This is a genomic window from Type-D symbiont of Plautia stali, assembly GCF_001485335.1.
Taxonomy (GTDB): domain Bacteria; phylum Pseudomonadota; class Gammaproteobacteria; order Enterobacterales; family Enterobacteriaceae; genus Pantoea; species Pantoea vagans_C.
This window is the reverse complement of the sequence record NZ_BBOC01000049.1, coordinates 1-41,338: the sequence shown is the minus strand read 5'-3', so window position 1 is coordinate 41,338 and position 41,338 is coordinate 1. Positions and strand designations below refer to the sequence as shown.

At 54.0% G+C, this 41,338-nt stretch carries 36 protein-coding genes and 1 pseudogene; 21 read left to right on the top strand and 16 right to left on the bottom strand.

The window, feature by feature from the left end; translation table 11 throughout:
• Positions 1–1,228: Re/Si-specific NAD(P)(+) transhydrogenase subunit beta (gene pntB, locus PSSD_RS15980; protein ID WP_058972904.1), on the top strand; the 1,228-nt coding region annotated here is incomplete at its 5' end.
• Between the two features lie 50 nt (positions 1,229–1,278).
• Here pntB and uspE read toward each other — a convergent pair.
• Positions 1,279–2,235 (bottom strand): universal stress protein UspE, encoded by a 957-nt coding sequence (gene uspE / locus PSSD_RS15975; protein ID WP_039334341.1) that lies wholly within the window; start codon positions 2,233–2,235, stop codon positions 1,279–1,281.
• Between the two features lie 118 nt (positions 2,236–2,353).
• The gene (gene fnr, locus PSSD_RS15970) at positions 2,354–3,106 is read right to left on the bottom strand and encodes a fumarate/nitrate reduction transcriptional regulator Fnr (protein WP_039334343.1); all 753 of its coding nucleotides are present in this window, start codon (positions 3,104–3,106) and stop codon (positions 2,354–2,356) included.
• A 295-nt stretch (positions 3,107–3,401) separates the two neighbouring features.
• Here fnr and smrA point away from each other — a divergent pair, with 295 nt between their 5' ends.
• Positions 3,402–3,968 carry a DNA endonuclease SmrA gene (gene smrA, locus PSSD_RS15965; protein WP_058972903.1) on the top strand — a complete coding sequence of 189 codons (567 nt, stop codon included), beginning with the start codon at positions 3,402–3,404 and terminating at the stop codon, positions 3,966–3,968.
• Here smrA and PSSD_RS15960 read toward each other — a convergent pair whose 3' ends face one another.
• Positions 3,969–4,889 carry a LysR substrate-binding domain-containing protein gene (locus PSSD_RS15960; protein WP_039334347.1) on the bottom strand — a complete coding sequence of 307 codons (921 nt, stop codon included), beginning with the start codon at positions 4,887–4,889 and terminating at the stop codon, positions 3,969–3,971.
• A 476-nt stretch (positions 4,890–5,365) separates the two neighbouring features.
• Here PSSD_RS15960 and PSSD_RS15955 point away from each other — a divergent pair.
• Positions 5,366–6,699 (top strand): annotated as a pseudogene (locus PSSD_RS15955) (MFS transporter).
• Between the two features lie 88 nt (positions 6,700–6,787).
• A complete protein-coding gene (hglS, locus tag PSSD_RS15950) occupies positions 6,788–8,125 on the top strand; it encodes a 2-oxoadipate dioxygenase/decarboxylase HglS (protein ID WP_058972902.1) in 1,338 nt (445 codons plus the stop codon).
• A 67-nt stretch (positions 8,126–8,192) separates the two neighbouring features.
• Here the strand turns inward: hglS and PSSD_RS15945 are convergent, their stop codons facing one another.
• Positions 8,193–8,627, bottom strand: a complete 435-nt coding sequence (locus PSSD_RS15945; RefSeq protein ID WP_058972901.1) for a DoxX family protein — start codon at positions 8,625–8,627, stop codon at positions 8,193–8,195.
• A gap of 192 nt (positions 8,628–8,819) precedes the next feature.
• Between PSSD_RS15945 and PSSD_RS15940 the strand changes: the two genes are divergently transcribed.
• Together PSSD_RS15940 and PSSD_RS15935 are read left to right on the top strand one after the other, a co-directional pair.
• A complete protein-coding gene (locus tag PSSD_RS15940) occupies positions 8,820–10,337 on the top strand; it encodes a carboxylesterase/lipase family protein (RefSeq protein ID WP_058972900.1) in 1,518 nt (505 codons plus the stop codon).
• A 213-nt stretch (positions 10,338–10,550) separates the two neighbouring features.
• Positions 10,551–12,227 (top strand): methyl-accepting chemotaxis protein, encoded by a 1,677-nt coding sequence (locus PSSD_RS15935; RefSeq protein WP_058972899.1) that lies wholly within the window; start codon positions 10,551–10,553, stop codon positions 12,225–12,227.
• Here PSSD_RS15935 and PSSD_RS15930 read toward each other — a convergent pair.
• Positions 12,185–13,066 carry a LysR substrate-binding domain-containing protein gene (locus PSSD_RS15930; RefSeq protein ID WP_058972898.1) on the bottom strand — a complete coding sequence of 294 codons (882 nt, stop codon included), beginning with the start codon at positions 13,064–13,066 and terminating at the stop codon, positions 12,185–12,187. The two genes, PSSD_RS15935 and PSSD_RS15930, sit on opposite strands and share 43 nt — an antisense overlap.
• A gap of 126 nt (positions 13,067–13,192) precedes the next feature.
• On the opposite strand from PSSD_RS15930, the gene PSSD_RS15925 reads away from it, so the two are divergent.
• Positions 13,193–14,359 (top strand): methionine aminotransferase, encoded by a 1,167-nt coding sequence (locus tag PSSD_RS15925; RefSeq protein ID WP_058972897.1) that lies wholly within the window; start codon positions 13,193–13,195, stop codon positions 14,357–14,359.
• Between the two features lie 14 nt (positions 14,360–14,373).
• Positions 14,374–15,153 carry a transporter substrate-binding domain-containing protein gene (locus PSSD_RS15920; RefSeq protein ID WP_039334364.1) on the top strand — a complete coding sequence of 260 codons (780 nt, stop codon included), beginning with the start codon at positions 14,374–14,376 and terminating at the stop codon, positions 15,151–15,153.
• 85 nt (positions 15,154–15,238) lie between these two features.
• Here the strand turns inward: PSSD_RS15920 and pepT are convergent, their stop codons facing one another.
• Positions 15,239–16,465 (bottom strand): peptidase T, encoded by a 1,227-nt coding sequence (pepT, locus tag PSSD_RS15915; RefSeq protein ID WP_058972896.1) that lies wholly within the window; start codon positions 16,463–16,465, stop codon positions 15,239–15,241.
• A gap of 113 nt (positions 16,466–16,578) precedes the next feature.
• Here pepT and PSSD_RS15910 point away from each other — a divergent pair, with 113 nt between their 5' ends.
• On the top strand, positions 16,579–18,174 hold the full coding sequence (locus PSSD_RS15910; RefSeq protein WP_058972895.1) for an ABC transporter substrate-binding protein: 1,596 nt from the start codon (positions 16,579–16,581) through the stop codon (positions 18,172–18,174).
• A 56-nt stretch (positions 18,175–18,230) separates the two neighbouring features.
• Here PSSD_RS15910 and PSSD_RS15905 read toward each other — a convergent pair whose 3' ends face one another.
• Complete coding sequence (locus PSSD_RS15905) at positions 18,231–19,145, bottom strand: LysR family transcriptional regulator (protein ID WP_058972894.1); 915 nt, start codon at positions 19,143–19,145, stop codon at positions 18,231–18,233.
• 148 nt (positions 19,146–19,293) lie between these two features.
• Here PSSD_RS15905 and PSSD_RS15900 point away from each other — a divergent pair, with 148 nt between their 5' ends.
• Positions 19,294–20,715 carry a M20 family metallopeptidase gene (locus PSSD_RS15900; RefSeq protein WP_058972893.1) on the top strand — a complete coding sequence of 474 codons (1,422 nt, stop codon included), beginning with the start codon at positions 19,294–19,296 and terminating at the stop codon, positions 20,713–20,715.
• Positions 20,712–21,986 carry an MFS transporter gene (locus PSSD_RS15895; RefSeq protein ID WP_039334375.1) on the top strand — a complete coding sequence of 425 codons (1,275 nt, stop codon included), beginning with the start codon at positions 20,712–20,714 and terminating at the stop codon, positions 21,984–21,986. The genes PSSD_RS15900 and PSSD_RS15895 overlap by 4 nt, the downstream gene beginning before the upstream one ends.
• Before the next feature lie 104 nt (positions 21,987–22,090).
• On the opposite strand, the gene aldA is transcribed toward PSSD_RS15895, so the two are convergent.
• The 3 genes from aldA to PSSD_RS15885 all read right to left on the bottom strand — a co-directional run bounded on the left by aldA (position 22,091) and on the right by PSSD_RS15885 (position 24,164).
• Positions 22,091–23,527 (bottom strand): aldehyde dehydrogenase, encoded by a 1,437-nt coding sequence (gene aldA, locus PSSD_RS15890; RefSeq protein ID WP_039334377.1) that lies wholly within the window; start codon positions 23,525–23,527, stop codon positions 22,091–22,093.
• 200 nt (positions 23,528–23,727) lie between these two features.
• Positions 23,728–23,826: a YoaK family small membrane protein gene (locus PSSD_RS27495; RefSeq protein ID WP_141399000.1), complete on the bottom strand. Its 99-nt coding sequence runs from the start codon at positions 23,824–23,826 to the stop codon at positions 23,728–23,730.
• 14 nt (positions 23,827–23,840) lie between these two features.
• On the bottom strand, positions 23,841–24,164 hold the full coding sequence (locus tag PSSD_RS15885; protein WP_058972892.1) for a hypothetical protein: 324 nt from the start codon (positions 24,162–24,164) through the stop codon (positions 23,841–23,843).
• Between the two features lie 366 nt (positions 24,165–24,530).
• Between PSSD_RS15885 and rhaT the strand changes: the two genes are divergently transcribed.
• A complete protein-coding gene (gene rhaT / locus PSSD_RS15880; protein ID WP_058972891.1) occupies positions 24,531–25,565 on the top strand; it encodes an L-rhamnose/proton symporter RhaT in 1,035 nt (344 codons plus the stop codon).
• Positions 25,566–25,600: 35 nt separating this feature from the next.
• Here rhaT and rhaR read toward each other — a convergent pair whose 3' ends face one another.
• Both rhaR and rhaS read right to left on the bottom strand, forming a co-directional pair.
• Positions 25,601–26,464: an HTH-type transcriptional activator RhaR gene (gene rhaR / locus PSSD_RS15875; RefSeq protein ID WP_058972890.1), complete on the bottom strand. Its 864-nt coding sequence runs from the start codon at positions 26,462–26,464 to the stop codon at positions 25,601–25,603.
• Between the two features lie 12 nt (positions 26,465–26,476).
• Positions 26,477–27,298 carry an HTH-type transcriptional activator RhaS gene (gene rhaS / locus PSSD_RS15870; RefSeq protein ID WP_058972889.1) on the bottom strand — a complete coding sequence of 274 codons (822 nt, stop codon included), beginning with the start codon at positions 27,296–27,298 and terminating at the stop codon, positions 26,477–26,479.
• A gap of 288 nt (positions 27,299–27,586) precedes the next feature.
• Here rhaS and rhaB point away from each other — a divergent pair, with 288 nt between their 5' ends.
• Genes rhaB through rhaM form a run of 4 tightly spaced genes read left to right on the top strand, consistent with a single transcriptional unit; the run spans position 27,587 to position 31,468 of the window.
• On the top strand, positions 27,587–29,068 hold the full coding sequence (rhaB, locus tag PSSD_RS15865) for a rhamnulokinase (protein WP_058972888.1): 1,482 nt from the start codon (positions 27,587–27,589) through the stop codon (positions 29,066–29,068).
• The gene (locus PSSD_RS15860; RefSeq protein ID WP_039334391.1) at positions 29,052–30,308 is read left to right on the top strand and encodes an L-rhamnose isomerase; all 1,257 of its coding nucleotides are present in this window, start codon (positions 29,052–29,054) and stop codon (positions 30,306–30,308) included. Before rhaB ends, PSSD_RS15860 begins: the two co-directional genes overlap by 17 nt.
• Before the next feature lie 10 nt (positions 30,309–30,318).
• The gene (rhaD, locus tag PSSD_RS15855; protein ID WP_039334393.1) at positions 30,319–31,164 is read left to right on the top strand and encodes a rhamnulose-1-phosphate aldolase; all 846 of its coding nucleotides are present in this window, start codon (positions 30,319–30,321) and stop codon (positions 31,162–31,164) included.
• Positions 31,154–31,468, top strand: coding sequence for an L-rhamnose mutarotase (gene rhaM, locus PSSD_RS15850; protein ID WP_058972887.1), 315 nt, complete (start codon positions 31,154–31,156; stop codon positions 31,466–31,468). The genes rhaD and rhaM overlap by 11 nt, the downstream gene beginning before the upstream one ends.
• A 44-nt stretch (positions 31,469–31,512) precedes the next feature.
• On the opposite strand, the gene PSSD_RS15845 is transcribed toward rhaM, so the two are convergent.
• Entirely contained in the window at positions 31,513–32,166 is a 654-nt protein-coding gene (locus PSSD_RS15845; RefSeq protein WP_058972886.1) for a TetR/AcrR family transcriptional regulator, read from the bottom strand.
• Positions 32,167–32,837: 671 nt separating this feature from the next.
• Here PSSD_RS15845 and bhsA point away from each other — a divergent pair.
• The gene (gene bhsA / locus PSSD_RS15840; RefSeq protein WP_039336118.1) at positions 32,838–33,095 is read left to right on the top strand and encodes a multiple stress resistance protein BhsA; all 258 of its coding nucleotides are present in this window, start codon (positions 32,838–32,840) and stop codon (positions 33,093–33,095) included.
• 62 nt (positions 33,096–33,157) lie between these two features.
• On the opposite strand, the gene PSSD_RS15835 is transcribed toward bhsA, so the two are convergent.
• The 3 genes from PSSD_RS15835 to ynfM all read right to left on the bottom strand — a co-directional run bounded on the left by PSSD_RS15835 (position 33,158) and on the right by ynfM (position 36,480).
• A complete protein-coding gene (locus PSSD_RS15835; protein ID WP_039336120.1) occupies positions 33,158–34,342 on the bottom strand; it encodes a sugar transporter in 1,185 nt (394 codons plus the stop codon).
• A 456-nt stretch (positions 34,343–34,798) separates the two neighbouring features.
• Positions 34,799–35,056, bottom strand: a complete 258-nt coding sequence (locus tag PSSD_RS15830; protein ID WP_058972885.1) for a hypothetical protein — start codon at positions 35,054–35,056, stop codon at positions 34,799–34,801.
• 167 nt (positions 35,057–35,223) lie between these two features.
• Positions 35,224–36,480 (bottom strand): multidrug efflux MFS transporter YnfM/SxtP(Kp), encoded by a 1,257-nt coding sequence (gene ynfM / locus PSSD_RS15825; protein ID WP_039336124.1) that lies wholly within the window; start codon positions 36,478–36,480, stop codon positions 35,224–35,226.
• Positions 36,481–36,574: 94 nt separating this feature from the next.
• Between ynfM and PSSD_RS15820 the strand changes: the two genes are divergently transcribed.
• From PSSD_RS15820 to PSSD_RS15805, 4 genes are all read left to right on the top strand, one after another.
• Positions 36,575–37,471: a LysR family transcriptional regulator gene (locus tag PSSD_RS15820; protein WP_039336126.1), complete on the top strand. Its 897-nt coding sequence runs from the start codon at positions 36,575–36,577 to the stop codon at positions 37,469–37,471.
• A gap of 135 nt (positions 37,472–37,606) precedes the next feature.
• A complete protein-coding gene (gene mlc / locus PSSD_RS15815) occupies positions 37,607–38,824 on the top strand; it encodes a sugar metabolism global transcriptional regulator Mlc (protein WP_058972884.1) in 1,218 nt (405 codons plus the stop codon).
• 105 nt (positions 38,825–38,929) lie between these two features.
• Complete coding sequence (gene bioD, locus PSSD_RS15810; RefSeq protein WP_058972883.1) at positions 38,930–39,634, top strand: dethiobiotin synthase; 705 nt, start codon at positions 38,930–38,932, stop codon at positions 39,632–39,634.
• 175 nt (positions 39,635–39,809) lie between these two features.
• Positions 39,810–41,180 (top strand): nucleobase:cation symporter-2 family protein, encoded by a 1,371-nt coding sequence (locus PSSD_RS15805; protein WP_058972882.1) that lies wholly within the window; start codon positions 39,810–39,812, stop codon positions 41,178–41,180.
• Positions 41,181–41,338 lie beyond the last annotated feature (158 nt).

Below are 41,338 nucleotides of genomic sequence, written 5' to 3'. Positions count from 1 at the left end.
CGGTAACGTTGCGTGGATCCTGTTGGCGATGGTGATCGGTGGTGCGATAGGCGTGCGTCTGGCGAAGAAAGTCGAAATGACGGAAATGCCAGAGCTGGTGGCGATTCTGCACAGCTTCGTGGGTCTGGCTGCGGTACTGGTGGGCTTCAACAGCTACCTGGACCACGCACCGGGTCTGGCACCGGTGATGGAGAATATCCATCTGACGGAAGTGTTCCTCGGCATCTTTATCGGTGCAGTAACCTTCACCGGTTCCCTGGTGGCGTTTGGCAAACTGCGCGGCAAGATTTCGTCAAAAGCGCTGATGCTGCCGCATCGCCATAAAATGAATCTGGCGGCGCTGGTGGTTTCCTTCCTGCTGATGCTGTGGTTTGTTCAGACGGACAGCACCGCTTCGCAAGTGGTTGCGGTGCTGTTGATGACCGTGATTGCGCTGGTGTTCGGTTGGCATTTGGTGGCCTCGATTGGCGGTGCGGATATGCCCGTGGTGGTCTCAATGCTGAACTCCTACTCCGGTTGGGCTGCAGCGGCTGCAGGTTTTATGCTGAGCAACGACCTGCTGATCGTGACCGGTGCGCTGGTCGGTTCTTCCGGTGCCATCCTCTCTTACATTATGTGTAAAGCGATGAACCGCTCTTTCATTAGCGTGATTGCCGGTGGTTTTGGCACAGACGTGAGTGTCGGTGGGGAAAGCGAAGAAGAGGGTGAGCATCGTGAGATCACGGCCGAAGAGACCGCAGAACTGCTGAAAAACTCGACTTCGGTGATCATCACCCCTGGCTACGGCATGGCGGTGGCGCAGGCACAGTATCCGGTGGCGGAAATCACCGAAAAACTGCGTGCGCGTGGCATCAAAGTGCGTTTCGGTATCCATCCGGTTGCCGGTCGTTTGCCAGGCCACATGAACGTGTTGTTGGCGGAAGCGAAAGTGCCGTATGACGTGGTGCTGGAAATGGACGAGATTAACGATGATTTCAGCGACACCGATACCGTACTGGTTATCGGTGCCAATGACACTGTTAACCCGGCGGCGCAGGAAGATCCGCGCAGTCCTATCGCGGGTATGCCGGTGCTGGAAGTGTGGAAGGCGCAGAACGTTATCGTGTTCAAGCGTTCGATGAACACCGGCTATGCGGGTGTGCAGAATCCACTGTTCTTTAAAGACAACACCCAAATGTTGTTTGGCGATGCCAAAGCCAGCGTAGAAGGTATTCTGCGCGCTCTGTAAGCCGTTACCGCAGTAAGAAGAAGGGCGACCAGATGGTCGCCCTTGTTGTTTTAATCGTCTTCGTCTTCTTCATCGTCGTAATCAATCGGCGATTTAAAATCGTCAGGTTTGATCGCCAACAAATCACAGCGCAGATGGTCAATCACTTGTTCCGCGGTATTCCCCAAAAACGCCGCGGATAAACCAGTACGCCCAATGGTGCCCAGCACCACAATACCGGCTTCCAGATGTGAAGCGATATCCGGAATGACTTCCTCGGGCAAACCTTTTGCCACGTGGGTAAACTCTTCGCCGATGGAGAATTTCTGCCGTAAGGCTTTCATGGCCACCAGATGCTGGCCGCGGATCGCATCGTTGTAAACACTGGGGTCGAAGTCTGGCAACTCGATAGCGATGTTGATAGGGGTAATCGGGTAAGCGCCGACCAGGTGAACTTCCGTGTGGTTGACCATGTCGGCCAACAGCGCGGTTTCGCGGATCAGTTTCTGATTAAGCTCATCATGATGGGGTTCTTCGCTCGCCAGATTGACCGCCACCACCGCTTTGCCGCCTTCCGGCCAGGGCTGATCTTTCACCATCCACACCGGGCATGGGCATTTACGCAACAGATGCCAGTCTGTCGGGGTAAAAATCACCGCTTCTAAGCGATCGTGTTGATGGGCCATTTTCAGCACTAAGTCATGCTGATGCGCCATCACTTCCTGAATAATCGCCTCGTAAGGTCGGTTGTGCCACACCACGGCGATCTCGATGTCAACGCCAGCATCCAGATAGGCATGGGCCTGTTGGCGAATCCACTCGGTTCGTTGGCTGATCACCCCTTTACGCATATTGGACCGCTCATCAGGCGACAACAAGGTGGTCATTTCATAGGAAAAGTCGTAGATAGGCAGGAAAGCTTTGATTTTTCCGCCGATACGTTGATTGAGATACACCGCACGGCGCAGCGCGGGTTGGTCATCCTGCTGGGCGTCAATCACAACCAGAATATTTTGGTACCGGGACATAAGGCAATCTCCTCAAACCAAAGCAAGTTGGATTAAAGATAGCCTAAGTTGGCGCAGGGCAGAAGAGGAAAAGTTGTTGCCGGATCAATAAAATAACATTTATCGACCCGGCACAGAATCACGCAGCTTGCTCAGTCTGGCCAGCCAGTTCTGCTAACAATGCATGGTTTTCAATGGTGATGTATTTGCCTTTTACTGCCAGCATACCGCTTTTCTGGAAGCGACCCAGTAAGCGGCTGATGGTTTCTACCGTTAGTCCCAGGTAGTTACCAATGTCTCCGCGAGTCATGGTCAAACGGAATTCACGTTGTGAGAAACCACGCTGACCGAAACGGCGCGACAGGTTCCAGACGAAAGCAGCCAGGCGCTCTTCCGCGTTCTTTTTCGATAGCAACAGGATCATGTCCTGATCGCCTTTAATTTCGCCACTCATCAGACGCATCATCTGCTGGCGCAGTGCGGGCATTTTACCGGAAAGGTCGTCGAGGGTTTCAAAAGGAATTTCACACACCATAGCCGTTTCAAGCGCTTGGGCGAAACTGGGGTGATGCGCGCCAACAATGGCATCAAAGCCGACCAGGTCTCCGGCAAGATGGAAACCGGTAATTTGTTCATCACCCTGTTCAGTAATGGTGTAGCTTTTAATGGTGCCGGAGCGGATAGCGTAAAGCGATTTCAGTTCATCACCGGCTTTGAACAGCGTCTGGCCTTTCTGAATCGGCTTTTTGCGTTCGATGATATTATCCAGCTGATCAAGTTCGTGTTCGTTCAGCGTGAAGGGAATACACAATTGGCTAATGCTGCAATCCTGGCAATGGATGGCACAACCGCCTGACTGAATACGTCGAATGCTGCGTTTTTCCTGGATCATATAGGTTCGCTCGGTGATTATTGACTGCTGTCAATTTTAACATTTTTATTGGTTAAGTGAACTCATCCGAGCAGTAATAATCCTAAAAACCCCAACAAAGGAGGGTATTCCTGCGTTTACGCAACCTGGATGCCAACGCGTTTATTGATCTGGCACGTTTTCTTTCCATGTTTACATCTGTTCACCGTTTGTCATCAGACAAAACGTGCAGATGTGATGCCAAAAATCCTTTGCTACTATTTTGCTTTTGAACGGCATGTTGCGTTCAGCAAACCACCAGGCGTGAGACGAAACCATGAACCTTGACGATGAAGACCTTTTCCGGGATGCCATGGGCGATGTGACACCACTGAAAGATTGCGCTAACACCCAATGGCTGCGCGCACCCTCGACCAAAGAACCGCGCGCTGCGCAATTGAATGATGAAGATGAAAATTTCCTGACCCGAGGCTTTCTCGACATTATTCCACTGACGACGCCGCTGGAATATAAAACTGAAGGGATTCAACAGGGCGTACTGGATAAAATGCGACAGGGGAAATACCCGCTGGATGCCAGTCTGAATCTGCTGCGGCAGCCAGTGGAAACTTGCCGTCAGTCGTTGTTTAGTTTTATGCGACAAGCTCAGAAACAAGGGTTGCGTAATCTGCTGATTATCCATGGCAAAGGCCGTGACGATGAATCACATGCCAATATCGTGCGTAGCTATCTGGCGCGCTGGCTACCTGAATTCGAAGAGGTGCAAAGTTTTTGCATCGCACAGCCGCAGCATGGTGGTGGTGGCGCACTCTACGTCGGCTTACGTAAAACCGAACAGGCACGCCAGGATAACCGTGAGCGCCACGCCAAGCGCAGCCGTTAGTCAGGTGTGGAATTTACGAATGGTCGCCATCAGCACTTCGGCACTGAGGCTAAGGCTACTCGCGCTTCGCGTAATGATCCCGACCGGTTCTCCCGGTCCCGGTGAGTTAATCGGAAGTGCCGCGACGGCCTGATGGCTCAAATCTTCTTTAATGGCACCAGAAGGCACAAACCATACATAGTCATAGCGCAGTGCCAGTTGACGGGCGAGGGAAGTCGATGACGTTTCCACGCAGTTGGCGGGAAGAGAACAACCCTGTTCGTCCAGCATATGCTGCGCGATACGGCGCGGCGCGGTGCCTTCTGGCGAAATCACCACCGGCCATTGCATGGCGCGCGACAGCGTGACGTTGTCACTTAAAAGAGGGTGTTCAGGTCGTACAACCAGCTTCAGTGACTCCAGGAACAGCAACTCATAAGTGAGTCCTGCCATCATTTCACTGTCCGCCATACGACCGATGCCGATATCAAATTCTCCGGCACGCAGACCCGCCAGCAGCACGTTGTTGTGCAAGGTTGCAACCTGCACTGTGGTATTGGGCTGTTGCTCATGGAACCGGTCAAGAATCTGCGGCAGCATCCCCATCGCCGCGGTGGTCAGGGCACCCAAGCGGATCACCACAGGACGACCGGGCTGAGGGGCGTTGAAACTTTGGCCCGCATGATTGAGTGCATCCAGCACTTTCACCGCATGGACCAGAAATTGCTCGCCCAGCGTGGTGAGTTGCGCGCCGAGGCGACCGCGTTCAAACAGCCGTGCTCCTGCCAGCTCTTCCAGCTCGTTGAGCGTTTTGGAAAGCGCAGGTTGGCTGAGATTCAGGGTTTCAGCCGCGCGCCCCAAGGTCCCTTGTTGTGCGACAGCCACAAAGGTGTGTAAATGGCGCAAGCGAATGCGCTGATTGAAAAGGATATTTTTGTCCATAACCCTCAACATAATGAGTTTTAGCGGGTGGCGGCAACTGAAAAAGGGGAATTATGTTAACTTCACTGCAAAATTATATTAACAAAATCGGCAATCCGTACCGGTTTTACTAACGCATTGTAATCATTTGATAAATTGAAAACGCATTTCAGGGCAAAACTATCACCTGTTGTAATATCAACTGCTTAATCTCGCAAAATTTGAATAATTCTCAGTTACACTCAAAAATCCTGCCCGTTATTGTTAACGATGAGCTATCATTAGCGCCGTTTTTTTTACCAAAACTGATGATATACCCTAAATAATTCGAATTTCAGCACGAAAGCGCTTGCGCTGGCCCGCAGGCCGAATCACGCGGCAAGTGGGTGAATCCCCGGTTGCTTACATCTTAAGTGAGTAGGGTGAGCACGCGCAGCCAACGCAACTGCGGTTCGAAGTATGACGGGTATAGACGATGAAAGTGCAGGAGTTAATCAGTGACCAGCGTTGAAGCCGTAGATGTTCGCCAGCTCATTAATCAGAGTGCGCTCAGTCGCTGGCAAAAGCGCCTGATTGCACTGTGCTTCATCGTTGTGGCATTGGATGGTATGGACATTGCGCTGATGGGCTTTATTGCCCCGACATTGAAAGTCAGTTGGGGCGTAACCAACCATCAACTCGGCATGGTGATCAGTGCAGCACTGATCGGGCTGGCGTTAGGCGCGATGGTTGCTGGGCCACTAGCCGATCGCTATGGCCGCCGGGTCATGATATTACTCAGCGTCGGCTTCTTTGGTTTGTGGACGCTGGCAACCGCCATGGCGCAAAACGTGGAACAGATGATGCTGTTCCGTTTTCTTACCGGCCTGGGGTTGGGGCGGCGATGCCGAATGTCGGGACGCTGGTGGCGGAATACGCACCCGAGCGCCGCCGCTCTTTCATTATTACCGTGGTGTTTTGTGGCTTTACCTTTGGTGCCGCCTCCGGTGGATTTGCCGCATCCTGGTTGCTGCCTCGCTATGACTGGCATTCGGTGATGCTGATGGGCGGCGTGTTGCCCTTGGTTGTGCTGCCATTCTTGTTGCGCGGTTTACCTGAGTCGGTGCGTTTTCTGATCAGTCGCCGTGCGCCTGCTGCACGCATTCATGCCATTCTTGAACGTATGTTGCCTGGTGTGGTCCAGCCTGATAGCCATTATCAATCCAGTGAACATGTCGCCGTACGTCGAGGTGCGGTGGCTACGGTGGTGTCACCACGCTACTTGTTTGGCAGCCTGATGCTGTGGGGCGGCTACTTTATGGGCTTGTTCCTGGTGTATCTGATCGGCAGTTGGATGCCCTCGCTCATCAATACTTTGGGCATGTCCGTCACGGAAGCGGCTATTGTCACCGCTATGTATCAGGCGGGCGGTACCGTGGGTTCGCTGTTTGCCGGCTGGCTGATGGACCGCATCAATGCCAATATCGCCTTGGCAGTGATCTATTTATGTGGGGGTATTGCGATAGTCGCGCTGGGCTTCTCACCGGCTGAGGTGGGCTTAATGAGCGCGATTGCCTTCTTCAGTGGCTTCTGTTTCAACGGGGCCAATACCGGCATGAATGCCTTATCCGCCAGCTATTATCCTACACATGCGCGTGCCACCGGGTCGAGTTGGATGCACGGCGTTGGGCGCGTGGGGGCAATTATGAGCGCCTTTGTTGGCGCAGAGTTGCTTTCCCTTGGCTGGTCCTTCAGCCAGATTTTCCTGTTACTGGCGATCCCTGCTGTATTGACCACCATCATGCTGGCGTTGAAGTGCCGTTTTGGTGACCAGTCCGAACGGCTTGAGTGACAGGGCGATCACAGTTCGACGAAATTCTCCCACGGCGTTAAAGGGTTGATCTACATTAGCAACAACCCTTTAGCCCGAGGTGATGACCATGGAAAACTTTCTCACCAGTGATGCCATTCGCACGCTGTTCTCCCAGGCCATGTCCAGTATGTATCAGCAAGAGGTGCCTCAGTATGGCACGCTGACGCAGCTTGTCACCGCCGTGAATGAACGCACGCTGGAAGCCAATCCCGCCTTAAAAAATCGCCTGGCAGCCGCCGATGAACTGACCCGTCTAGGCGTTGAACGTCATGGTGCGATTCGTGTAGGAACGGCTGCTGAACTCAGTATGCTGCGGCAGATGTTTGCTGTAATGGGTATGGAACCGGTGGGGTATTACGATCTTTCCCAGGCGGGTGTGCCGGTTCACTCCACGGCTTTTCGTCCTGTCAGCGACAGAGCGCTGCGGCGTAATCCCTTCCGCGTGTTTACCTCATTGCTGCGAATGGAGTTGATTGATGATCCAGCATTACGCGAACAGGCCGCCGCGATATTAGCGGCGCGAGATATCTTCACTGCAGAGTGTCGAGCTTTAATTGCCCGGCATCAGCAACAGGGTGGATTAGATGCCGCTGATGCGGCCCGTTTCGTCAAAGAGGCGCTGGAAACCTTCCGCTGGCATGCCCATACCACGGTGGACAGTAAAACTTACCACGCCTTGTCTCAGCAGCATCGTCTGGTGGCTGATGTTGTGTGCTTCCAGGGCTGTCACATAAACCATCTCACACCGCGCACCCTTGATATTGATCGCGTGCAAGCGCTGATGCCCTCACGCGGTATTGATCCGAAAACGCTGATTGAGGGGCCACCTCAACGGCAGGTGCCGATTCTGCTTCGTCAAACCAGCTTTAAGGCGCTGGAAGAGGCAGTGCATTTTAACGATGGATCGCCGGGTACCCACACCGCGCGCTTTGGTGAAATTGAGCAGCGCGGTGCCGCATTAACGCCAAAAGGTCGTGCACTCTATGACCGTCTGTTGGCGGAAGCGGGGACCGGCGCTGACAACCAGCATCATCAGCAGCATCTCAGCGCTGTATTTCGTGATTTCCCGGATGTTGAGGACTCGCTGCGGGAGCAGGAGCTGGCATGGTTCCGCTACCGTTTAACCGATAAAGGGGAACATCAGCGTCCACAGCCTGGTGAAAGCGTGGCGCAGTTGCTCGATGAGGGGCGGTTACAGGCCGAGCCGATTATCTATGAAGATTTTCTGCCGGTGAGTGCAGCAGGGATTTTCCAGTCTAATCTGGGTGATGAAGTGCAGGCGCGTAGCGCAGGAAATGCCAGTCGCGTGGATTTTGAAGCCGCATTAGGTGCAAAGGTGCAAGACGAAATGGCGCTTTATCAGCAGATGCAACAGCACAGTCTGGCGCGTTGCGGCGTTGTTTAAGTCTAAGAAAGCCGGCCTGTGAAGGGGCAATCCCCTCCATCGGACCGGCTATTTTTTCTTCTACTATTTATTGCAGGCGCGAATCACGCACCAGCGTGTACTTCCCGGCACCCAAAAACATGATGGCAAGCGCGCCAAGCAAGTAAAGGGCTTCTGTTTCCAGAGACCAGGCACCCACATCCGTGCGATGCCAGACGGCGCCCATTTTTACCAGCAAGGTCGCAACAATCATATTCACCGCAATAATGAAGGCCGCTGGGCGCGTCATTAATCCGATGATCACCATCACAGGTGCCACTATTTCCCCGATGTAAGCACCGTAAGCGATGAAACCTGGCATACCTTTTACGGCCAGCAAATGGGCTATCCAGTCGACGCCATGCATCACTTTGAATTCGCCATGAAACAGTAGCAGGCCGCCAAATGTGAGACGTAACAGCAGTTTACCGAAATCCGGGTGATCACTCATCCGGTTGAACATCTGATTGATTCCACCGAACATCGCGCTTCTCCGTCTCGCCAGGTTAACTTAAAACTTTAGAACAAATTGCCATGCCAGGGTTAGCCAAAAAATTTGATGGTGTTGTTCAGTGGATCGAAAGCAGCTTCGGCTTAATCTGCAAATGCTTTCGGAACATGGACATTCGTACAAGGCCTGCAAATAATGGAACTACGCATTATTCGGGAACCCGAGATGAAAAACGAACGACGTCTGAGGATTATGACCGCAGAGGGCGAACTCAGAGGCCTGATTGATGATGATCTCTTTGTCTTCAAGGGAATACCTTACGCCGCCGCTCCGGTAGGCGAATTACGCTGGCGTCCACCGCAGCCGGTCGCCCCCTGGAAAACGGTGCGTGATGCCACCGAGTGGGGCAATGCCAGTTGGCAGAATCGTGACTATTGTGTGGCCGTTGGCGGTGGTGATCCGGGCTGTTTTAGTGAGGACTGCCTTTACCTTAATATCTGGACGCCGGACGTCGAGCCTTCGCACCCGATGCCAGTGATGGTTTGGCTGCATGGCGGCGGCTTTACCATCGGCGCTGGCAGCCTCGACCCCTACCGTGGCAAAGCGCTGGCAGCGCAGGGCGTGATTGTGGTGACGCTAAATTATCGTCTGGGCCATTTCGGTTTCTTTGCGCATCCTGCGCTGGATGCCGAATATCAGGCCAAATCGGTAGTCAATAATTTCGCCCTGTTAGACCAAATCGCGGCATTGCAGTGGGTTCAGCGTAATATTCCGGCTTTTGGCGGCGATCGCCATAATATCACGCTGTTCGGCGAGTCATCGGGGGCGCGCAGCGTGCTGTCGCTGTGTTGTTCACCCTTGGCAGAAGGGTTGTTTCACAAAGGCATTGTGCAGAGTGCTTATAGCTTGCCAGATGTGCCGCGTAAAAAAGCGCAGCAGATTGGCAAGCAGGTCGCGGCACATTTTGGTCTGTCCGACCAGGCCACTGCAGCGCAATTGCGTGAATTACCTGCCGACCAGTTTTGGTCGTTGCAGCGATCGCTGGGATTAGGACCGGTGGCAATCAGTGGTGATACGGTATTGCCTAAACCGATGCTGGACACCTTTATGGCAGGCAAACAGCATCGCGTGCCGCTGATGGTGGGTAGCAACAGTGATGAAGCCAGCGTGTTGGACTATTTTGGTGTCGATGCCGCGCAGGTGTTGCAGCAGATGCGTAAGAAAAACCGCTTTAGCTATAGCCTGATGAAATGGTTATATGACATTCATGACGATACGCTATTAGGCCGCTCGGTAGCGCGCGACATGGCCTTCACGGTGATGCCATTGCTGGTCGCGCAATCTCAACACGATATTGGTATGCCAGCCTGGCGTTACTGGTTCGACTATGTCTCAGAGAATGCGCGCGATCTCTATCCACACGGCACCTGGCACGGCAATGAAATTCCTTATGTGTTCAATACGCTTGGCACGCTGACAGCGCCGGTAGCGCAGGCTTACACCGAGACGGATCAAGCTTTCGCGCGAAAGGTCAGCGCGTTTTGGGTCACTTTTGCGCGTGATGCCACGGAATTTAGTTCGGAACTGCGGGGTGAGTTAGCCTGGCCGGTTTGGCGACCGCATGCAGACCTGACTTTAGCGTTTGGTCACGACGGTCAGCCTCAGTCAGTATTAAAGGCGAAATTTATGCGAGGACGCCTGCGACTGTTCCGCATGATGATGCGCAACCACGTCAAACTTTGATAAGTGCGCTAATAGTGAAATTGCGCAAATGATTTTTTAAGGCAAATTTCCCGCTAATCCATTGATTAATATTGTTAGCCAATTCTATCCGCCTTAAGCAGCCAGCAATTAATTAGCTTATTAAACCGTTACATTTTCCCTAACCGATGCCGATAAACGCATTATGCCCTATTTTATCGGGCCTCCTTCGCGTTTCACACCAAGGGATTATGTATGGGTATCTTAAAAAACTTCACTATTCGCGCCGTGATGCTGACCATTCTGGGCTTGTTCTGCCTGTTGTGGTGTGCAGTTGGGTTATTCAGCGTTCACTCGCTTAATGCCCTCGGCGATGGGAATGAGATTGACCGTGAGTTAGTCAATCAGATGACGGTACTGAGCAAAGGAAACGATCAATATTTCCGCGTCGTCACACGTTTGTCACGTGTGATGGAGGGGCGCGCAGCGGGCGCTGTCGTTACCGCCGAAGCCTTCGCACCGGTACAGCAAGCGCTGGACAATATGAAAGATCAGCTCGCGCAATTTAAAGCCATGGCGCCCGGTCCAATGGACAGCGAAACCGCCAACAGCGTGATTGCTAACTGGCAAAAACTGCTGGACGAGGGTATCGCACCGCAGGTTTCGTTAGCACAACAGGGCACAGTGGAAGCCTATCGGGCACAGGCAAATAACGTGACGCCAGCGTTGAGCCGCGCATTTGGTACCAGTGCTGACGCATTCAACAAAGCGGCAGGCAGCAAGCTGGATGAAACCCGCGTGAATGTCGATAAACTCACTAACATGACCAAGATGATCATTCTGGTCGCGGTGGTGTTTGGTCTGGTGATTCTGCTGTTCACCGATCGCTACCTGGTGGCGATGCTGGTGAAACCGCTGGAGCGTGTGCGCAATCATTTTACGGTGATCGCCCAAGGGGATTTGAGCCAGCCAATGGAGGATTTTGGCCGTAACTGTGTGGGTAAGCTGGTGCCGCTGCTACGTGCTATGCAGGACAGTCTGCGCGACGCCGTGAGTGCGATTCGCAGCGGCACGGAAAATATCTACCGCGGTGCGGCAGAGATTTCATCGGGCAATAATGACCTCTCTTCGCGCACTGAAGAGCAGGCAGCGGCACTGGAGCAGACGGCTGCCAGCATGGAGCAGTTAACCGCCACCGTGAAGTTCAACGCCGACAACGCGCGTCAGGCCAGTGTTCTGGCCGAAACAGCCACCAGCACGGCGCAGCAGGGCGGTCATTTGGTGGGTGAAGTCGTGACCACCATGGAAGGCATCTCTGGTAGTTCGAAGAAAATTGCTGAGATCACCAACGTCATCAATAGTATTGCCTTCCAGACCAATATTCTGGCGCTGAACGCCGCGGTAGAAGCCGCACGCGCGGGTGAGCAAGGGCGTGGTTTTGCGGTGGTGGCGAGTGAAGTGCGTAACCTTGCACAGCGCAGTGCCAACGCCGCTAAAGAGATCGCCACGCTTATCGAGGATTCAGTGCAGCGTGTAGGCAAAGGTTCCGAACTGGTGAGCAGCGCAGGCACGACCATGAGCCAGATTCTCAAATCGGTTCAGGACGTCAATGAGATCATGAAGCACATTGCCTCGGCATCCGAAGAGCAGAGCAAGGGCATCTCACAAGTGGGCACCGCGGTGACCGAGATGGACAGCGTCACCCAGCAAAATGCGTCATTAGTTGAGGAAGTTTCCGCTGCGGCCAGCGCCCTGGAGCGTCAGACGCAAGAGCTGCAGGCATCGGTGGCGAAATTCCGCTTATCCGATAGCACACCGGTGAGTCAGGTAGCTTCAGCATCTAAACACAGCGAACTGCGCCGTCCCGTGCTGGCTCCTGCCACCGCCGTTCAGCCTAAATCGGCCAGTGCCGACGATTGGGTCTCATTCTGAGACTGACATAGCCACGCAATCAGTTCCGGCAGGAACGGTGGCGCATCCTCTTCCGAACGCTGTAACAAGCTATAGGCGGCCCCGGTGGCGACACAATCCGCAAACGGGGCAATTAGCCGACCATTGGCTAAATCATTTTGCACTAACGTCACATCTGCCACCGTCACGCCAAACCCTTGCATTGCTGCACTGATTGCCAAATCCATGGTGGCGAAATGCTGGTTACGCGCCATGGGCAGATGCACGTTTTGCTTAGCAAACCACAGCTGCCAGTCACGCATATCATTGGTGGGATGTAAAAAGGTGAACTTAGCCAGATCGCTGATGCTACCCGGAGGGGAAATGTGGCTGCCCAGCACGGGTGTCAGCTGCTCATCAAACAGGCGGATTGACCCCGCCGGTGGGGCGCCAAACACAATTGCGGCGTCATAGTTCTCCAGCAGCGAGGCATGATCCAGCGTGGTGGTGAGTGCCACATGAATCTCAGGGCGCTGCTGTTCCAGTGCCACCAGACGTGGCACTAACCAACGCATCGCGCAGGTGGGGGCTTTTAATCGTATTGAGGCGTTGCTACGGCTGGCTTTTTCCGTGGCACTGAGCAGCATCGCGTAACCTTGTTGCAGCTCTGGCAGCAAGGCTGCACCTTGCGCGGTGAGATGCAGCCCACGCGCATGGCGCTCAAACAGAGCAAATCCCAGCCAACTCTCCAGCGTGGCGATTTTGCGGCTCACTGCACCCTGGGTGATGCACAGCTCAATGGCCGCACGCGTCAGATTGAGATGGCGTGCGGTCACCAAAAATGCATGGATGGCATTTAGCGGTAGAGCAGAACGGGACATGGCGGCCTCAAGCTATGATTTTTAATCATGGCTATTATGACAACAAATCGCTTGTCGACTCAAGCCGCACGCCGTTGAATAGAAATCTACTTTATCTAATTGGTTATGCAACCTTGCGGAGTAACGATGACCCTCAATAGCAGTGTTAACATATCTTCCAAACAACCTGATGTCGGCACGACGATTTTTAGCGTCATCGGCCAACTGTCAGCACAGCACAAAGCTATCAACTTGTCTCAGGGCGCACCGAATTTCCCTTGCGATCCGAAGTTGGTGGAACTGGTCAGCAAAGCGATGCGTGAAGGACATAACCAGTACGCGTCCATGACCGGTTTACCGGCACTGCGTGAAGCGCTGGCAGAGAAAGTCCACACGCTTTACGGCCAGCAATATGATGCAGGAAGCGAAGTGCTGATCACCGGCAGTGCCAGCCAGGGCATCTATATGGCGATTTCCGCGTTAGTTCATCCCGGTGATGAGGTGATTTTCTTTGAGCCGGCCTTCGACAGTTATGCACCAGTGGTGCGCTTACAGGGTGCCACGCCGATAGGCCTGAAACTGCAGGTGCCTGATTTCGCCATCAACTGGGATGAGCTGCGTGCCAGCATCACACCACGTACCCGCATGATCATCATCAACACGCCGCACAACCCGAGCGCACAGGTGCTGACACCAGCTGATCTGGAACAACTGGCGGCACTCACGCGCAACACCGATATCGTGGTGCTGTCAGACGAAGTTTATGAACACATTCTGTTTGATGGTCGTGCCCATTGCGGTATGGCAACACATCCGGAACTGGCGCAGCGTAGCGTGGTGGTCTCTTCATTCGGTAAAACTTTCCACGTCACCGGCTGGCGCGTCGGCTATGCGCTGGCGCCAGCAGCGTTGATGGAGGAGATCGTCAAAGTGCATCAGTTCATGATGTATGCGGCAGATACTCCAATGCAGGTCGGTTTTGCCCACTATTTACAGGACCCGCAAAATTACCTGCAGCTCTCGCCGTTCTACCAGGAAAAGCGCGATCGCCTGCTGGCCTTGATGCAAGATTCACCATTTAAGCTGCTGCCAAGTGCCGGTTCCTTCTTTATGTTGGCCAGTTACGGACATTTCAGTGACGAAAGCGACAGTGAAATGGTAAAACGTCTCATCGTCGATCACGGTGTGGCCACCATTCCGTTGTCGGCGTTTTATATGGACGGCACTGACAATAAATTAATTCGCCTGTCATTCGCGAAAGACGACGCAACACTGCAGGCTGGCGCAGAAGCGCTGTGCCGGGTTAAAGGGTAATTAGGGGAAGAATAATGAAAAAGTTAAACGCACTGTTTGTGGCTGTGGGTATGCTGACTTCTGCACACGCGCTGGCGCAGGAAACCTTACGTTACGGACTGGAATCACAGTATCCACCGTTCGAAAGCCGCAACGCGCAGGGTGAGTTGGAAGGTTTTGATATCGAACTGGGCAAAGCGATTTGTCAGGTGGGTAACTTTGATTGTAAGTGGGTGGAGAGCAGCTTTGATGCGCTGATCCCTGCGCTGCAAGCGAAGAAATTCGATGCCATCAACTCGGCGATGAACATCACCGAAGCACGTGGTAAGAGCATCGACTTCACCAAGCCAATCTACCGCATTCCTACCATGCTCATCGTGAAGCAGGGTGAGAAACTGCTGCCAACCGCGGAGTCGCTGAAAGGCAAAAACATTGGCGTACTGCAGGGTTCTATCCAGGAAACTTACGCGAAGAAGCACTGGGAACCGCAGGGCGTGACCGTCACCTCTTATCAGGATCAGAACCAGGTTTATAACGACATGGTGGCAGGTCGTCTCGACGGCACGCTGGTGATGTCAGCCGCGGGACAGTCTGGCTTCCTCGATAAGCCGCAGGGCAAAGGTTTCGCCTTCGTCGGCAAACCGGTAGAAGATGACACCATCCTCGGTTCTGGTATCGGTTTTGGTCTGCGTAAGGGCGATGCCAAGCTGAAGGGCGAGTTGGATGCGGCGATCAGCAAAGTGCAGGCTGACGGTACTGTTACCAGGCTGGCGGCGAAATTCTTCCCGGGTATTGATGTAACAGCCAGCAAATAACAGCTGTTAGCCAGGTCGCCATAAATGGCGACCCTACGGTCGTAGGGTGCGCATTCATGCGCACTTGGTTAATCACCGCACAGGTTTATTTCGCGGCTAAATAACACAACGCTTCCGCTACCTGATACGACTTCACAAACGACGGTACCGGTAAAAACTCAAAACGTGAGTGGAAGTTGTGCGCGCCTGTGAAGAAATTCGGCGTCAACAAACCTTTTGCCGACAGCGCTGCACCGTCTGTTCCGCCACGCATCGGGATCACTTTCGGCTCCACGCCCACCTGATCCAACGCCGCAAAAATCAAATCAATCGCCCGACGATCTTCGCCCACGGCATTGCTGATATTGCTGTAAGTATCGCTGATGGTTAACGCCACATGCCCGGTGGGATAGAGCGCAGCAATCTCATCCGCCACTTCCACCAACTGCTGTTTCTTCGCATCAAATCCGACCAGGTCGAAATCACGTATCGAGGCCTTCAGTACCGCGCGGCTGGCATTGGCATTGATATCGTTAAACCAGATATAGCCCTCGCGGCCTTCGGTATGTTCAGGCGTGGCTAAGCGATCAAAACGCGAAATAAAATCGTGTGCCATGAGCAGCGGGTTAACCAGCACTCCTTTGCCCGACATCGGATGAGCCGGTACGCCGGTAAACACCAGTTCAGCCGCCGCCGCATTAAAGTTTTCATACACGACTTCGCCCAGCTCGCAGCAGTCAATGGTCCAGGCGAAATCCACGTTGAAGCGTGTCTCCAGATCCAGGGCCTTCGCGCCGCGTAAGCCAATCTCTTCATCGGGCACAAACGCCACCACGATGTCGCCATGATCGCCCTTGAGATTTTCCATCAAGGTCATCACTACCGTTACGGCGGCTTTGTTGTCGGCTCCCAGCACGCTGGTGCCATCACTGAAGATGATGTCCTGACCCACATAAGGTGCAATTTCCGGATGTTCCGCCACACGCAGCCAGATATCTTGCTGGCTGTTGAGGCACAAATCCTCACCTTTAAACGCCAGGGTTTGTGGATGGATATCGGGTGATAAGCCAACGTCGACGGTATCGATATGGGTGATAAAGCCAATGCGCGGTGCGTTGGGGCGGTTGCCGGGTTTCACCGCGGTCACGGTGGCATGCTGATCAATCACCACATCTTGCAAACCCAATTCACGCAACTCCTCAGCCAGCAGTTCCGCCATAGCATGTTGCGATGGGGTGCTGGGTAAGGTGGTGGATTTGGCATCGCTCTGGCTGGAGACCGCCAGATAACGATAGAAACGCTGGGTCAGTTGGCTAACAAGAGGCTCTGTCATCACTATTCCTTATAAGCTTTGCGCGATGTGCATTACACACAGCAGATAAATCATGTTAATAATCAATACATACCGATGAGGGCTCATGGAAGTCAATAAAAACGAGGTCGAAAATGAAAAAGATGATGGTGAAGTTCACACTCAGTGCCTTAGGTCTGGCACTGGCTGGCGGGGTGTCAGCGAAGACGTTGGTGTACTGTTCTGAAGGGTCTCCGGAAAACTTCAATCCACAGCTATACACCTCCGGTACCAGTGTGGACGCCAGTGCCGTGCCGATTTTCAACCGGCTGGTCGATTTCAAACCCGGCACCACTGAGCTGGTGCCCAGCCTGGCGGAAAGCTGGGACATCAGCCCAGATGGCACGGTGTACACCTTCCATCTGCGCAAGGGCGTGAAGTTTCAGAGCAATAAACTGTTTAAGCCTTCGCGTGATTTGAATGCCGATGATGTGATCTTCTCGTTTATGCGCCAAATGGATCCGAAAAATCCGTACCACAACGTCTCGGGGGGCAATTACACTAACTTCGACAGCCTTGAATTATCGAAGCTGATCAAGGGCATCGATAAAGTCGATGACAATACAGTGCGCATCACGCTGGCACATGCCGAAGCGCCGTTTCTCGCCGATCTGGCGTGGTATTTTGCCTCGATTCATTCAGCAGAATACGCAGACCAGATGTTGAAAGCCGGTACGCCAGAAAAAGTGGATATGGAACCGATTGGCACCGGACCGTTCGAGTTAGTGCAGTACCAGAAGGACTCGCGCATTCTGTATAAAGCCTTCCCGGACTACTGGCAGGGCAAAGCGAAACTGGACCGCATCGTCTTCTCCATCACGCCTGATGCCTCGGTTCGCTATGCCAAACTGGAGAAAAATGAGTGTCAGGTGATGCCATTTCCTAATCCGGCCGATCTCGACAAGATGCGCACTAACCCAGATTTAACGCTGGAGCAAAAATCCGGCTTGAACACTGGCTTCCTGTCGTTCAATACCACCAAAGCACCGCTGGATAACGTCAAAGTACGCCAGGCACTGGCGATGGCCATCAACAAGCAGGCGATCATCGACGCGATTTTCAAAGGCACCGGAACCGTGGCGAAAAATATCCTGCCGCCGGATGTGTGGAGCGCGGATAAGGATCTGAAAGATTACGACTACGACCCGCAGAAAGCCAAAGCCTTGTTACAGGAAGCTGGCATCAAGCCGGGCACCGAAATTTCGCTGTGGGCGATGCCGGTGCAGCGCCCTTACAATCCTAATGCGCGACGTATGGCCGAGATGATTCAGGCCGATTGGGCGCAGGTGGGCATCAAAGCCAATATTGTCAGCTATGAGTGGGGTGAATACCTCAAACGCGTGAAAGGCGGCGAGCATCAGGCGGCGTTGATGGGCTGGACCACGGCAACCGGCGATCCAGATAACTTCTTTGGCCCGCTTTACAGCTGCACCTCGGCAAACGGCGGCTCTAACTCATCAAAATGGTGTTATCAACCGTTTGAGAAGATCATTACCGAGGCACGTGCTGAGCAAAACCACGACAAGCGTGTGGCGCTGTATCGTGAAGCACAGCAGATCATGCACGACCAAATGCCTGCCGTGATGATTGCGCACTCCACGATTTTCGAGCCGGTGAGCAAGTCGGTCAGCGGCTATACGATTGATCCCTTTGGCAAACATATCTTTTATCCGGTGGATATCAAAAATTAATACCGCAAGTCGCAGCCAGGGGGTGATTTTGTAGGGGAGGCGTCAGTGTCTCCACATCAACGCTCACAACGTTGACGAAGCACACTCAGCTGCTGCTGTAAAAAAGCCAAAAACACATTCAGGGCGGCGCTGCGGGGCCGCCCTGATTGCGCCTGCAATTGCAGATTACGCTGGCTAAGCTGATCAATCCCCACCGACCGCAGCACCAGGCCATGGGTTTCTGCCTCCTGCAACACCGTAAAGGCACTGCAAATCGTTAAGGCCAGCGGCGTACGCAGTAAAAACTGGAACAGCGTTGAAAAGGTATCGCAGGTAATAACCGGCTCAATCAGGTTGCCGCTCATATGGCTCGCCAGCTCGAACAGTTGGCGTACCGTGGTGTTTTGCTGTGGCAGGGCCAGCGGATAGTGGCTGATGTCGCTGAGAGCCACCTGTGGTGAGCTGGCCAGCGGATGCGTCTGATGCATCACTAACAGCACCGGCGCGGGCCAGGAACCGATAACCTCAACGCCGCGCTCAGCGTGTAGGCTGAATTGCAACGCGACATCGCACTCGCCGCTGCGTAACAGTTCAGCCACGCCTTGCGTGCTGGCGACTTTAATATCAAACAAAATACCTGGATTGCCTTCGCGAAAGGTGGCTATCAGAGTGGGCAACAGCGTGAAAGCCAAGCCATCGGTGCAGGCAACGCGTATTTGCGTGCGGCGCACGGCTTTCAGCCCTTTGATCTCCGCCAGCGCATACTCCATATCCAGCATGTTTTTGCGCACGTGACTGGCAAAAATTTCCCCGGCTTCGTTCAGTACCATGCCTCGGGCATGGCGTTCAAACAGCGGCACGCCAACCTGCGTTTCCAGTCGCTGAATCTGTCGACTGATGGCGGAGACGGCAACAAACAGCTGCTCGCTGGCCGCACTGAGCGATCCCGTATTGGCGACAGCGAGAAAATAGCGAATTTCATTGCTTAACATGCGCGTGCCTCATACTGGTGCATGCCTCGAAAACGGGCAATTGAGCTTTGCTTTAAAAGCAAATCTTACTCGATAAATTGATAATTGTGGCAAAGCAGTGTTTCAGCAAAGATGACAAAACCATAATACGAATAAAAGATCAGCAAACATGACAGCACAACACGCGGTACAACAGGCCACCGCCTGGTTCGATAGCGGGGAATTTCAGCGGATACTGGCGCGGCGCGTTGCACAGCGTACCGAGAGTCAGCGCCAGGATCGCGACAGTGAATTACAGCGTTATTTACAGGATGAGATTGGCCCACAGCTGATCGCGCTGGGTTTTACCCTGCATTTTATGGAGAACAGCGAAGCCGATCATCGCCCTTTCCTGGTGGCCGTGCGCATCGAAGATCCCGCATTGCCGACTTTGCTGAGTTACGGGCATGGCGATGTGGTATTCGGCGATGATGAAAACTGGCGGGAGGGTTTAACGCCCTGGCAGTTGGTCGAAGAGGGCGATCGTTGGTACGCGCGCGGCAGCGCAGACAACAAAGGCCAGCACTGTGTAAATCTGGCAGCGTTGGAGCAGGTGTTCCAAGCGCGCGGTGGCCGCCTCGGCTTTAACTGCAAACTGCTGTTTGAGATGGGCGAAGAGATCAGCTCACCGGGTCTGGCGCAACTGTGCCAGCAGCATGGTGAACTGTTAAAAGCGGACCTGTTTATCGCTTCCGATGGTCCGCGTTTGAATGCGGTGCGACCGACTTTATTCCTCGGCTCACGCGGCGCGGTGAATTTCCGCCTGACCATTACCGCCCGCGACAACGCCTACCACTCTGGCAACTGGGGGGGCTTGCTTACCAATCCGGGTACTCAACTGGCGAATGCCATTGCCTCACTGGTTAATGCGCAGGGCGTGTTACAGGTTGAAGCGCTAAAACCGAATTCGCTGACCCAGCAGGTGCGCGACATCCTCAGTGATATCGAGGTGGGGGGCATGCCAGGCGACCCTGAGATCGATGCGAACTGGGGCGAACCGTCCTTGACGCCCACAGAGCGCCTGTACGGTTGGAATACCTTAGAGGTGTTGTCGTTCCTGACCGGTAACCCCACGCGGCCGATGAATGCCATTCCCGGTGAAGCGACAGCGGTATGTCAGCTGCGCTTTGTGGTCGGCACCGATTGGCAGAATCTGGCGCAACATATCAGCGACCATCTTGCGCAGCAGGGCTTTGGTTATGTGAAGGTCGAGTTCATGCGTGGATCGCCGGCCACCAGACTGGATCCGACCGATCCGCTGGTGGATTGGGTGCTAACCAGCATGGCAGAAACCAGCGGCAAAAAGCCGGCGCTGTTACCGAATCTGGGCGGCTCACTGCCTAACGAAGTGTTCTCCGACATTCTCGGCCTCCCCACGCTATGGGTTCCGCACTCTTATCCGGCCTGTGGTCAGCATGGCGTCAACGAACATATGTTGAAGTCGATCGCGCGTGAAGGTCTGCAAATGATGACCCGGCTGCTGTGGGATCTCGGTGAGAAAGGCAGCGATTTAGTGGCACAGCATCGTAAACATACAGGAGGTGCAGCATGAGCACCCTCAACACGGCGGCACCGCTGAGTGCGACCAAGCCAAATCTGCACAAAACGCTGTTTGCCACCTGTATCGGTAATGCGCTGGAGTGGTTTGATATCGCGGTGTATGGCTTCTTTGCCAGCTATATTGCCCATGCTTTCTTCCCAACCAGCGACCCCTCGGTGTCGTTGTTACTGACGTTTGGCAGCTTCGGTGTTTCATTCCTGATCCGTCCGCTGGGCGCAATTGTATTGGGTAACTATGCCGACCGTCATGGTCGTAAAAAAGCCTTACTGTTATCGATCAACCTGATGATGTTGGGCGGCGCGGTGATTACCTTTATGCCGGGTTACGCCAGTATTGGTTTGATGGCACCGATTCTGATTTTGCTGGCGCGTCTGGTGCAGGGGTTCTCTGCGGGCGGGGAATTTGGCAGCTCAACCGCGTTTCTGGTGGAACATTTTCCCGAGCGCAAAGCCTTTATCGCCAGTTGGCAGTTTGCTACACAGGGTGCCAGTACTTTGATGGCTTCGGCGTTTGGCCTTGGGCTGACGCAGATCCTCAGTGAAAGCCAGATTCAGGAGTGGGGCTGGCGTATACCGTTTGCCTTTGGCCTGTTGATTGGTCCGTTAGGGATTTATATTCGTCGTCACGTGCATGAACCTGCCAGCTTTGAGGCACAACAGCCTGAAGCCGCACCGCTCAAGCGTCTGTTTGGTCGTCAGAAAGAGCTGATGTTGTTGGCGATTGGCCTGATGGTGATCTCAACGGCAGTCAACTATATGCTGAACTACGTGCCGACCTACGCCACCAAAAATCTGCATTTATCCGGTTCGGTCGCCTTTACCGCTACCTTGCTGGCGGGCGTGATTCTTACCGTTGTGACGCCAGTCATGGGCTTGTGGGCGGAGCGCGTAGGACGTGTGCCGTTGATGTGGGGCTCACTGATTTTGCTGATCGTCACTATCTATCCGGCTTTCAAACTGGTGGTCAATCACACCACGCCGACCACGCTGATTATTTTGGTGTGCTGGATGGCCTTGCTTAAGTCGATCTACTTCTCGACCGTGCCTTCGGTGATGGCGGACTTGTTCCCGATTGGTACCCGTGCCAGCGGCATGGCGATCAGTTACAACGTGGCGGTGACGGTATTTGGTGGCTTTGCGCCGTTGATTTGTACGCTGTTGATCAATGCGACAGGCACCAGTCTGGCCCCCGGTTATTACCTGATGGCGATGTCGGTGCTAAGTGGATTGGCACTGCTGCGTAGCCAGAAGCGCGTGTCCTGAGTTGCGGGGGCGGCCTGAAGGCCGCCCCCTGTTTGCGCAATAAATAGCGCCGCTACGTTTCCCTGCAAACTTCAGGCTGGCAGGGTGCCAGCCTGAAGTTTTAATTAAGAGAACTGCAAATACGCCACGTGTGTTTGCAGATACTCCTCCAACCCATGACGTCCATCGGCACCGCCAATTCCCGATTTACGCCAGCCCGCATGGAAGCCTTGCATCGCTTCGAAGTTTTCGCGATTGATGTAAGTTTCGCCAAACTTCAGCTGACGCAGCGCGATCATTGCGGTGTTCAGATTCTGGGTATAAATCGATGAGGTCAGGCCATACTCGCAGTCATTGGCCAATGCCACTGCTTCATCCAGCGTCTTAAAGGTCATCACCGGCAGGACGGGTCCAAAGATCTCTTCACGCATGATCTCCATCTCCTGACGCACGCCGGTAATGATGGTGGGCTCAAAGTAGAAGCCTTTGTCGCCTGCGCGTTTGCCGCCTAACACCACTTTACCGCCGTCCGCTACCGCATTGGCCACCTTCTGCTCTACGCGCCCGAGCGCCGCTGCTGTGATCAGCGGCCCCATATCGATATCAGTTTGTTCCGCCGGGTTACCGAATTTCACTTGTTTCATCGCCGCGGTGAGCGCAGTGATAAAGCGGTCGTAAATGCCTTCCTGCACATAAACACGTTCTGCACAGTTACACACTTGTCCGGTATTGATCACGCGAGAGCTGACAATCGCTTTTACCGCCAGTTCAAGATCGGCGTCATCCATCACGATAGCTGGAGCCTTACCGCCGAGTTCCAGCGACACTTTGGTGACATTTTTGGCCGCCGCTTCCATGGTGGCGATGCCCGCACCTACGCTGCCCGTCAAACTGACCAAACCCACGGTAGGGTTAGCGGCCAGTTCCTGGCCCACTTCTGGACCGTAGCCATACACGAAGTTGATTACACCTTTCGGCAGACCAATCTCATCGATAATTTGGGCAAAAATAGCCGCGTTGTTTGGCGTCAACTCGCTGGGCTTGATGGCGATGGTGTTGCCGGTGATCAGGGCGGGTGCCGCTTTACGCGCAATCAGGAAAAACGGGAAGTTCCATGGCAGGATGCCCGTGGTGACGCCGATGGCTTTCTTAAACACGAAAATGTTTTCATTTGGGCGGTCGCTGTTAACGATTTCCCCTTCGTAACGACGCGCCCACTCGGACATATAGTCCAGATAATCGGCGGTGAACATCACTTCGGTTTGCGCCAGGCCTTGCGTTTTGCCGCCTTCTGCCACGATGGTGGCGGTGAGTTCCGGCTCACGCTGACGAATAGCGGTGGCAATCTTACGCAGCCATTGACCGCGCTCCACCGCGGGCAGCGCTTCCCAACCCGGTTGCGCAGCTTCTGCCGCAGCAATCGCCTGTGCGGCGTCTTGCCGGGTGCCTTCAGGGATGCGCGAGAGCAGTGCTTCGGTGGCAGGGTTGATCACTTCAATCCATTTATCATGCTGGTCGGCTACAAACGCGCCATTAATGTAATGTTGATGGTGTGTTGTCATATGTAGGGCTCCGCGATCGGTTTCGTTAATGTTGTGTGAAATGCAGAGTGAAACAGATCAAGGTGTAGCACCTTTTTGTCATTGCCAGCACAGATGAGGGGATGGCAGAGAAGGGAAGAACAGCACGACAGACGCAGCATTCCTGATGAAATGCTGCGCATTCAGCGGGTTAGCAATGCTAAGGAATTGTTCCTAAAAGCTCAGGAACCGGGCACGGCTGCACCGCTGGCAATAAACCAGGCAAGGAAACTGACGCCAGCAATGATGATGGCAATAGGGAAAAGCAGTCCGATTTTCATAGTGATCCTGAGCGTTAAGCGAGTTGAACGATGGCGCGGTGTGTCTTCATCATACTGAATAACTGGAATTGCGTGGCGTCATTCACCTGGCGCAGATGTTCGCCTTTTTGATAATGAATATGGTGGACATGCCCGAGTTGACGCCACACCACAATCGCCGACGCCAGCAAGGCGCAGTTCTCTTCACTCTGAACACAATCGAGTGTGGCATAGCGATCTTCATCTAATCCATTAATGAAAACGTTCAACGCCTGAGGCGGTACGATGGCGCGGATGTCATCCAGCATCACGCGGCTTACCGGGTGTGACAGCAGCAGCGTCAACCTTTTGCTATTCATCTCAATCCTTCGTTCCGATGATTTTTCCAACGTTATACGGCGATAACGTCTCCTGGGGAAGCACAGAGGCCGACTTTGTATGGGTGCCATGTTACGCAGCAAGCTGGCAGTCAGTCAAAAACTGTGTTGATCAACACAGCAAAAAAGAAAATATCCCCAATAATAAGTCACTTATAAAAAAATAATCGCTGTTTTAACTGCAAAACCGATTTTGTGATCCTGGTGTTGAAGACCCGCCGAATATTGCCAGCACTCTACGCTTTCCGGCAGCCATTCAAAGGCTGACGAAAAGCGGCGCACCGTAGACTGCCAGTAATCGGGAAACTCTCGGTTTCCTGTGGGCCTCAACCTTACGAAGGAATAACAATGAACAGTGCCATTCTTGCCGGTATTTTATGGCATCTGGTGGGTGCCGCCAGTGCCGCATGTTTTTATGCTCCGTTTAAGCAGGTAAAAAAGTGGTCATGGGAAACAATGTGGTCAGTGGGTGGCGTGATGTCGTGGCTGATCCTGCCATGGGCGGTCAGTGCCGTGCTGCTGCCCAACTTCTGGGCGTACTACAGCAGTTTTAGCCTCTCGCAACTGTTGCCGGTGTTTCTGTTTGGTGCCATGTGGGGCGTCGGGAACATCAACTACGGTTTGACCATGCGTTATCTCGGCATGTCGATGGGCATCGGGATTGCCATCGGGATTACGCTGGTGGTCGGCACGCTGATGACACCGCTACTGCAGGGCCGCTTCGTTGAGCTGTTCAGTTCACCGGGTGGACGTATGACACTGCTCGGCGTGTTGGTGGCGTTAGTGGGGGTGGCGATTGTCTCGCGTGCGGGGTTGTTAAAAGAGCGTGCACTTGGCATCAATGCGGAAGAGTTTAACCTGAAGAAAGGGTTGGTACTGGCGGTGCTGTGCGGCATCTTCTCGGCGGGCATGTCGTTCGCCATGGATGCAGCAAAACCGATGCATGAAGCAGCGGCGAACCTGGGCATTGACCCGCTGTATGTGGCACTGCCGAGCTATGTGGTGATTATGGGCGGCGGGGCGTTGGTGAATCTGGCATTCTGCTTTATCCGCCTGGCGGCGAAACCAGAATTGTCGGTTCGTCGGGATTTCTCGGTTGCCAAACCGATGCTGATAGCCAACATCGCCTTCGCGGTTCTTGGCGGCACCATGTGGTATCTGCAGTTCTTCTTCTATGCGTGGGGCCACGCCAAGATCCCGCCACAGTATGATTTTGTCAGCTGGATGCTGCACATGAGCCTGTATGTACTGTGCGGCGGGCTGGTTGGCTTGATTTTGAAAGAATGGAATGCGGTAGGAAAACGTCCGGTGCGCGTGTTGTCCCTGGGGTGTGTGGTGATCATCATCGCTGCAAACATTGTCGGCTTGGGCATGGCTAACTAAAGACGCCATGAGAGCCTGACGTGCTATCTGCATCGTCAGGCTTTTGAGGTGTCCTGAGGCTCGCGCTGTGGCACAAAGCGCTGACGCCAGGCACTCGGTGTCAAGCCGGTATCCCGCGTGAACACCACCGAAAAGTAGTTACTGTCATCAAAGCCGCAGCGTGCGGCGACTTCACTGATCAAACAATCCTGAGTGCGCAGCAGATACTTCGCCTGACACAATTGCAGCTGGCGCAAATAGTGCCCAACCGTCATTCCTGTTTGTTGCCGGAAAAGCTGTTTCAGCGCACGTTCATTGAGCTGGTTTTGCTGGCAGAACAGATTGAGATCGAACGGACGATGCAGCGCGCCTTGTAATGCCGACATCAGTAGATCGAGCTGTTCTCCCTCTGGTAGCGCCCACGGGCGATCGGCGGCATAGCCATGGCGACGCAATATCAACGCTAATTGCAGGAACAGCGCTTCAGAAAGTTGAATGGATAACGAATCATTTTTGCGGCTCTCGCGTTCCAGTTGACTGATCACTCCGCGCGCCAGCGCCATGCCGCGCGTGGTTAAGCGCCAGCAGCTGGGCGCATCAGCCTCTTCCGGTGGCAGCAGTTGGCTCCAGTCCAGACTCAAACGGAAACGATCGCGGCAGTAAAGGATGTTATCCAACGCCAAATCGTTGACGCTGTCATAGCTGTGACAGTCATTATCACGGATGTAGAACACGTCCCCGCAGGTAATCAGCCAGGGGCGATCGTTTAGCACATGCAAGCCATTGCCACGCCAGACAATGACAATCTCACTGAACTCATGGCGATGAGGGGGGAAGGAGGGTTGCGGCATGCGTTCGGCCACCGCTATCGGCAGACTGGTGGCCGGGAAATAGTCTTCGCGCTTCAATATCAGCGACATGAAAAACTCCGATTACATCATCTGCTGGCGCTCCGCTCGGGGCGCGCAGCCAAATTCTCGCCGGAACAGGGTAGAAAAGTGGTTGCTATCACCAAATCCACACTGGTAAGCGATGTCGGTAATGCGCATATCACTATGACGCAATAGATGTCTTGCCTGCAGTAGACGCAACCGATTGAGATAGCGCTGCGGCGTATTACCCGTTTGCTGTTTCATCTGACGATGCAGCGTACGCAACGACAGCGAGAAACGATCGGCCAACGCATCCCACACGATATCTTCACTGTAGTGCTCATTGAGCCAGTCCAGCAACCGATGCAGACGTGCTTCCTGATCCTGCGCTTGATCGTTGTGACCGGCTTCGCGCAGCAGCACCAGCAGTTGCAAAAACAGTTGCTCCTGGTGCGCCTGGCGCTCCAGTGACCAGATCGCTTGCTGCTTCATCTGCGTCACAATGTGCAACGCCTGCGCCATAACCTTGTTGTTAATACGCCAGTGCGAACTGTAGTTGCCATCCTCTTCTCCCGGCAGCAGTGACTGCAAGCCGGAAAGAAAGCGAAACGCCGCGGGACTGCGATACAGCACATTGGTCAGACACAGATTGTCCGTTTGTTCATACAGATGACGGTCGTGATCGCGGATAAAACAGACGCAACCGGCACATAAGGTTTGCGGCTGGCCATTAAACACGTGGATGCCGGAACCTTGTTCAACCAGCACAATTTCATGGAAATCATGATGATGTTCGGGGAAGGCCGACTGCGGTACGCGCGGCTCAATGGCAATCGCGTAGTTTCCCTCAGGAAAGAAATCTGCACTGTGCAAAACGGTCATGATGCGCCTCTCGTTAACAACTTTGCAACCGAGTCTACTCAGGCGTTCGGCACCTTACCTTGAAATTTGAACCGTCCAGCGCAGGAAAATGGCGATTTATTCAAGATCGCCCAAGTGTTTGATGGAAATGCGGTAACGCTCACAACTCTACCCAGATGCGGTTCTGTGAGCTCTCTCACGATCATCTTTGCCCGTCTGCCAGACACTTTCACGCGCTGGCAGTAAGGGGAAGGTGCCAGAACCTCAGGATTTATACGCTAGAGCCCTCTCATCACAGGAAGAAACGCCATGAGTATGCGTAACATTGTTGCCATTGATTTAGGCGCATCCAGCGGGCGCGTGATGCTCGCGCAGTGGACCTCGACCAGCCAAAAGCTAAGCCTGCGTGAAGTGTGCCGCTTTCCCAATCAACGTATACGCCGTGCGGGCTACGACTGCTGGGACCTTGACCGTCTGGAGCAAGAGATTCGGGCTGGGTTAGCACAGCTGGATGATGAGGGCATCGTGCCGGACAGTATCGGTATTGATACCTGGGGCGTGGACCTGGTGCTGCTGGATGCCAACGGGAATCGTGTCGGCGAGGCGGTGAGTTATCGTGACCCGCGCACTGACGGGCAGATGGCGCAGGCCATCAACGATCTCGGAAAGGCGGCCATCTACCAACGCACCGGCATTCAGTTTCTGCCCTTCAACACGATCTATCAACTGCGCGCGCTGCACCAGCAGCAGCCAGACTGGCAAGCGCAGGTGAAACACGCGCTGATGATCCCGGATTATCTGCATTACCGTCTGACCGGCAGGATGAACTGGGAATACACCAACGCCACCACCACGCAGTTACTGAACATCGAAACCGGTGAGTGGGACAGCGCTCTGCTGGCCTGGGCGGGCGTTGATGCCGCCTGGTTTGGCAAGCCCAGCGCGCCAGGCAACACCGTGGGTTACTGGTCAAATGCCACGGGTAAAGCGATTCCCGTTATTGCCGTGGCAACCCACGACACCGCCAGTGCGGTAGTCGCCACGCCACTGATGCAGGATGATGCTGCCTACCTCAGCTCCGGCACCTGGTCGTTAATGGGCATTGAAAGTTTGCAGCCCTGTGTCAGCGCCGCTGCGTTGAAAGCCAACATCACCAATGAAGGCGGTGCAGAGGGTTACCGGGTATTAAAGAATATCATGGGCTTATGGCTCCTCCAGCGCGTATGCAGTGAGCTGCATATCTCAGATCTCTGCGTCTTGATTGGCGAGGCAGCGCAAGAGCCCGCCTGTCGCACGTTGATCAATCCCAACCACCACCGTTTTATTAATCCCAATAGCATGGTGCAGGAAATACAGAACGCCTGTGCCGAGCAACATATGCCAATTCCGCACACCCCAGCGGCCCTTGCGCGCACCATCTTTGACAGCCTGGCGTTGCTGTACCGCCAGGTGATCGGCGAGCTTAGCCAGTTGCGCGATGCGCCAATACGCCAGCTCCATGTGGTGGGCGGGGGGAGCCAGAATCCGCTGTTGAACCAGTTATGCGCCGATGCCTGTCAGTTACCGGTACTCGCCGGACCGATTGAAGCCTCAACCCTGGGGAATGTCGGCTGCCAGCTGATTGCACTCGGCGAGTTGCGCGATGTGGCCGATTTACGCCGCTGCATCAGCCAGAATTTCCCGTTAGAAACTTTTGAACCTCAGCGCTCAAGCGTCTTCGCAGCCCACCAGGCACGATTTTCCGCACTGAGCCAACCTGCTAAGGAACTTGCTTATGACAAAGCTGATTGAACAAGCTTATGAACTGGCTAAACAACGTTACGCTGCCGTAGGAATTGATGTGGAGCAGGTGATGACGCAATTGGATGGGATTCCTGTGTCGATGCACTGCTGGCAGGGGGATGACGTGCGCGGCTTCGAAAACCCCAACGGGGAACTCACCGGCGGGATTCAGGCCACAGGTAACTATCCGGGACGCGCGCGTAATGCGCATGAACTGCGCGCCGATATCGAAAAAGCCATGTCGCTGATTCCAGGCGCTAAGCGCCTCAATCTGCACGCCATCTATCTGGAAAGCGACACGCCGGTAGAACGTGATGCTATCGAACCGCAACACTTCAGCCACTGGGTGGAGTGGGCAAAACAGCATAAATTAGGGCTCGATTTTAATCCAAGCTGCTTCTCGCATCCTTTAAGTGCCGATGGTTTTACCCTGTCACACGCTGACAAAGGCATCCGCCAGTTCTGGATTGATCACTGCAAGGCCAGTCGCCGCATCTCGGCACATTTTGGTGAACAACTGGGCACGCCCTCAGTGATGAACATCTGGGTTCCGGACGGTATGAAAGATCTCACCATTGATCGCCTGGCGCCGCGTGAACGTTTAGCCAGCGCGCTGGATGAAGTGATCAGCGAAAAACTCGATGCCAGTCATCATATCGACGCCGTCGAAAGTAAGTTATTCGGGATTGGTGCCGAGAGTTACACCGTGGGATCCAATGAGTTTTGCCTTGGCTACGCTGCCAGCCGCCAGACCGCGCTGACGCTTGATGCCGGGCATTTCCATCCCACTGAAGTGATCTCCGACAAAATCTCCACCGCGATGCTGTATGTCCCGCGCCTGTTATTGCACGTCAGCCGTCCGGTGCGTTGGGACAGCGACCATGTGGTGCTGCTGGATGATGAAACCCAGGCCATTGCCACTGAAATTGCGCGTAACAAGCTGTTCAACAAAGTGCATATCGGCCTCGACTTCTTTGATGCTTCTATCAACCGCATCGCGGCGTGGGTGATTGGTACCCGCAATGCCAAAAAGGCGTTACTGCGTGCGCTGTTGGAGCCGAGTGACCAACTGCGCAAACTGGAGCAGGAGGGGGATTACACCGCACGTCTGGCGCTGCTGGAGGAGCAAAAGTCATTGCCATGGCAGGCTGTCTGGGAAGCCTGGTGCTTGCGTCACGATGTCCCTGCTGATGCCAGTTGGCTCAGCGAAGTCCGTCATTATGAACAACAAACACTGCGTCTACGTTAAGGGATAACCCATGCAAAACACGATTCTCGCTTCTTCATTTGTGCAGGATATGGTCAAGGCGACCAGTGATATGTGGTTAAAAGGCTGGGACGAGCGCAACGGGGGCAATGTCAGTTTGCGCTTGCTGCCGGAAGAGGCGCTGGCCTGGTCAGCTGATTTTTATGCCGAACCGCGCTGCATCGAGTTAACCAAACCCGCACCGGCACTGGCGAATGACTGGTTCCTGGTGACCGGCTCGGGCAAATTTTTCCGCAATGTGCAGCTTGATCCCGCCGACTGCCTGGCGTTACTTCAGGTTGACGACAAAGGGCTGTCCTACAAAATTCACTGGGGTTTGAGTCACGGTGGCTTGCCAACGTCAGAGCTGGCGGCTCATTTCCAGTCGCACAGCGTGCGCAAGCAGGTCTCCAACGGCGCTGACCGCGTCATTATGCACTGCCATGCCACGAATTTTATGGCGTTGAGTTATGTGGTGAACCTTGATTCTGCACGCTTCACCCGTTTGCTGTGGGAAGGCAGCACCGAGTGTCTGGTGGTGTTCCCGGATGGCGTTGGCATCCTGCCGTGGATGGTGCCGGGTACCGATCAGATCGGCCAGGCTACTGCGGATGCCATGGCATCACACAGTCTGGTGATGTGGCCGTTCCACGGTATCTTTGGTGCAGGCCCGAATCTGGATGAAACTTTTGGCCTGATCGATACCGCAGAGAAGTCCTCTGAAGTGGTGGTGAAAGCCTTGTCGATGGGCGGCATTCGCCAGAGTATCACCACGGAACAGTTGGTCGCCTTGGGTGAACGCTTTAATGTCAAACCCTGGCCAGCGGCACTGCAGGCGGAGCGCAGCGATGTTGCGTAAAGCCTTTGTGATGCAGGTGCATTCGCACTGTCACGATGAGTACTTGCGCCGACATTCGCCCATCTGGCCGGAGTTGGAAGCAACGTTGAAGGCCCACGGTGCGCACAACTATGCGATTTGGCTGGATGCCGAGCGTGACCTGTTGTTCGCCAGCGTGGAGATTGAATCAGAAGCGCGCTGGGAAGCGGTGGCGAATACCGAAATATGCCAGCGCTGGTGGGCCTCGATGAAAGATTTGATGCCGTCAAACGCGGATAACAGCCCGGTCAGTGCTGCATTAAAACCGATGTTTTTTATGCCTTAGCATCGGAGTTGAAGGGCGCACCCTGGTGCGGTGCGCCCAACCGGTTACTTCGCGGTTAGCTCACAGTATCCCGCCAACGCGGGCCAAATCGCCATCTGCGTATCTACAATTTTGTCTAAATCATCGCGTGCTGCACCTTCGCGTGCGCGCACGGACATGCCTTGCAACAGGCAGGCTAAAAAACGCGCCAGGGTTGCGCTGTCAGCGCATTGCGGCAACTCACCACGCTGCTGTCGGCTATCCAGGAACTGCTGCAAAGCGCGTTCCTGAGCGTGATGCTGCTGCGCCAGCATATGGGCGATCTCTTCCGAACCTGATGAGAGGGCGCTGGATGTACAAATAAAGAAGCATCCAGCCGGTTTATCACACTCGGTAAAACAGGCCGCAGTGGCGCGGAAATAGGCTTCAATAGCCGTTTTCACATCGAGAGTGTCATCGTTAAGCACCGCGTTACGCTGGGCGCTAAAGGTTTCGATATAGTGCTGCATCGCGGCGCGAAACAGACCCTCTTTATTTTCAAATTCTGCATACAGCGTTGGCGCTTTTGCACCGGTTGCATTGACCAAATCAGACAGCGATGTGCCTTCATAGCCATGCGCCCAGAACAACATCAATGCTTTGTCTAATGCATCGTTGCGGTCAAACACTTTTGGGCGGCCACGCGTTTTGCGGTTAACCGTGTCGATAACTTCCGTCATAGCGCACCTCAATGCGTTTTGAACATACAAATAAATTACCGATCATTAAATAAATATGCAAGCGTCGTAGTGCTTGTCAGTTCAGAACTCGGGCTGCTTATTGATAAGTGGCCTGTCTTTTCTGTGCGGGCTCTGCCGCCACTACTGCCCCCACTGGGCCGTCCTCGCGCCGCTAAAGCGGTACCTTCGACTTCCACGTCGTGCCGGACGGACCGTTCGCGGATGACCATTCATGGTCGGCCGCGAACTGCCCCACGCCTCCCCGCGTGGGGCTCCTGGCCCAACGTAAAAGTCTCAGCGCTGCGGATAACCCAGAGGGGGCAGCAGAGGCGTCATAGCATCAGACAATGTGCCCTTTTTGACAAGTCGCACTGAAGCTAATGAGCCGGCCGGTGCGGTTCCAGACGGCGTTATCACCCGTCGCTTAACTAACAAACAAGCGCTGCGGTTTTTTGCATTACTGGACTTTGCCCGTTTGTGCTTTTTCGGTTTGCCACCCCTCATACGGATAAGTGAAAAAGGGCTGCGAAGCCCATAATCACGCCACTTTCCATTAAAATAATGGTCGTTAATAAAATGATTGACGCCAGTGCCGCTCCGGCGTTAGCATTTACTTAACGGTTGTTAAGTAAATTCAACCCACCCATTTCATCTGCATAAGAGAGACGATCATGAAAAGCATCAAAATGACATTAGCCGCTGTAGCCCTGTCTTCAATCGCGTTTGGTAGCATGGCTGCTGAGTTAGTGAACGAAGCACCTTTAAATCAGCAACAAGTTGGCGTGATTAGCGCGTCGGGTAGCACCAATCTGACTTCACTTGAGAATCAGCTATCGGAGAAGGCGAATGCTGCCGGAGCAAAGTCGTTCCGCATCACTTCGACCTCTGGCAACAACAAGCTAAATGGCACAGCAGTCATTTATAACTAATTAACCGATGCGCAGTGAAAGGCGCAGGGGCGCACAGTGTGTGCCCCTGGTTTTTTGCAGTTTTAACCGTTTGAACGCAACTGCGGATAACGACGGAAAATGGTGATACACCAGATTAAAGCCACCAGGCCAATGACCCCGCCCACATTACCCACGTCCGACATCTTCATATGCAGGCTGACCTGATTACCCAGCAGGGCACCCGCGCCAATCCCAATGTTATAAATGCCAGAGAACAGTGACATCGCCACATCCGTTGCATCAGGGGCCAGCGACAGCACGCGCACTTGCATCGCCAGACCAATCATCATCATCGCCATACCCCAGAAAATACAGACCAGGGTAATAGCGGCTGGGCGAACGGCGGCGAACACCAGTAAACCCATGCTCAATGTGATAATGGCGATGGCAGCCAGTAATAATCCAGAGGGGAATTTATTACCCAGGGTGCTGAATAACACACTGCCGATAATGCCTGCCGTACCAAACAGCAGTAACAGCAGGGTGGTGAAGTTCTCATCGGCATTGGCAACCACCTGCATAAATGGCTCGATGTAACTGTAAGCGGTGTAGTGCGCCGTGACCACCAAGGTCACGAGCAGGTACATGGCCACCAGCGCCGGGCGACGGAACAGCATCGGCACACTACTCAGGGAACCCGTATGCTCACTCGGCAGGCGTGGCAGAATGCGCACCAGCAGGATCAACAGTACCAGCGCTGACAAACCAATCATGCCGAAGGTGGTGCGCCAGCCCAGATATTGCCCAACGATACGACCAATCGGCACACCCAGCACCATCGCCAGCGCGGTACCCGTTGCCAGCATGCTCAAGGCTTGCGTTTTCTTACCGGCTGGGGCGACGCGAATCGCCAATGAAGCGGTAATCGACCAAAACACCGCATGCGCCAGGGCGATACCGATGCGTGAAATCACCAGTGAAGTGAAGTCCCAGGCCACGGAAGAGAGGACATGGCTGGCGATGAACAGAATAAACAGTACCGCCAGTAGCAAACGACGCTCAATGTTGCGCGTTAACAGCATCAACGGCAGGGAGAGTAGCGCAACGACCCAAGCGTAAATCGTCAGCATGATACCAACGTCGGCGGTCTTCATGGCGTAACTGGCGGCGATATCCGACAGCAGGCCAACCGGGACAAATTCAGTGGTGTTAAACACAAAAGCGGCAATAGCCAGCAGCACGACACGTAGCCAGGCTGTTTTACGTGAGACGGTAGTTGATTGCATGGAGTTCAAATCGGTCAACAGCGAGTGAGGGGGTGAAACGCACCCGATTAAGTGACCTAAGTCACAAACTGACGCTATTGTGGAGCATTAATGAGCGGATGAAAACCGTTGGCAGGGTTTTTATTACTGAATATTTTTTATCTCTAAAGCCGGAGTTAATAGCCTGAGGTTATTATCAATTCTTGCGGTTACCACTCAATTGCAACCGATGGCAACGCATAGCGCTCTACCCGTCATACTTCAAACCGCAGCTGCGTTGACTGCGCGTGCTCACCCCAGTCACTTACTGATGTAAGCTCTTGGGGATTCACCCACTTGCCGCCATACTGCAATTCGAATTATTTTGGGTATATAAGAGCCACGGAAAATTAAGCCGACTGTTTCTGTATTAGAACGATGTGACAGCCGTGCTTAACAAAACCCTATAAGCGCTATGCCATTGTCAAACCACTATTATCAGAGTCTCACCATATGTTTTAGCGCCACGCTATGTTGAGTGGTCAGGTTTTTTTTTACCTCCACCGGGCAGCAGTGTTCACACCCCATCGCGCTGGCGTAAAACTTTCTTGCTTGCTGGATCGCGGCGGTCGCGGTGTAGAAAGTGCCGAGAAAACGCCGTGCGCCATCGGATGGCAGGAAGGGGCATCCCGTTGCGTGCACCACATGATTGTCGTTATAGCCTGCGTGCTTATCGACGTAATAGTAAAGCTCCATCGAACGTCCTCATTGCTGTGAAAAAAAAAAGTCTAACTATTGTTGGAATAAAATGAATTATAGCGATGAATAGACGCTTTGTTTTATGTGGGACTGTTTGATCGCCGGTTTTTATGGGCTGCGGTGAGAAACGGGGCCCTGCGGCCCCGAATAAAGGATGAAGGGTATTAAAGTTTACGGCACTGTAAGCGCCAGCCGACGAAGAGCGCCAGGAGCAGTAGCACGCTGATAAAGGCGGTCACACCCATCCAGCCATAATTGTGCCAGAACACGCCGCCTAAAGTTCCTGCCACGCTGGAACCCACGTAATAACTGAACAAGTAGAGTGAAGAGGCCTGGCCTTTCGCGCGGCGCGCGCGCGGGCCAATCCAGCCACTGGCGACAGAGTGCGCGGCAAAGAACCCAGCGGTGAACAGCATCATGCCGGGTAAAATGACCCAGAGTGAGTTGAATGCGGTAAGCAACAGCCCTGCCAGCATAATGGCGGTTGCGCCAATCATCACCGGACCGCGGCCAAAACGGCTGGTCATAGCACCGGCTTTAGGTGAACTCCATGAGCCGGTCAGATAGACCACTGACAACAGACCGACTACCGCCTGACTGAGTGACCAGGGCGCACTCAACAACCGATAGCCAATGTAGTTAAAGAGCGTGACAAATGCGCCCATCAACAAAAAACCTTCGGCAAACAGGAAGGGCAGCCCTTTATCTCGCCAGTGCAGACGAAAATTGATCAGCAAACTACGCGGTCGCAGTGACGCGGGGCGGAAATGACGTGATGCAGGCAAGATCTTCCAGAACATCAGTGCGCCGGCCAGTGAGAAACATCCAATCACGCCAACGGCAACACGCCATGAAAAGAAATCAGTCAGCACACCGGTCAACAGGCGTCCGCTCATCCCACCAATCGAGTTACCACTAATATACAGCCCCATGGAGAAGGCGATGACTCGTGGATGGATCTCTTCACTCAGATAGGTCATACCGACCGCCGCGACTCCGCTCAGTGACAAGCCAATCAGCGCACGCATCAGCAGAATCCCTTGCCAGCTGGTCATGGTGGCGGAGATCAACGTGCAGATGGCTGCCAGCATTAATGCCGTCACCATCACGGATTTTCGGCCAACGGCATCAGAAATAGGGCCGGTGAACAGCAAACCCAGAGCCATTAATCCGGTGGACAGGGATAACGAGATACTACTTTCAGCAGGAGACACGCCAAACTGTTGCGACAATACTGGAAGAATTGGCTGGACACAGTACAGCAACGCAAAGGTGGCCAGTCCGGCAGAAAACAGGGCCAGCGTGACGCGCATAAACTGCGGCGATCCGCGTTCTATCCATTCTGAAGGGGGTGTGGCGGAAACAGGCTTAACGGACAGCTCGTCTTCATCGAGTGTCACTGCCTGGGGAGAGCGACTCACGGAAAATCCTCGGTTTAGAAACAGTCTGATTACTGTAGAAAAGCCGGAATAGGTTGTACAATATATTAATAATCTCAAATGAGACGTTGTAAATATGAATGTCGAGCTGCGACATCTGCGGTATTTCATTGCCGTAGCAGAAGAGCTGCATTTTGGACGCGCCGCTCAGCGATTAAATATCTCTCAACCGCCGCTCAGCCAGCAGATACAGCAGCTGGAGCGGGAAATGGATGCGCAACTTTTTACCCGCACCAATCGAAGCGTGCAGCTTACCCCTGCTGGGGAACTCTTCTTGCAGGACGCCCGTGCGATACTATTACAGATTGAGCAAGCGGCGAGTCGTGCGGCGCGTATCCACAGTGGGCAAGAGGGAGAGTTAAGGATTGGCTTTACCTCATCTGCACCTTTTACCGGTCTGGTTTCAGATGCGCTTTATCAGTTTCGCCAGCGCTGGCCGGAAGTGCACATCCAGATGCAAGAAAACAATACGCGACAGCAGTTAGCGCCGCTGCATGAGGGGCGGCTTGATCTTGGCGTGATGCGCAATACGCCACTGCCGAATGATCTGCAACATCGGGTACTGCTACGCGAACCGCTTTGCGCGCTGGTGCACTGGGCCCATCCACTTGCCGATGCCGAATCGATCTCGATTCAGGCGCTGGCCACTGAACCCTTTGTCTTTTTTGATCCACAGGGCGGTACCGCACTGTATGGCGAAACCCTGGCACTGCTTCATCGTTACCAAATAAAACCCTTTATTACGCAGGAAGTGGGGGAAGCGATGACGATCCTCGGCCTGGTGGCGACGGGTTTAGGGGTATCGATCTTGCCCGCTTCGTTTCGTCGTGCGCGTCTCGCCGATGTGGTTTGGATTCCGTTGCAGGAGGCCGATGCGATTTCAGAGGTTTGGTTGGTCTGGTCAGCCACGCGTGAACCCAGCGCTCAGATGCGTAATATGATGGCGCTAATGCTGCACAACGCGGAAATTTGAACCGTCTGGTGAATAATGGCCCAGTCTTTATGTGCTATAAATCACATTTCTAATCAAATATTTGACGCTGCCTGCCAATCTGCATCACCATAGCTGCTGTTTATTTAGAAGCGCGAAAATATCCGGGAGCAGGGCGTGAATCTGGACAGTCAGCCTGGCCACATTGATCAAATTAAACAGACCAACGCAGGTGTGGTTTACCGACTGATTGACCATTACGGCCCGATTTCTCGTATTGAGCTTTCTAAACGTGCCCAGCTGGCACCCGCCAGTATCACCAAAATCGTGCGTGAAATGCTCGATGCGCATCTGGTACAGGAAACCGAATTTCAGGAACCCGGCAGTCGTGGACGCCCGGCAATCGGCCTAATTCTTGATACCTTTGCCTGGCACTACCTTGCGGTGCGCATTCAGCCGGGACATATCACATTGACACTTCGCGACCTCAGTAGTCGGGCGTTGCAGGAAGATCGTTTACCGCTGCCCAATCACGCCGGGCAACCTCTATTGCAAACCTTGCAGAATCAGGTGAATGATTTTTTCGTTCGCCACCAGCACAAACTTGAGCGTTTAACCGCCATTGCCATCACCTTGCCGGGTTTAATTAACGCGGCCACCGGCGTGGTACATCGCATGCCGGGATATGATGTGCAGGAGATGCCACTCGGAGAGACACTCGCCACGCTGACGGGCTTACCAGTGTTTGTGCAGCACGATATTTCAGCCTGGACGTTAGCGGAGGCGCTGTTTGGTGCCTCGCGTGGGGCACAGGATGTGATTCAGATTGTGATTGATGAAACGGTCGGTGCTGGCGTGATCAGTGGTGGTCAGCTACTGCATAAGCGCGGGAAAGCGCTGGTCGAAATCGGTCATACGCAGATCGACCCTTACGGCCAGCAATGCTATTGCGGCAATCACGGCTGTCTGGAAACGGTTGCCAGCACGGGCAGCTTACTGCAGCTGGCGGCGCAGCGCATGGCCACGCAGCCGGATACGGTGTTGCACAACACCCCCCTGACCATCGCCTCCTTATGCGAGGCCGCGCAGCAGGGCGATCGGCTGGCACGGGATGTCATCGCCGGTGTGGGGCATCACATCGGACGCATGTTGGCGATGATGGTTAATATCTTCAATCCACAACAAATCCTTATTGGTTCTCCGCTGAATCAGGCTGCCGATGTGCTGTTTCCCGCGGTGAGCAGCACTATCCGCCAGCAGGCGTTGCCCGCATACAGCCAGGATATCCAGCTTGCGCCCACCAGTTTCACTGATCCCGGCACGCATGGCGCGGCTGCACTTATCAAGGATTCGCTCTACAGCGGTCATTTATTGGTGAAACTGTTGCAAGGTTAACCTCAGCTCGCCTTTAGTTTGCGCTAACGCAATCTGCCGCTCACCGCAATTCCTTACACTGCCTCCTTCGCAAGTTACACATCGCTTCAATGAAGGAGGAAAAAGATGAGCACCATCTTTGTCACCGGTACCGACACGGCGGTGGGTAAAACCGTCGTGTCACGCGCGCTGTTACAGTGTTTTGCCAAAGCGGAACTTTGCGCGGCAGGTTACAAACCTGTCGCTAAGAGCGCGCAGCACACCCCTGACGGGTTGCGTAATAAAGATGCACTGCTGCTGCAGCAAGCGTCAGGCCTTGAACTCCCCTACAGTGCGGTGAATCCCATTACTCTGGCAGAAGACGAAATCAGCACCAGCCCGGCACAACGCATTGATTATGCGCTGTTGAGCCGTAGTCTGGCGGAATTACAACAGCGTGCAGCGAGAGTGGTGGTTGAGGGAACGGGCGGCTGGCGGAGCCTGATGAATGATTTGCAACCGCTGTCAAATTGGGTGCAGCAGGAACAGTTACCCGTGGTGTTAGTGGTGGGGATTAAAGAGGGCTGTATTAGCCATGCTTTACTGACCGCAGAAACCATTGCGCGCGATGGTTTGCCGTTAATCGGATGGGTGGCGAACCGTATTAACCCAGGCCTTGCCCATTACGCTGAAATCATTGACGTTCTGCGCGAAAAACTTGGCGCGCCCCTTTTGGGTGAACTTCCTTACTTACCGCGTGCCGAACAACGTGAGTTGTCTGGGTACCTGGATATTTCACTTTTACAGCCTGCACAATCGCACCTTGGTAGTGCAATGACGGCTGAGACGTGAAACTAAGTGATGCAAATGGCGCTAAGTTGAATCTAAGGTTTCTGGTTCAGCTTAGCTTCATCATTGATTTAATCTGTTTTTATTCAAATCGTTAGAAAAATTTTCTGCCTGTCAGGTGGCGATGGCGTGATTCATGCATCAGCAATGCTGATGAATATTCTGCCGGAGCACCCTTATGTCGCATTCTCAAAAAGGTTTGTTGTATGGGTTAGACGCCCGTATTGGTCTTGCCCCCGCTTTCTTTGCGGCACTGCAGCACGTGTTGGCCAGCGTGGTAGGAATTATTACGCCCCCACTGATTATCGGCTCCGTGCTCGGGTTGCAAAGCTACATTCCTTATTTGATCAGCATGTCCTTACTGGTTTCAGGATTAGGCACCTTTCTGCAGGCGCGCCGCTTTATGGGCATTGGCGCCGGGATGATTTGCCTGCAAGGCACCAGTTTTGCGTTTCTCGGCGTGATTTTATCCGGTGGCTTGATGGTGAAGGCGCGCGGTGGATCGCCGGAGGATATTATGGCAATGATCATGGGGTGCAACTTCGTCGCCGCGTTTATCCCGATGTTGATCAGCCGCTGTGCGACCACATTGAGAAAAGTACTGACTCCGGTTGTGACCGGAACCGTGATTACCTTGATCGGTATCAGCCTGATTAAGGTGAGTATCACCGATTGGGCTGGCGGGCACAGCGCCACCGACTTCGGCGCGCCGGGTAATCTGGCGTTGGGTGCACTGACGCTGCTGGTGATTATTGTACTCAACCGTTCGCGCAATCGCTGGACACGTCTAGTGGCGGTAGTAGCAGGAATTGCCGTGGGCTGCCTGGCCGCTGCGTTGACCGGGCATATGCCGATCAAACCGATGTCTGGGGATCACTGGCTGGTATTGCCATCCTTCTTCCACTTTGGCTTCAGCTTTGACTGGACGATCTTTGTGCCGATTGCGCTGGTTTCAGTGATCTGTGTGATTGAGGCGGTAGGGGATTTGACCGCGAACTGTCTGATCTCACAGCAGCCGATTGAAGGAGAAAGTTTCCAGCGGCGTTTGCAGGGCGGCATCCTGGCCGACGGAGTGAGCTGCTTGCTGGCATCCATATTCTCTGCTTTCCCCAACACCACCTTTGCGCAGAATAATGGTGTGATTCAGATGACCGGCGTCGCCAGCCGCTATGTGGGGATGGTGATTGGCGTGATGCTGCTCCTGCTCGGCGTATTCCCGGTGATTGGCAATCTGTTGCAACAGATACCGCCGCCGGTCTTGGGCGGAGCCACACTGGTGATGTTTGGCAGTGTCGTTGCCGCAGGTATCCGTGTGATGACGCAATCCCCGCTGGAGCGGCGTGAAATGCTGATCGTTGCGGTCTCCTTTGGCATTGGTTTAGGCGTAGAAGCGGTACCCGATGTACTGAAACAGTTCCCGCTGTTGGTGAGTAATCTGTTTGGCCATGCGGTGACCACCGGTGGCATTCTGGCGATTGTACTGAACGTGGTACTGCCTTCAGAGCGAGGGGATGAGTTAGCGGTGGAAGCGGTGGAGGAGTCTCGATGATTGAGGGCCGAATGTTAGTGGTCGACATTAATGCGTAATGTTCGTCAGTTAAGCGACTGACGATAACGCCGTCCGGGGCCGCACCGGTGCTGGCGGTCCTCTCGCCGCTTCGCGGTGCCTTCACTTCACTCGTCTGCCTTAACGGACCGGTGCCGATG

Bases quoted from the DNA above. Each gene is read 5' to 3' on its own strand.
- rhaS (WP_058972889.1), bottom strand. From the start codon at position 27,298: ATGACCGTTTTGCACAGTGCAGATTTCTTTCCTGAGGGAAACTACGCG.
- PSSD_RS15945 (WP_058972901.1), bottom strand. From the start codon at position 8,627: ATGTTCGGTGGAATCAATCAGATGTTCAACCGGATGAGTGATCACCCG.
- PSSD_RS15885 (WP_058972892.1), bottom strand. From the start codon at position 24,164: ATGAATAGCAAAAGGTTGACGCTGCTGCTGTCACACCCGGTAAGCCGC.
- rhaM (WP_058972887.1), top strand. From the start codon at position 31,154: ATGTTGCGTAAAGCCTTTGTGATGCAGGTGCATTCGCACTGTCACGAT.
- PSSD_RS15930 (WP_058972898.1), bottom strand. From the start codon at position 13,066: ATGTCCCGTTCTGCTCTACCGCTAAATGCCATCCATGCATTTTTGGTG.
- PSSD_RS15910 (WP_058972895.1), top strand. From the start codon at position 16,579: ATGAAAAAGATGATGGTGAAGTTCACACTCAGTGCCTTAGGTCTGGCA.
- bioD (WP_058972883.1), top strand. From the start codon at position 38,930: ATGAGCACCATCTTTGTCACCGGTACCGACACGGCGGTGGGTAAAACC.
- PSSD_RS15835 (WP_039336120.1), bottom strand. From the start codon at position 34,342: ATGCAATCAACTACCGTCTCACGTAAAACAGCCTGGCTACGTGTCGTG.
- rhaR (WP_058972890.1), bottom strand. From the start codon at position 26,464: ATGTCGCTGATATTGAAGCGCGAAGACTATTTCCCGGCCACCAGTCTG.
- PSSD_RS15940 (WP_058972900.1), top strand. From the start codon at position 8,820: ATGAAAAACGAACGACGTCTGAGGATTATGACCGCAGAGGGCGAACTC.
- PSSD_RS15820 (WP_039336126.1), top strand. From the start codon at position 36,575: ATGAATGTCGAGCTGCGACATCTGCGGTATTTCATTGCCGTAGCAGAA.
- PSSD_RS15830 (WP_058972885.1), bottom strand. From the start codon at position 35,056: ATGGAGCTTTACTATTACGTCGATAAGCACGCAGGCTATAACGACAAT.
- PSSD_RS15925 (WP_058972897.1), top strand. From the start codon at position 13,193: ATGACCCTCAATAGCAGTGTTAACATATCTTCCAAACAACCTGATGTC.
- fnr (WP_039334343.1), bottom strand. From the start codon at position 3,106: ATGATCCAGGAAAAACGCAGCATTCGACGTATTCAGTCAGGCGGTTGT.
- PSSD_RS27495 (WP_141399000.1), bottom strand. From the start codon at position 23,826: ATGAAAATCGGACTGCTTTTCCCTATTGCCATCATCATTGCTGGCGTC.
- rhaB (WP_058972888.1), top strand. From the start codon at position 27,587: ATGAGTATGCGTAACATTGTTGCCATTGATTTAGGCGCATCCAGCGGG.
- PSSD_RS15960 (WP_039334347.1), bottom strand. From the start codon at position 4,889: ATGGACAAAAATATCCTTTTCAATCAGCGCATTCGCTTGCGCCATTTA.
- rhaT (WP_058972891.1), top strand. From the start codon at position 24,531: ATGAACAGTGCCATTCTTGCCGGTATTTTATGGCATCTGGTGGGTGCC.
- PSSD_RS15895 (WP_039334375.1), top strand. From the start codon at position 20,712: ATGAGCACCCTCAACACGGCGGCACCGCTGAGTGCGACCAAGCCAAAT.
- hglS (WP_058972902.1), top strand. From the start codon at position 6,788: ATGGAAAACTTTCTCACCAGTGATGCCATTCGCACGCTGTTCTCCCAG.
- bhsA (WP_039336118.1), top strand. From the start codon at position 32,838: ATGAAAAGCATCAAAATGACATTAGCCGCTGTAGCCCTGTCTTCAATC.
- smrA (WP_058972903.1), top strand. From the start codon at position 3,402: ATGAACCTTGACGATGAAGACCTTTTCCGGGATGCCATGGGCGATGTG.
- PSSD_RS15900 (WP_058972893.1), top strand. From the start codon at position 19,294: ATGACAGCACAACACGCGGTACAACAGGCCACCGCCTGGTTCGATAGC.
- PSSD_RS15805 (WP_058972882.1), top strand. From the start codon at position 39,810: ATGTCGCATTCTCAAAAAGGTTTGTTGTATGGGTTAGACGCCCGTATT.
- PSSD_RS15935 (WP_058972899.1), top strand. From the start codon at position 10,551: ATGGGTATCTTAAAAAACTTCACTATTCGCGCCGTGATGCTGACCATT.
- PSSD_RS15905 (WP_058972894.1), bottom strand. From the start codon at position 19,145: ATGTTAAGCAATGAAATTCGCTATTTTCTCGCTGTCGCCAATACGGGA.
- pepT (WP_058972896.1), bottom strand. From the start codon at position 16,465: ATGACAGAGCCTCTTGTTAGCCAACTGACCCAGCGTTTCTATCGTTAT.
- PSSD_RS15860 (WP_039334391.1), top strand. From the start codon at position 29,052: ATGACAAAGCTGATTGAACAAGCTTATGAACTGGCTAAACAACGTTAC.
- aldA (WP_039334377.1), bottom strand. From the start codon at position 23,527: ATGACAACACACCATCAACATTACATTAATGGCGCGTTTGTAGCCGAC.
- PSSD_RS15920 (WP_039334364.1), top strand. From the start codon at position 14,374: ATGAAAAAGTTAAACGCACTGTTTGTGGCTGTGGGTATGCTGACTTCT.
- uspE (WP_039334341.1), bottom strand. From the start codon at position 2,235: ATGTCCCGGTACCAAAATATTCTGGTTGTGATTGACGCCCAGCAGGAT.
- rhaD (WP_039334393.1), top strand. From the start codon at position 30,319: ATGCAAAACACGATTCTCGCTTCTTCATTTGTGCAGGATATGGTCAAG.
- PSSD_RS15845 (WP_058972886.1), bottom strand. From the start codon at position 32,166: ATGACGGAAGTTATCGACACGGTTAACCGCAAAACGCGTGGCCGCCCA.